We start from the raw sequence: 54,136 nt of genomic DNA on the forward strand, positions 1-54,136 counted from the left end.
GCCGTGAGCCGGTGGCCGGGCGGAGGGATCCGAAGCGCAGCCCCACTGGGGCGAGCATCGGAATCCCGCAGTCCGGACGCCGGCGACTCAAGAACCCTGCTTCACAGAACCGAAGTGCGGGGCAGCAGGGCTTCGAGCTTGCGGATGTCGGGGTTCTTTAGCCGCCGAGGCTACCCTGCGCCATTCCGATGCTCGCCCCGGTGGGGCTGCGCTTCGGATGGCTCCGGGGTCCTCGGCTGGCAGTCGCCCAATGCGGTGGTTTTGGATCCCGTTCGTGGGCAGATGCCGTGAGCCGGTGGCCGGGCGGAGGGATCCGAAGCGCAGCCCCACTGGGGCGAGCATCGGAATCCCGCAGTCCGGACGCCGGCGACTCAAGAACCCTGCCTCACAAAACCGAAGTGCGGTCCGGATTTGCCTAATCCGGACGCCCTAGGAGCGGGTTTTCGTTGGCCGGCAGCGCTCAGGCGACCAGGCGGTCCAGGGCTTCGCGGTACTTGGCGGCGGTCTTTTCCAGCACGTCCTGCGGCAGGCGCGGCGCGGGCGGGGTCTTGTCCCAGGCCTGGGTTTCCAGCCAGTCACGCACGAACTGCTTGTCGAACGAGGGCGGGCTGATGCCCACGCGGTAGCCGTCGGCCGGCCAGAAGCGCGAGGAATCGGGCGTCAACACTTCGTCCATCAGGTACAGCGTGCCATCGTCGTCCAGGCCGAATTCGAACTTGGTATCGGCGATGATGATGCCCTTGGTGGCCGCGAACTTGGCGGCTTCGGCGTACAGCTTGAGAGTCACGTCGCGGATGCGCTCAGCCATTTCCTGGCCCACTTCCTTGACCACGTGGGCGAAGTCCACGTTCTCGTCGTGCATGCCGAACTCGGCCTTGGCGGCGGGCGTGAAGATGGGTTCGGGCAGCTGACTGGCCTGTTGCAGGCCGGCGGGCAGCTTGATGCCGCAGACGGCGCCGGTGGCCTGGTAGTCCTTCCAGCCGGAGCCGATCAGGTAGCCGCGGGCCACCGCTTCCACCAGGATGGGCTTCAAGCGCTTGACCACCACGGCGCGGCCGCGCACCTGCTCGACTTCATCCGGCGCGACCACGTCTTCGGCCTTGATGCCGGTGGAGTGGTTCGGCAGGATGTGGGCCAGCTTCTTCAGCCAGAACTCGGTCAGCTCGGTCAGCACCTGCCCCTTTCCGGGGATCGGGTCGTCGAGAATCACGTCGAAGGCGGAGATACGATCCGACGCGACGATCAGCAACTTGTCGTCGCCCACCGCGTACATGTCGCGCACCTTACCGCGGCCCAGCAGCGGCAAGGACTTGATGCTGGATTGATGCAAAGCAGAAGTCACGGGAATGGCCTATGGCAATAATGAAGATTCCCGCCACGGGCAGGCGCCAGGGCGGGAAGTAGAACGGAATCCGGGAACTGCGGGCAAGGCCGGCGACGCGCGCGGGTCTTGCGAAGCGCATAGGTTACTGCAAATGGGCCGGTCTTGCCGGAGCGCTCGACGCCGCCGGGCGGCCGGGTTAGGCTCTGCTCTCCAACATGATGCGCGCCGGCCGCCTCTGGCGTCACGGCGCTGACCCCAAGCCCGGAGACAGAGCCGTATGCAGGATGCTTTCCTCAAACGCAGCGCCCACGCCGACGCCCAGGTGCACCTCACCGGCGGTTGCCAATGCGGCGCCGTGCGCTACGCCACCACCGATGAACCGATCATGGCCGCGACCTGCCATTGCCGGGACTGCCAATATTCCAGCGGCGGCGCCCCGGCTCATGCGCTGATCTTTCCGGCGGGCTCCATCACGCTGTTGCGCGGCAGCGCCAAGGAACACCGCTACCGAGGCGAATCCGGCCATACCGTCATGCGCAGCTTCTGTGCGGACTGCGGCACCCCGCTGTTCGGCAATTCGGCCGGCATGGGCTACGAAATCGTGCGGGCCGGCTCGCTGGACGACCCGGAAGCCTTCCGCGCCCGCGCCAGCCTGTGGACCGACTCGGCCCCGTCCTGGCATCACGTGGACCGGAGCGTGCCGCACTTCCCCCGCAACTCGCCGGCGCCATAGCCCGAGGCGCAGACAAAAAAAAGCGGTCCGCCTGGGCGGACCGCTTTTTTATTGCACTCGGGCGCCGGACGCCTCTGGCGTCACGCGCCGGCGGCAGATGCTTACTGAACCACCTGGGCCAGCTTGCCCGACGCGTATTGCGCGGCGATTTCGGTCAGCGGCAGCGCCTTGATCTTGCTGGCGTTGCCGGCGGTGCCGAATTCGGTGTAGCGAGCCACACAGATGGCCTTGGCGGCGGCGCGGGCCGGCTTCAGGTATTCGCGCGGGTCGAACTTTTCCGGGTTTTCGGCAAAGAAGCGGCGGATCGCGCCAGTCATGGCCAGACGGATATCGGTGTCGATATTGATCTTGCGCACGCCGTACTTGATGGCTTCCTGGATTTCCTCGACGGGAACGCCGTAGGTTTCCTTCATGTTGCCGCCGAATTCGCGGATCTCGGCCAGCAGTTCCTGCGGCACGCTGGAGCTGCCATGCATCACCAGGTGGGTGTTCGGCAGACGAGCGTGGATTTCCTTGATGCGGGAGATCGACAGGATGTCGCCGGTGGGCTTGCGCGTGAACTTGTAAGCGCCGTGGCTGGTGCCGATGGCGATGGCCAGCGCGTCCAGCTGCGTGCGGCGCACGAAGTCGGCGGCTTGCTCCGGGTCGGTCAGCAGCTGGTCCATGGTCAGCTTGCCGTCGGCGCCATGGCCGTCTTCCTTGTCGCCTTCCATGGTTTCCAGGGAACCCAGGCAGCCCAGTTCGCCTTCGACCGTCACGCCCAGCTTGTGGGCGGTGTCCACGACCTTCTTGGTCACTTCAACGTTGTAGTCGTAGTCGGCGATGGTCTTGCCGTCTTCCTTGAGCGAACCGTCCATCATGACGCTGGAGAAGCCCAGGTCGATGGCGCCTTGGCAGATCTTGGGCGACTGGCCGTGGTCCTGGTGCATGACCACGGGGATGTGCGGATAGGATTCCACGGCGGCCTGGATCAGGTGCTTCAGGAAGCCTTCGCCCGCGTACTTGCGCGCGCCGGCCGAGGCTTGCATGATCACCGGGCTGTCGGTCTCCGCAGCAGCTTCCATGATGGCCTGGACCTGTTCCAGGTTGTTGACGTTGAAAGCGGGAATGCCGTAACCGTGCTCGGCGGCGTGGTCGAGCAACTGGCGCATGGAGACTAGGGCCATGAGTGGTCCTCCTTAGTACTGTCTATTGAAAGATGGTTGAAGCCTTGATGAATGGAGTGATTTTACGGGGGATTCGACGAAAGGTCTTGCAACCTCCCGTATCCGGTCCATTCAGATGAGCACGAAAGGCCCAGGCCGGGCTTCAACTCCCCCAAAGGACCGAGGGCGCGGCGGAGCCGCCAGGGCTCCGCGGCAAGGGACCGGCTTTTTTCAAGGCCGGCCGGCGTGCGGAATGTCCACCCGCGTCATCAGGATCCGGCCTTCGTGCTTGGCACGCCTGTTGGCTTCGATGAAGTCGGGCGCGGCGGCCATGAACAGGGTCCGGCCGTCCGCTCCGCCCAGGGCGGCGGCGAAGATGCCGAACTCGCCCGTGTCGATCTGCTCCAGGATCTTGCCGCCGCGCGCCACGCGCACGATGCGCTTGCCGATGGCGTCGGCCACCCACAAGGCCCCTTCCGCGTCCAGCGCGCCGCCGTCGGGCCCGATGGCGGAAGCGGCGATCAGCAGGCCCAGGTCGCCGCTGGCCGGCAAGGGGCCGAAATCGGCCCAGTCGCGACGCGGCCCAAGTCCGCCGTCGGCCAGGATGTCGAACTCGGAAATGCGGTTGCCGAAGGTTTCGTTGACGATCATGGTCTTGCCGTCCGGCGTAATGAACGAGCCGTTGGGAAAGCACAGGCCATCCGCCACCCTCCGCGCGGAGCCGTCGGGATCGACGCGCACGATGCCGGTATTGCGGACCGGCTCGCCAGCCATCAGGTCAAAACCGAAATTGCCCACATAGGCCCTGCCCTGCGCGTCCACGACCATGTCGTTGACCGGTCCGCCCGTCAGCGCCGACAGGTCGGCGTGCACGGCCAGCGCGCCGTCCGCCTCGCGGCGCAGGAGCTTGCGGTCCTTCATCGACGCGATCAGCAGGCGGCCGTCCGGCAGCCAGCCCAACCCGGACGGCTGCTGCGGCACCTTGCAGATCTGCTCGACCCTGCCGTCCAGGTCCACGGCGATGACCTGCTCGGTGTAGAAGTCCGACGCCCACAAGCGGTTCTCGTGCCAGCGCAGCCCCTCCAGATAGGTGTATCCGGACGCCAGCACGGACAGTTCGCGTTTCGGCATTGCCTAGTCTCCTTGTGCGGCCCCGCGCAAGGGCCTGTTGTTCGCGTTGCCCCTGCGCCGCTGTCGCGGGCGCCGGGGCTGAACCATTCTGGCATGGCGGCGGGCGATAGCGCGGCGGTTCCAAATTGATACAACTCCGATATCACCGCCTCCCCGAAACCTCCCTGGGGAAGCGGCCTAATCCGTCCCCGATCTGACAACTACGTGTCAGGTGCGCGGCGTTAACATCGCGCCCCAAGGGTAAACCCGCACCCTGCGGCCTGCCCTGGCATTCCGTCTCCGGATCTTCTCGCCCGCCCCGTGCCGGCGCGCCCGTCTCTCCGGGCCAGGCAAGCGATCCCTGTTTTCCGTTTTGATCATGAACACTAAGAAGCTGACGCGTTATATCGGCATCGCCATGGTGCTGGGCATCGTGGTGGGCTATTTCTGCCACAGGTACGCGCAGAATGAGAAGGAGGCGGCGCAGATCGCCTCGTACTTCAGTCTCATCACCGACATCTTCCTGCGCATGATCAAGATGATCATCGCGCCGCTGGTGTTCGCCACCCTGGTGACCGGCCTGGCCAGCATGAGCGACGCCAGCGCCGTGGGCCGCATCGGCATGCGCGCCATGGTCTGGTTCATCGCCGCCTCGGCCCTGTCGCTGCTGCTGGGCCTGGCGCTGGTCAACATCTTCCAGCCTGGCGCGCACATGAACCTGGCGCTGCCGGACGCGGGCCTGACTTCGGGCCTGAAGACGGGCGACTTCACGCTCAAGGCCTTCATTACGCACGTGTTCCCGCGCAGCATCGCCGAAGCCATGGCCAACAACGAGATCCTGCAGATCCTGGTGTTCTCGCTGTTCTTCGGCGCCGCCCTGTCCTTCATCCGCGGCAAGGGCCACAACACCATCTACAACCTGATCGACGAGCTGGCCAAGATCATGTTCCGGGTGACGGACTACGTGATGCGCTTCGCGCCCATCGGCGTGTTCGCCGCCATGGCCGCCGCCATCACCACCGAGGGCCTGGGCGTGCTGGTCAGCTACGGCAAGCTGATAGGCGAGTTCTACCTGGGACTGGCGCTGCTGTGGGCCATCCTGTTCGGCGTGGGCTACCTGTTCCTGGGCAAGTCCACCTTCCGCCTGGGCGGCCTGATCAAGGAACCCACGCTGCTAGCGTTCTCCACGGCCAGCAGCGAATCGGCCTACCCCAAGACCATCGAGGCGCTGACCCGCTTTGGCGTGCCCAAGCGCATCTCGGGCTTCGTCCTGCCGCTGGGCTACTCCTTCAACCTGGACGGCTCGATGATGTACCAGTCCTTCGCGGTGCTGTTCATCGCCCAGGCCTACAACATCCAGATGAGCTTTACGCAGCAGCTGACGCTGCTGCTGGTGCTGATGGTGACCAGCAAAGGCATGGCCGGCGTGGCGCGCGCCTCGCTCGTGGTGGTCGCGGCGACGCTGCCGATGTTCCATCTGCCCGAAGCCGGCCTGCTGCTGATCATGGGCATCGACCAGTTCTTCGACATGGGCCGCACGGCCACCAACGTGGTCGGCAACAGCCTGGCCACCGCCGTCATTTCCAAGCTGGAAGGCAATCGCGAGGACACGGCTGACACCGAGCCCGCCTTGGATGAAGCCCGCCCGGACCAGGCCGCGAGCCAGAACGCCTGAAGCAACAGGCAATGAAAAACGGGCCGCATGGCCCGTTTTTTTATGGCTAGCGGCAGCTTGACCGGCGCCATGGCCGGGAGCAACATATAAACCCTTCGCTCCCTATCCCGGCGCGGCGCGCATGGGCGCCACGCTCAGTTCTCATGCCATGAAACGCCTAAGCCTGCGCTGCGCCCTGGCGGCCGCGGCCCTGATGTCCGCCACTCCCGCCTCATACGCCTGGACCCGCATTTCCTGCGAGTTGGGCGGCACCGTGGCCAACCTGCCCGTGGTGATGCGTCAGTTCCGCACCGACGGCACGGAACTGACGCAATTGATGTTCAGGCTGAAGGTCAGGAACGCGGACATACCCGAAGGCGCCCGCGCCGATACCGACTGCACTGAATTCGTCGGCCGCGAGATCGACGTGGTGCTTGAGAACATCGCCGCCGACACGGTCCGCAGGGGCAAGTCCCTGAAGATGCGCTACCGCTACGACGATTCGCTGGGGCAGAGCCAGGCAACGAAGTTCGAACTGGAGCGCCAGCAACGGCCCTAGCGCCTGTACCCCCTTAGTCGTTGACCGAGCACGAGACGGGCGCGCCGTCCTCGAATTCCACGTCGTAGGTATGCACCGGATCCCAGGGCAGCGTGAACCACAGCTCGTAGCCGTCGCCGTCTTCGTCGAACAGCCACAGCGCACGCAACACGGCGTGTTGGGCCATGGCTTCGGCGGTTTCTTCCTGCGGCAGCTGGTTGTCGTCCAGGCCGAGCTTCTTGTAATGCTCGTAGGAGTAGTTTTCCAGCAGAAGTTCGGCCGCGGCCAGGATCTGGTCATCGAGGTCGTCGATGATGGCCTTGACCACCTTGGACGCGCTGCCGTCGGGCTCTTCGCCGTCAGTCTGGACCATCACGTGGATGGGCGGACGGCCCTTGCCGGCGGCGACGTTCTCCGCGGCCCACAGATCGGGTTCCTCGGGATCCTGGGTGAAATTGAATCGTGCCATCGCGAACTCCGGAAAAAGGGCCGGCGCGCCGCGGAAATCGCGGCCGCGCCTTTCCCGCCATTTAACCAGATGCGCGGCCTCCCGGCTGCGCCCGGCGGCGATGTTTTTGCGACAGACCGCCCTTGCGTCTATGGATATCAGACGCGCTCCAGCGGCAGATGCGGCAAGTCGGGCAGCGCCACTCGGATCGGATCCCCTGCGCTCACCGCCCCGCCTTCGATCACGATGCCCATGATGCCGGCGCGGCGCATCAGGCTGCCGTCCGGGTGGCGGCCCAGCACGGCAGCGGTCAGGCCCTGCTGGTAGTTGTCGAGTTGCGAGCAGGGATTGCGCAGGCCGGTGATTTCGACCACCGCGTGCGCGCCGAGATGCAGGCGCGCGCCGCGCGGCAATCCCAACAGGTCGATGCCACGAGTGGTGATGTTCTCGCCCATGGTGCCTTCGGCCACGTTGAAGCCGGCCAGTTGCAACTCATCGTGCAGTTCGCCGTGGATCAGATGGACCTGCCGCAGATTGGGCTGGGAGGGGTCCGCCTTGACACGGGAACGGTGCTTGACCGTGACGCCCATGTGGGCGTCGCCTTCCACCCCCAGCCCCTGCAGCAGCAGGATCGCCGACACGACCGGCTTGCTGAACCCGTGCGTGGGGCTGCACGCCACGGCTGTCACGATGGGATGCATCACGTCTCTCCAGGAACGGGTTCAGGCGGTCAGGACCTGCGCCTCGGACGCCCGCTGCGCGCTCGCACGCGCGGGCGGATAGTGCGCCGAGAATACCAGCCGGCCGGCCGACCAGGTATGGCTGATCAGCGGTTGCGCGCCCACTTGCGCCACCGCCACCAAGTCGGCGCGCTGGCCCGGCGCGATGCGCCCGCGGTCGGACAGGCCGCAAGCCTGCGCCGGGTTCAGCGTGACCAGCGCAATCGCCTGCGGCAAGGTCAGGTCGGTTTGCGCTGCCACCGTGAACGCGGCGGCGATCAGCGCGGACGGCTGATAGTCCGAGCACAGGCAGCTGGCGACGCCCGCGCGGATGGCGTCGATGGCGCGCATCGAGCCGCTCTGGCTCTGGCCGCGCAACACATTGGGCGCGCCCAGGATGGTGGGCAGGCCGCAGGACACCGCGGCGCGCGCGGTATCCAGGGTGATCGGGAACTCGCTCATGGCCACGCCCAGGTTACGCATGGTGGCAATGCGTTGGATCGAATCATCGTCATGGCTGGCGGTGGGAATGCCCAGTCCTTGCGCATGCGACAGTAGCGCCTCCACCCGCGTCACCGCGCCGTCCTTGGCGCGCGTCTTGGCCTGTGCGGCTTCCTCGGCCTGCTCGCGGCTCATGGCGTGGTTACCCATCATGTACTGCAGATAGGACTCCAGCGTCTTGAACTGCCCCTGGCCCGGCGAATGGTCCATGACCGACAGCAGGTCCACGGCGCCCTCGTCCATCAGCGCGCGCAGCACCTCCACCGAGGTGGCGTCGGTGACTTCATAGCGGCAGTGGACACGGTTATCGACCAGGCTGTGCTGGCGGAAGGCGCGCACGGTGCGCACCACTTCCGCCGCGGTCTGATTGTTGCGCACGCCCCATTCGCTGTTGGCGAAGGACAGCGCGTGATACGGCGTGGTGATGCCGGCCGCGGCATTGCGGCGGTCGACCTGGGCCACCGCGAAATCCAGCGGAAACAGCACCCGCGAACGCGGCTCGGCTTCCTTTTCGATGGCGTCGCAGTGCAGGTCGATCAGCCCCGGCAGCAAGGTCTGGCCGCAGAGATCGATCTCGCGGTCCGCGCGCGCGCCAGCGGGTTCGATGGCGACGATGCGGCCATCGTCTATCAGGACGGCGCTGTCCTCCAGGACGCGGTCCTGCAGCACCACGCGGGCATGGGTGAGATAGGTGCTTTGCATCATTGCTCCAAGTCGGCCAATGCGGGTTGGGCGGGACGCAAGGCCAGCGTCTGCGTGGCGACGGCGTCGCGCACTTCGGCGTCGTGGAAGATGCCCAGCAGGCAGCGGCCCTCGGCCATGGCCTCGCGGATCAGCGCGATCACGACCTGGCGGTTGTCGGCGTCCAGCGACGCGGTGGGTTCGTCCAGCAACAGGATGGGATGGCGGGCGATGAAGCCGCGCGCAATGTTCACGCGCTGCTGCTCGCCGCCCGAAAAGGTGGCGGGCGCCAACCCCCACAGGCGCGGCGGCACGTTCAGGCGCTGCAGCAGGGCAGCGGCGCGGGCTTGGGCCTCATCGGCATCCACCCCCGCGGCACGCAGAGGTTCGGCCACCACGTCCAGCGCCGACACGCGCGGAATCACGCGCAGGAACTGGCTGACGTAGCCGATCACCTCGCGGCGCAGGGCCAGGATGCGCTGCTCGGGCGCGCCCGCCAGCTCCACCCAATCATCGTTCCAGCGCACCCGGATGCTGCCCTCGGTGGCCAGATAGTTGCCATAGAGGCAGCGCAGCAAGGTGCTCTTGCCGGTGCCGGACGGCCCCGCCAGCACCAGGCAGTCGCCCGCGGCCGCGTCGAAGTCGACCGATTCCAGCACCGGCAGGCGCATGCCGCCCTGGTTATGCAGGGTGAACATCTTTCCGAGGCCCCGCACCTCGATCATGGGAGTCTTTACGCGCATGGTCAGCTCTGCAAAATGGAAGACACCAGCAACTGGGTGTACGGATGCTGCGGGTCGTCGAGGATCTGGTCGGTCAGGCCGCTTTCGACCACCACGCCGCCGCGCATGACCAGGGTGCGATGCGCCAGCAGGCGCGCCACCGCCAGGTCATGGGTAACGACGATGGCGGCCAGGCCCAGGTCGGCCACCAACTGGCGCAACAGGTCCAACAGGCGCGCCTGCACCGACACGTCCAGCGAAGCCGTGGGCTCGTCCATGAACACCAGGCGGGGATGGGTCACCAGATTGCGGGCGATCTGCAGGCGCTGCTGCATGCCACCGGAGAACGAGGTGGGCCTGTCGTCCAGTCGGTCCGCGTCGATTTCCATCTTCTGCAGCCAGTTGCCGGCGGCCTGGCGCAGATCGCCGTAGTGCCGGTCGCCCACGGCCATCAGCCGCTCCGCGATGTTGGCGCCGGCGCTGACCTGCATGCGCAGGCCGTCCCTGGCGTTCTGCCGCACGAAGCCCCAGTCGGTGCGCGACAGCAGGCGCAGGCGCGCGCCCGGCAGCGCGGCCAGGTCGGTGAAACCCTGGTCGCGGGTGTCGTACCAGACGCTGCCCGCGTCCGGCCGGGTCTGGTACGACACAGCCGACAGCAGCGTGCTCTTGCCCGAGCCGGACTCGCCGACCACGCACAGCACTTCGCCGGGATACAGATCGAAGTTGACGTCGCGGCAGCCGTGCACACCGTCCCAGGTGCGCGTCATGTTGCGCACGGAAAGCAAAGGTTGGGCGTTCATGCCGCGGCCTCCTGGTTGGATTGTTCCGCGCCCTGCCGCGCCTGGCGGTCGTTGCAGTACTCGGTGTCGGAGCAGACGAAGCGGCGCGTGCCCGCGTCGTCCAGGATGATCTCGTCCAGATAGCTCTCGCGCGATCCGCACAGGTCGCAGCATTCGCTCCAGGTCTCCACCTGGAACGGGTGGTCCTCGAAGTCCAGGCTTTTCACCGAGGTATAGGGCGGCACCGCGTAGACCCGCTTTTCGCGGCCCGCGCCAAACAGCATCAACGCAGGGCTGCCGTCCAGCTTGGGATTGTCGAACTTGGGGATGGGCGAAGGCCGCATCATGTAGCGGCCGTTCACGATGACCGGATAGTCATAGGTGGTGGCGATGTGGCCGTGCTGGGCGATGTCTTCGTACAGCTTGACGTGCATGCCGCCGTATTCAGCCAGCGCGTGCATGGTGCGCGTCTCGGTTTCGCTGGGCTCCAGCCAGCGCAGGGGTTCAGGGATAGGCACCTGGAACACCATGATCTGTCCTTCCGCCAGCGGCGTCTCGGGGATGCGGTGGCGGGTCTGGACGATGGTGGCCGCGGGCGTGGACTCCGTCGTCGCCACGCCCGTGACGCGGCCGAAGAAGCGGCGGATGTTGATGGCGTTGGTGGTGTCGTCCGAACCCTGGTCTATCACCTTGAGCACGTCGTTCGCGCCGATGATGGACGCGGTGACCTGGATGCCGCCAGTGCCCCAGCCATAGGGCAGCGGCATTTCGCGGCTGCCAAACGGCACTTGGTAGCCGGGAATGGCGACGGCCTTGAGCAAGGCGCGGCGCAGCATGCGCTTGGTGGATTCGTCCAGGTAGGCGAAGTTGTAGTGGTCGTCGCGTTCGACCGTTGCGTGTTGCGTAGTCATGGGGAAACCGCCTCGTCCATCAGATCGTTGCGCGCGGCCTCGGGCGCGGCGCGTTCGGCGCGCATGCGCCGCAACAGTTCCAGATTGGCCTGGAAGTCCACGTAGTGCGGCAGCTTCAAGTGCTGCACGAAACCGGAGGCTTCGACGTTGTCGCTGTGGTAGAGCACGAATTCGTGGTCGTTGGCCGGGGAATCGGCGCGCTCGCCCAGGTCGCGCGCCTTGAGCGCGCGGTCCACCAGCGCCATCGACATGACCTTGCGTTCGCCGTAGCCGAAGGTCAACCCGTAACCCCGGGTGAATTTCGGGCCTTCCTCGGCGCTGCCGGCGAACTGGCTCACCATCTGGCATTCGGTGATTTCGATCTCGCCCACGGTGACGGCAAATCCCAGTTCCTCGATATGCATTTCCACCTCCAGCGCGCCGTAACGGATCTCGGCGGCGAAGGGGTGGGTGTTGCCGTAGCCGCGCTGGGTCGAATAGCCCATGGACAGCAGGAAGCCTTCGTCGGCGCGCGCCAGGTTCTGCAGGCGGGCCGCGCGCGATGCCGGAAAATCCAGCGGCTGACGGGTCAGGTCGAAAGGTTCTGGATCGCCTTCGGGCACGGCTTCCGCATCGATCAGGTCATCGTGCGCCAGCAGGTCGGTGACGCGCGGCATGTCACTGTCCAGGGCCTCGCCGCCCGGCGGCAAGGCGTCGGCTTCGCGCTGCGCTTCGAGCGAGAAGTCCAGCAGGCGTTGGGTGTAGTCGTAGGTCGGCCCCAGGATCTGGCCGCCCGGCACGTCCTTGAAGGTGGACGAGATGCGGCGCTGCAAGCGCATGCGGCCGGTGTCGATGGGCTGGGTGTAGCCAAAGCGCGACAAGGTGGTGCGGTAAGCGCGCAGCAGGAATACCGCTTCGATCACGTCGCCCGCAGCCTGCTTGATGGCCAGCGCCGCCAACTGCGGATCGTAGAGCGAGCCCTCGGCCATGACCCGCGACACCGCCAGCGGCATCTGTTCGCGGATCTGGTCCAGGCTCAGCTCAGGTACTTCGCGGTCGCCGCGCCGGTAATCGTCCAGCATGCGGTAGGAATTGAGGATGGCGCGTTCGCCCCCTTTTACGGCCACATACATGTCAGCTCTCCTTGCGCGTGCTGCGCGGCAGTGCGCAAATCCGCCGTTCCTGCGTCAGGAACACGTCGACGCCCAGCGAAAAACGTTGATGATTGATGCGCCATTCGCGCCAGAAGCCCTCGGGCAGCCCGGCCACGCGCAGGATCTGCTGGCTCTGTATGCCTGGGCCGCTGAGGATGACGGGTTCTCCTTCTGATAAGGACTCGGCCTCGATCAGCAAGGTAGTGGACACATCGGGATAGGCCGGATCGCCCTGGTGGCAGGACGACAGCGCCGGCGCCTTGCCGCCGGCGGGCACTGCGGCAAAGCGCGCCAGCGACGGCGAAGGCACGATGGGGCAGCCGCAATGAAAACGCAGGAAGGCAATGGCATCCGCGCTGACGCTCTCCGGCAGCCACAGCGGCGTGTCCACGTCCACCAGCGTCAGCAGCATCGCGGTCATGGCCGGCGACAGGCCGGCGGGCACGCCGGTTTCGGCCAGGATCTCGTTGATGCGGCCTGGGTGGGCCAGCGCGTCAAGCGCGGCGCGGAACGTGGCCTGCGCGTCGCCGACGGGGTCCGCGAACCCCGGGAGCAGCGCCCGGCCCGAGGCCGCGGCGGCTTGTATCTGTTGTTGCATGTCAGTCCTCGCCTCGCACCATCGTGAAGAATTCCACCTTGGTCTGCGCCGCCACGCGGGCCTGGCGCTCGATCCGTTCAGCATGCAGGCGGGCCAGCGGCTGGATCAGCTGGGCCTGCACCGTGTCATGCCATTCCGGCAGCTGCAGCAGCGCGTCGGCCACGGCGGCCTGTTCGGCATGGCGCTGCGAGCGGCCTTGCACATAAGCCACCCCGATAACGCCCTCGTCCATCGTCACCGCGCAACGTGTCACGCTCATTTCGCCCAGGTTGAAGCGGGCGCCGGTGCCGCCGCTACGGGCGCGCACCATGGCCATGCCGGTTTGCGCCGGCCGCAGCATCTGGTGCCCGGGCTTGCCGGCCAACGCGCAAAAAGCGCCATCCAGCGCGGCCGGATCGGCCAGCGCCAGCACGCGCATCCAGGCGGCGCGTTGCGCGCCCGCCGCATCCTGCCCTGTCTTTGGGTGATCCATTTTTTCCTCTAAACGTCTAGACGACTGGATGGAGTATGATCGCTTCGAAAACGAAGTTCAACAGCCTGGCGTGAATTTTTGATGACAGTTGCAGCGTGCCCGCAGCGCCTTTCCGGCGGCCGCCGCATGGTGCACAATCACTGCCATTCTTCATGAAGCTGATGTGACAGCACGAGCACACCCTATGGTCGAAAGAGGTTCCGGCATCGCCGTCTGGCGGCAAATCGGCGAAGCGCTTGCGGACGATATCCGCAACAAGCTCTATGCGGCAGGCGAACAGCTGCCCTCCGAGCCCGAGCTGGCCGCCAAGTTTTCCGTCAACCGCCACACCATCCGCCGCGCGATGGGCGAACTCGAACAAGGCGGCCTGGTCCGCATCGAGCAGGGCCGCGGCACCTTCGTCCAGGAACACGCGATCGACTACGCCATCGGCAAGCGCACGCGCTTTTCCGAGAACCTGCGCAGCCAAGGCATGCTGGGCCACCAGGAAGTCCTGGGCAGCCAGAGCCTGCGCGCGGGCGACATCGCCAAGCACCTGGGCCTGACCCGTGCCGCGCCGCTGTTGCGCGTGCAGATCGTGGGCAAGGCCGAAAACCGCCCCATCAGCGTCTCGGAGCACTTCTTCGACGAAAAGCGCTTCCCCGATTTCGCGGAACGCCTGGCCTCCCTGCGCTCGATCTCCAAGGTCTACACCCACTATGGCATCGGCGATTACACGCGCAAATGGTCGCGCATCACCGCCGCGCTGCCCACGCCCGAGATCGCCCGCCTGCTGGGCCAGCCCAAGACCCGCCCCATTCTTCAGGTCGAAGCCCTGAACGTGGACCAGGACGGCGCGCCGCTGCAATACAGCGTCGCCCGCTTCGTCGGCGACATGGTGCAGCTGATGGTGACGGACGACACCTGACGCAAGGCCGCCGCCTGCGCGCGCAGGCGGCGCGGAAAGCTCGCCCTTTCGGCTTAACTCATCTAGACATCTGGTTGTAATGCAATCCCGCTAACGTCACGCCATGAACACACACACGCACGCCCCCTCGCCCCTGGCCGGTGTCACAGGCCAACGCATCCTGACGCCGCGCGGCGTCGAACAGGCCAGCCTGCGCTTCCACGGCGGACTGATAGAAGGCTCCGCCGCCGCGGCGCCGCGGGGCGCGCCCTGGTTCGACGCAGGCAATCTGCTGGTGCTGCCCGGCATCGTGGACCTGCACGGCGACGCCTTCGAACGCGCCGTCATGCCGCGTCCCAGTGTGACGTTTCCCTATGACGGCGCCTTGTTCGACGTGGACCGCCAACTGCTGGCCAACGGCATCACCACCGAATTCCACGGCGTCACGCTGTCCTGGGAAGGCGGATTGCGCGGCGAGACCTACGCCGAGCGCATGTTCGACGCGCTGGAAAGAATGCGCCACCTCATGGGCGCGCGGCACTATGTGCACCTGCGCTTCGAAACGCATCACGTGGGCGGCCTGGAGACAGCCCAGCAATGGATAAGGGACGGCCGCGTCCGCTTCCTGGCCTTGAACGACCACCTGCCCAGCATGGCGCGCCGCCTGGGCGACGAGCGCAAGCTGATGCAGTACGCCAACCGCGCCGAATGCGATCTCGACGTCTTCCAGGACCGCATCCGAGCCGCCATGTCGGCGGCCGATTCGGTAGCCGACGCCATGCGCGAACTGACCGCCTGCGCCCGGGAGGCAGGCTTGAAGGTGGCCTCGCACGACGATCCGGATGCCGCCACGCGCCGCTATTACCACCAGCTGGGCTGCGGCGTGGCGGAGTTTCCGCTGACCCGCGAGGCGGCGGGCGTCGCTCGCGACCTGGGCGATTCCGTGGTCTTCGGCGCGCCCAATGTCGTGCGCGGCGGCAGCCACACGGGCGCGCCCAGCGCCACCGAAATGATCCGCGCGGGCCTGTGCGACATCCTGACGTCCGACTATTACTACCCTGCCCCGCTGGCCGCCGTGATGAAGCTGGCCGACGACGGCGTGTTGCCGCTGGCGCAGGCCTGGGATCTGGTATCGCTGAATCCAGCCCGCGCCGCCGGCCTGAAGGACCGCGGCGCACTGGCCCCGGGGCTGATCGCCGACGCCATCGTGGTGGACGACCAGGTGCCAGGACTGCCGCGCGTCTGCGCCGCGATCGTGGGCGGCGAACTGCGCTACGCCACGCGCGCGTTCGACGACGGCCACAGCCAGCGCATGGCGGCCTGACCATGCCGCTCGCCCATCGCTACGCCCTGTACCTGGCGCCCACCGGCCCCTGGCGCGAACACGGCAGCCGCTGGCTGGGCCGCTGCGCCGACACCGGCGAGGCGCTGCCGCCGCTGCCGGGGCAAGACGCGGACTCGCGCGCCTGGACTGCGGCGCCGCGCCACTATGGCTTGCACGCCACGCTGAAACCGCCCTTCCGCCTGAGCCCGGGCGTCAATCCACAGCAGCTCGACGCAGCCGCGCGCCAGTTGGCCGCAAGCGGCAGCCCCTTCTCGCTGGAACTCGAATGCGAACCGCTGCGCGGCTTCCTGGCCTGGCGCATCGCCTCGTCCGACACGCAAGGCCAGGCGCGGATCCAGGCTTTGGCAGAGGCCGCCGTGCGCGACCTGGACCCTTTGCGCGCGCCGCCCACGGCCGAGGAAACCGCCCGCCGACAGCCGCAGTCGCTCAGTCCAGCGCAGCAATCCATGCTGGCGCGCTGGGGCTATCCGTATGTCTTCGACACCTACGTTTTCCACATCACCCTGACCGGCAAGCTGGAAGGCGCGGCGCTGGCCCAGGCGCAGGCCGGTATCGCCGCCTTTGCCGACCCCTTGCGCGGACAGGCGATGGACGTGCCCGGGGTCAGCATCTATGTGCAGCCAACGCCTGGCGCGGACTTCGTCGCAGCCCGGCACTATGGCTTCGACGGCTCAAGCATCGATGCGGCGGGCGCCAGCTATCTACAAGGACAGGCCGCAGCATGAACCCCGCCGTTCCCGCCGACGGCGCGCGCCTGATCTACCTGATGGGCGCATCGGGCAGCGGCAAGGACACCTTGCTGCGCCTGCTGCGCGCGGAGTTGCGCGGCGACGAGCCCGTACTGGTCGCGCACCGCTACATCACCCGCGACAGCGGCGATACCGAAGACGCGCTGCGCCTGACCGAAGACGAGTTCGGACGCCGCGCCGCGCTGGGCTGCTTCGCATTGCGTTGGGCCAGCCATGGCTTGCAGTACGGCATCGGCATCGAGATAGACGCCTGGCTGTCCTGCGGCGCGGCGGTCATCATCAACGGCTCGCGCGCCCACCTGGAACAGGCACACTCGCGCTACCCGGCATTGACTGCCGTGGAAGTCACTGTCGACCCTGGCCAGCTCGCCCGCCGCCTGGCGGGACGCGGCCGCGAAAGCGCGGAACAGATCGCGCAGCGCCTGGCGCGCGCCACGCAGCCTTTCCCCGTGCCTCGGCAGTGCCAGCTGCTGCATGTCAGCAACGACGCGGCGCCAGAGACGGCCGCCGCCACGCTGCTGGACATCGCGCGCGGCAAGCTTGCGGCGTAGGGGCGCGGTTCAGCGCCGCTCGCCCGCGCCCTGAGCCCAGGGCGCGGCGGCATCGCCGCACAGATCCAGCAGGATGTCCGAGAACCGCTCCTCGGCCGCCAGCGGCTGTTCGCGCTTGCGGCGGATCAGGTTGATCGGCGGCAACTCCCAGCCGAAGTCCCAGGGCACCATGCCCAGCTTGCCGCGCTGGCAGAGTTCGCGGGCGATGTCTTCCGGCACCACCGAGATAAGTGCCTCGTTCATGGTCAGCATGCCTTCGATCACGTCGGTTGAATATGCCTCCAGCACCGGCGACGGTGGCGGCAGCTCGGCGCGGATGAAGTGCTCGACGATCAGTTGCCGCGTCGGCGTGTTGGCGGCCGGCAGCACCCAGTCCATCGCCGCCAGCGCGGCCCAATCCGGTTCGCGCCGCGCCAGCCGCTGCGCCAGCCGGCCGTGCGCGATCAGGCGCGGCCGCTGGCGGTACAGCACGCGGTGGATCAGGTCGTCCGGCGCCACGGTCGAGGTGGCGCGGCTGATGATGCAATCCAGTTCATGCCGGCGCAGCATCGGCACCAGATGGTCGGTGGTGGCGCGGTGCAGGCTGAGCGTGACGCCATGGCGCTGGTGCAGGCGGCTGATCGCCGCAGTGAGCAAGGCGCTGGACACGTAGGGCACCACGCCCACCTGCAGATGCGCGGAACGGCCGGCGTGCAAGGCCTCGACCTCGCGCGCCCACAGGTCCAGGTCGCTGAGCATGTGGCGCGCGCGCACCAGGGCCAGGTTGCCCAGCGGCGTGGCTTGCAGGCCGCGCCCGGTGCGCGTGAATAGCGGCGCGCCGAAGATGTCCTCGATCTCCGTGAGCGCCTTGGTGACGGCGGGCTGGCTGATGCCCGCCGCGGCCGCCACGCGCGTGAGCGAGCCGTGCCTGGCGATCTCGATCAGCAGCGTCAGGTGGCGATGCTTGAGACGGTTGGCGAGACGGGCGGCATCCCAGGTCACGATCTTTCCTATAACCAATTGGTTATTCAATTATGCCAACAAAGGCAGAACCAGTTATTTCATGTCCCTATACTGCAAACATTTCCCTGCAGCCCGGACCGGCCCCATGAGCGCATCCTTCACCACCCGCCCCGAAATACGCGGCACCTTCGGCGTGGTTTCCTCCACCCACTGGCTGGCCTCGCAGGTGGCCATGGGCGTGCTGGAACGCGGTGGCAATGCCTATGACGCAGCGGTCGCCGGAGGCTTCACGCTGCAGATCGTGGAGCCGCACCTGAACGGGCCCGGCGGCGAGGTGCCCATCCTGTTCTGGAGCGAGCGGGAACAGCGCATGCGCGCGCTGTGCGGCCAGGGTCCCGCGCCCGCGCTCGCCACGCCCGCCTATTTCCGCGGCCTGGGCGTGGACCTGGTGCCCGGCATCGGCCTCTTGCCCGCCACCGTGCCCGGCGCCTTCGGGGCCTGGCTGACCCTGCTGCGCGATTACGGCACTTGGGAGCTGGCTGACGTGCTGCGCCCGGCCATCGACTACGCGCGCAACGGCTTTCCCCTGGTGCCGCGCATCTCGCAGGCCATCCTGGCGGTACAGGCGCTGTTCCGCGATGAATGGACCAGTTCGCGTGAGGTCTGGCTGCCCGATGGCCGCGTACCCGCGCCCGACACACTGTTCCGCACGCCCGCCATCGCCGCCACCTACACGCGCATTCTGGACGAAGCGCACGCCAGCAGCACCGACCGGCGCGGGCGCATCGACGCGGCGCTGGAGGTCTGGTACCGCGGCTTCGTGGCCGACGCCATCGACGACTACTACACCCATGCGCCGGTGCGCGACACCACCGGCCAGCGCAATCGCGGCCTGCTGCGCAAGTCCGACCTGGCCGATTGGCGCGCCACCTACGACGAACCCCTGACTGTGCAGTATGGCCGCTACACCGTAGCCAAATGCGGCGTCTGGTCGCAGGGACCGGTCCACTTGCAGCAGTTGGCAATCCTGCGGCACCTGGAGCTGGACGGGCTAGAGTCGACCTCGCCGCAATTCGTGCACTACGTAGCCGAGGCGGCCAAGCTGGCCTTCGCCGACCGCACTGCCTGGTACGGCGACCCCGATTTCGCGCAGGTGCCGCTGGCCGCCCTGCTCAGCGACGACTACGCCCGCGCACGCGCGGCCGGCATCGGCGCCCGCGCTTCATCCGAGTTCCAGCCCGGCAGCCCGGGCGGATTGGCGCCGCGCCTGCCCGACCTGGACGCCGCGGTGCGCACCTTGGCCGCGTCCGACACGCGCTTCGGCGTGGGCGAACCGACCTTCGCGGCGCTGCCGCCGGTAGCCGAATGGGCCGCGCGCGAGATCTTCGTCGGCGACACCTGCCAGATCGACGTCATCGACCGCGACGGCAACATGGTCGCCGCCACGCCATCAGGCGGCTGGCTGTCGTCCAGCCCCGTGGTGCCCGGCCTGGGCTTCCCGCTGACCACCCGCCTGCAGATGACCTGGCTGGACGAGGGCGTGCCAGGCCAGCTGCAGCCGGGCAAACGCCCTTGCACCACCCTGTCGCCCGGCCTGGCCTTGCGCGACGGCCAGCCCTACATGGCTTTCGGCACGCCGGGCGGCGACCAGCAGGACCAATGGACGGTGGCGTTCTTCCTGCGCCACGTCATGGGCATGAATCTGCAGGAGGCGATCGAAGCGCCTTCCTGGCATGTCGATCATTTTCCGGGTTCGTTCTGGCCCCGCAGCCTGACCTTGAACCGCCTGACCGTGGAATCGCGCATGCCGGCCGCCACGCTGGAGGCGCTGCGCGCGGCGGGCCACGAGGTCAAGGTGGGGCCGGACTGGTCCGAAGGCCGCATCAGCGCCTGCACCCGGGAGCCTGCCGCCGGCGGCGGCCTGCTGCTGCGCGCCGGCGCCAACCCGCGCGGCATGCAGGGCTATGCCGCCGGCCGCTGAACCTGTTTCATCCAACCGGCACACAGACCGGACACTACGCAAAGGGGTAAACACCATGACACTGCAATTCAAACGACTGCTGCGCGCCTGCGCGCTGGGCCTGGCGCTGGCTGCACCGGCGCTCACCCATGCCGCCTGGCCCGAAAAGCCCATCACCCTGATCGTGCCCTGGGCCGCGGGCGGCTCCACCGACATCCTGGCGCGCGTGCTGTCCGAAGGCCTGACCCAGTCGCTGGGCCAGCCCGTCATCGTGGAAAACCGCTCGGGCGCGTCCGGCAACATCGGCACCACCTTCGTAGCCCGCGCCAAGCCCGACGGCTACACCTTGCTGGTGGGTTCGATGAGCACGCACACGATGAACCAGGCGCTCTACTCCAGCATGCCGTTCGACGGCGTGAAGGACTTCACGCCCATCGCCGAACTCGCGCTGGTCACCAACACCATGGTGGTGAACCCGTCCGTGCCCGCGTCCAACGTGAAGGAGTTCATTGCCTACTTGAAGGCGAATCCCGGCACCGTGGCCTACGCTTCCGCCGGCCAGGGTTCCACCAACCATCTGAGCGCCGCGCTGTTCGAAAAGGCCGCCGGCGTGAAGATGATGCACATTCCCTATCGCGGCGGCGCACCCGCGGTCCTGGACACCGTGGCCGGCCGCACCCAGGTGCTGTTCAGCGCCGGCACGCAGACCCTGCCGCACGTGCAGAACGACAAGCTGAAGCTCTTGGCCGTCACCGAGGAAGCGCGTTCGCCCCTGCTGCCCCAAGTACCCACGGTGGCCGAGACCCTGCCGGGCTATGAACTGTCGGTCTGGTACGGCGCCTTCGGCCCGGCCGGCATGCCGCCCGAGCTGACCGCGCGCCTGAACCGCGAGATCAACCTGATCCTCAAGCGGCCCGAAGTCATCAAGAAAATGGGCGACATGGGCGTGCTGCTGACCGAGACCACGCCGGAGCAGTTCGGCCAGATCCTGGCGCGCGACGCCGACAAGTACGGCAAGCTGATTAAAGAACTGGGAATCACCGCCGAATGACCGTCAGCATCAAGCTCGTCCCGCCGGCGCAAGCCGGCGTGGCCGCCATCGCCCAGGCCTATGCGGCCGCCGATCCGGCGGCGGCCTTACGCGCCATCGACGCCCATGCGCACGCCGCGCTTGCGCACACGCTGTGCACCGTCAACCGCTATGACGCGCAGGCCATGCGGGTGGTGCGGCTGTACAGTTCCAACCCCGAGGCTTATCCGCCCGGCGGCAGCAAGGACAAGAGCGGCACCGCCTGGGGCCGCCACGTCCTGCTGGAACGGAAACTGTTCGTAGGCGAAGGCGAGGACGCGATCCGCGAATTCTTCAATGACCACGATGCGATCCAGCGCCTGGGCCTGCGTTCCGTCATCAATGTGCCGGTGGTGTACGGCGAGGTCTGCCTGGGCACCGTCAATTTCCTGATGCCGCGCGTGGCGGTGTCGGACGCCGATGTGCAGGCCGCGCAGCTGGCGGGCCTGCTGGCGCTGCCCGCGTTCCAGGCGCTGCGCCAGCAGTCCTGACACGGCGGGGCCGGCACGGGCCCCGCGTCCTCAGATCAGCGCGCGGCGGATACGCGCCGAGGCCATGTCGATCACGACAACGAAGGCCACGATGATGATCATCACCGCGCAGGTTTCGGCATAGCGGAAGCTGCGGATGATTTCCCACAGCACGGTGCCGATGCCGCCCGCGCCCACGATGCCGACCACCGAGGCCGAGCGCACGTTGGATTCGAAGCGGTACAGCGAATACGAGATCCACAACGGCAGCACTTGCGGGATCACGCCGTAGACGATTTCCTCCAGCGCATTCGCGCCGGTGGCGCGCACGCCCTCCACCGGACGCGGATCGATCGCCTCGACCGCTTCCGAGAACAGCTTGGCCAGCACGCCCGTGGTGTGCACCCACAACGCCAGCACACCGGCGAACGGGCCCAGGCCCACCGCCACGATGAACAGCATGGCGAATACCATTTCGTTGATGGCGCGGCACGCGTCCATCAGGCGCCGCATCGGCTGGTACACCCAGGCCGGCACGATGTTCGACGAACACAGCAGCCCCAGCGGCACGGCCACCACGATGGCCAGGAACGTGCCCCACACGGCGATCTGCACGGTGACGATCATCTCGTCCAGGTACATGCGCCAGTCGCGGAAATTCGGCGGAAAGAAGTCGGCCGCGAACTCGGCCATGTTGCCCGAATCGCGCAGCAGGTCCAGGGGCCGCATGTCCGCGCCCTTCCACGACATGATCAGCAGCGCCAGCACGACGCCCCACACGAGCAGGACTGGCAGCGACGAGCGCGGCGCGGCGGAAAGGCGAGAGGTCTGCATGGCTACGTTCATATGAAAAAGGCGATCCGCGTGGTGAAGGTTCTGGTTGCGGGCAAGCCGGCGCGCCCCGCGGCGCGCCGGCTTGCCCGCAGGAGATTTACTGCTTGACGACGGGTTGGCCCAGGCTGGCCAGCTTGCTGTCCAGCTCGGCCAGCTGCTTCTGCTTTTCGGCCTGGCCCAGCGTGGCGTCGGCCTCGACCTTGGCCTTTTCGCGCGCCAGTTCGATCTGGCGGATCGGCACCAATTGCTGGTTATCGGAAGCGCGGAAACCTTGATAGGTCAACGCCTTCAGGTTGGCCAGTTCGCGCTCGGCGTCCTTGCCCTTGCCGTAGTTGACGAAGAAGTCGCGGATGCGAGCCTTCAGGTCGGCCGGCAGGTCAGTGCGCATGACCAGCGGATCCGCCGGGATCAGCGGCGACTTCCACAGCACGCGCACGCTGTCATTGGCGTCCTTGCCGGTGTTCAGGCGATAACGCTCCAGCGCCTCGGTGTTGTTGACGGCCACGTCCACCTGCTTGTTGATGACCGACAGCAGATTGGTTTCGTGGTTGCTGGCGCGCACCGTCTTGAAGAAGGTCTTGGGTTCTATCTTGTTGGCGGCCCACAGGTAATAGCCCGGCACGGCGGTGCCCGACGTGGAGTTGGGATCGCCCGCGCCGTAGCTCAGCGTGCCGCCGCGCTTGAGCACGTCGTCCAGGGTCTTCAGGTTGCTGTCCTTGTTGACGATCAGCAGCGACCAGTAGCCGGGGTTGCCGTCCTTGTCGATGACGGAGGCGAACACTTCGCCCTTGGCGCGGTCCACCGCCTCGATCGCGGACTTGTTGCCGAACCAGCCCATCTGCACCTTGTTGAAGCGCATGCCTTCGATAATGCCGGCGTAATCGGACGCGAAGAAGGGCTTGACCGGCACGCCGATCGCGCGGCTCAGGTCATCGATGACGGGTTGCCATACCGACTTCAGGTTGGTGGAGGATTCCGTCGAGATGATGCCGAAGTTCAGCGTCTTGGCATCTTCGGCGTGGACCTGGGTGGACAGGGCCGCGGCGGCGATCAGGGTGACAAAGGTTCTGCGTAGCATGGAAGGCTCCGGGGATAAACGGGTCGGGAAGAATCAGGCGGCTTGCGCCAATCGGGACAGCGGCGCCATGCCGGGCATGGCCGGCGCTTGCGGCGCGTATTCAGGAAGCAGTTCGCTCAATTCGGAACCGTAGAGGTCGCTGAGCATGGACGGCGTGAGGTCTGCGGAAGGACCGTCATAGACCACCTTGCCGTGGCGCAGCGCCACCACCCGAGGGCAATAGCGCAGGGCCACATCCACCTGGTGCAGCGACACCACCACCGCCACCTTGCGGCTGCGGTTGATCTGGGCCAGCGTGTCCATCACCCGGCGCGAGGATTCCGGGTCCAGCGAGGCGATGGGTTCGTCAGCCAGGATGACGCGGGCATTCTGCACCAGGGTGCGGGCGATGGCCGCGCGCTGCTGCTGGCCGCCGGACAGCGTCGAAGCGCGCTGAAACGCGTAGTCGTCTATACCAACCTGGGCAAGCGCTTCCAGGCCCTGGCGCACTTCACCGCGCAGGAACCAGCGCGTCAGGCTGCGCCACAGCGGCACGCGCGGCAGCAGGCCGGTCAACACATTGGTGATGACGGGCAGGCGGCCCACCAGATTGAATTGCTGGAACACGAAACCGATACCGGCGCGCGCCGAGCGCACGTCGCGGCTCAGGCGGCCGTCACGCTGGATCATGCGGCCGTTAACGGCCACGCTGCCCGCATCGCCGGCCACGAAGCCCGACAGATGGCGCAGCAGCGTCGACTTGCCCGAACCCGAGGCGCCCAGCAAGGCAACCATCTCGCCGTCGGCCACTTGCAGGTTCACGCCGTCCAGCGCCTTGGCGCCGGCGTGGAAGCTCTTGCAGAGCCCTTGTACTTCGATGGCGTAAGTCATCGTTGAATCCCCTTGGATGTGTTCATGGCCGCATTCTGTTTTCGCGGCATGACAGCACGATGACCCGAGGATCGATTCATTTGACGGAAAATAGGGACGCCGCAACGAACTGAAAGACGTTCGTCATAAATGCCGGTTCCAGCTCCGCGCGCCGCAGGTATATTGGGGATATTTCCCCTACCAGTCGGGCGTTCATCATGATCAAAGGTTCCTGCCTGTGTGGCCGAGTCGCCTACGAGATCACTGGCCCGCTCACCGACGTCCTCAACTGCCATTGCACGATCTGCCGCAAGGCGCACGGTGCCGCCTTCCGCAGTCGAGCGACGGTCCAGGCCAAGGACTTTGCCTGGACCCGCGGCGAAAACCACGTCACCTGGTACTGCTCATCCCCGGGCAGCTATCGCGGCTTCTGCGAAGCCTGCGGCACCCCTTTGCTAACCCGCTTCGACCAGACCCCGGACGTCTACGGCCTGCCGCTGGGCCCGCTGGACGACGACCCCGGCATCAAGCCGGCCGCCCATTGCCATGTGGCCAGCAAGGCGCCCTGGTTCGACATCAGCGACGACCTGCCGCAGTACCCCGACGCGTATGGCGCGATGGAAGAAGACCATCCGCAGGCGGTTACATAAAAACTCAACCATCTGGTTGAATTTATTCGGAAGGCCGGGCTATATTCAACCCCATGGTTGAATCAAATCCCTCCCCCGTCCTCGATGCCGTCTTTCGCGCGCTGGCCGATCCCACGCGCCGCGACATGCTGCGCAGCCTGGCTCGGGCCGAGCAGACCATCGGCGAGCTGGCGGCGCCCCACAGCATGAGTTTCGCGGGCGCCTCCAAGCATGTGCAGGCCCTGGAACGCGCCGGTCTGGTCCGGCGCTCCATCCGCGGCCGCACGCATGTGTGCAGCCTCAATCCGGAACCCATGGCCGAGGCCATGCAATGGCTGCGCTTCTATGAACATTTCTGGTCGGGCAAGCTGGGCGCGCTGGAAGCCGCGCTCGTCGCCAGCCGGTCCCCGTCCGCGTCTTCTGGAGAACAACATGAGTGATCACGGCGTCGTCCTGGACCCCACCTCCATCCGCTTCACGCGGATCCTGCCCGCCAGCGTCGACGAGGTCTGGGCTTTCCTCACCGAATCGGAAAAGCGGGGCCGCTGGCTGGCGTCCGGCGACATGGAGCTGCGCGAAGGCGGCGGCGTCACGCTGCGTTTCATGCATGCGGACCTGTCCTCGGTACCCGAGCCCGTGCCCGCCGCCTACAAGCCGTATGAAGGCGGCGTCACCACGCAGGGCATCATCACGCGTTGCGAACCGCCGCGGCTGCTCGCGTTCACGTGGGGCGGCTCCCCCGGCCATCCTTCCGAGGTCATTTTCGAGCTGTCGCCCCAAGGCCAGGAAACGCGCCTGGTGCTGACGCACCGCAAGCTGTCCTCGCGCGACGGCATGGTGGACGTGGCCGGCGGCTGGCATGTGCATCTGGGTGTACTCGAGGCCCGCCTGGCCGGCCGCGCGCCCGGCCCGTTCTGGTCGGTCCTGGGTCGCGTGGAGGAAGAATATCGGGAGCGGATCCCCTCCGGCCAGAGTCGTTGAGCAACAACTATCACGGCAGAGTGACAGATAAATACTGGCTAATCACTGCGCTTTGCAGTAACATAAGTCCGTGATTTTTCCGCAAAAACCGGGCTTCGGTCACTCTGCGTGCCAACCTGTACCACCTGCGGGCAATGCTCCGGGTCAACCCAGGACGTGCCCGGTTTCGCCGGAACAACCCCGCCCCCGCCAGGCGCGCCTCCAACCCAACCGTCGCACGGCCTGGCTGCAAAAGCTCCACCCCGCTTCTTCCGGCGATTTGCGCAAAACGCGCCGCCGCGACCAAGCCGCGCACCGCGCGCACACTGCCCATGCGGCGCGAGTATCCGTCATTTCAGACATCCGCTTCGGATGCCGTGGCCCTTACCCGCGCATGCCCGGACGTTTTACGTTCAAACCGCTGGACCCGCTGTCCGGGTCCGACGCGCTTGCCGCCCTGTGCTGCAAGCCATGCCGCCGGCATGGCAGCGCGTATTGATAGGAGAAAAGAATGGCTAAAGAAGAACTCATCGAACTGGATGGCATCGTTGACGAAGTGCTGCCCGATAGCCGCTACCGCGTGAAGCTGGACAACGGTATCGAAGTCGGCGCCTACGCCTCCGGCCGCATCCGCAAGCACCGCATCCGCATCCTGGCGGGCGATCGCGTCACCCTGGAAATGTCGCCGTATGACCTGACCAAGGGCCGCATCAACTTCCGCCACAAGGACGAGCGCGGTCCCGCCCCGCAGCGCCCCCAGCAGTACCGCCGCTAAGCCAGGGCCACAGGGCCGGCCCTGCGCCGGCTCCCCCTCTCGCGCCAGCCTTAAACCTGGACCGCGAAATGCCGTAATGCGTGGAGCGCCCGTTCATGAAAGAATGGCGCCCTCTGCCAGGCGCGACGCCGGCAGGATGAGCATGAAGCAAGATGGACCTGACACAAGATCTGCAAGCCGCCGCTGACCAGCTTGCCCTGGCGCGAAGAAAATTCGTCAAGGGCGAGGAAGGCCTGCGCCTGCTGCATCAGTCGCGCGAGGCCTTCATCAACAGCCTGCGCAATACCGGCCTGACCTACGCCGACGCCAAGACCAAGTACGACAACTGCCTGGACGAGCAGGAAGCCGAGCAGCTCCATGTGCGGCAGCAAATGGACTACGCGGAACGCGTGCACCAGCACGTGCTGCAACTGATCGCGCAGCAGGCCGCCACGGCCTGAAGACGCGCGGGCCGGCCCCGCGACGCCCCGCCTTCGCCGATGGAATCAGGGCTTGAATGCCCCGATGAAGATGGCCGGATCGACGCGCGCGTCGTTCAGGCTGACGTTCCAGTGCAGATGCGGACCGGTCGCGCGGCCGGTCGCCCCCACTTTCCCCACCAGTCCGCCGCGCGGCACCTCGTCGCCGACTTTCACGTCGATCGCCGACATGTGGCAGAACATGCTGACGAAGCCCTGACCATGGTCCAGGAACACCGTCTTGCCATTGAAGAAGTAATCCCCCACCAGCACCACCACGCCGGCGGCCGGCGCCTTGATCGGCGTGCCCGAGGGCACGGCGAAATCCAGGCCCGAATGCGGATTGCGCTCTTCGCCATTGAAAAAGCGCCGCAGACCGAAGGGGCTGGACAAGCGGCCGCCGTTCACCGGCCGGTCCAGCAGCAGGTTGCTGGGCGTGACGCCGGCGCGGTAGCCGCGGTTGGCCGCGGTCTGCTCGGCCAGTTCACGCTCGATGCGCGCCATATCGTCAGGATTCGGATTGACCTGGCGCGGATTCTTCAGCGTGATGTGCTGGGCCTTGTACTCCTTGGCGCCGACCTTGAAGGGCAGCGCGCGCTTGCCTTGCGCGTCCTTGACCTCCACCTGCTGTTCGCCCGGCTTGACGCTCAGCGGGATGCCGACCACGGCGATCCACTGCTTGCCCTCTTCGCGCAGCACCAGCACGCGCCGGCCCAGGAAGGTGACTTCGGGCGCGCGTTCGGCGTCGCCCAGACCCAGGACAGCGACGCCGCCAGGCACCGGAACATTGAGCTTGCGGCTGATGAAGCCGGCCTGCTGCGCGCGGGCCGGCAGGCCCAGACAGAGGGCAGCCGCGGCCAGGCCCAGCCGCAGGACGTCGCGACGATGATGCATGGCGTTCACAGGCACAGGTTGGCGGGCTCGATAATGGATTGGTCGCGGCGGGCGATGCGCGTGGACAGGCGCACGTCGGTCTTACCCTTCCAATGTATGGTCGTCAGCACGGCCTCCACGCCCAGGCTGTCTTCCTGGATCAGTTCAAAGCCGTTGCGCACCGCCTTCTGCTGGAAGTTGATGCCCATGTTCTTCCACGATTCCGCCACGCAGGCCGTGTAGTCCTCGGGTGTGCGCTGGGTGGAGCCGTAGAAGACCGGATCGCGGTCGCGCACGTCTTTGACGTTGGCGCAGGCCGACAAGGCTGCCAGGACAGTAAGGGACAAGACGGTGCGGACCTTCATGGCGATGGGACTCTCGAGCGGTGGGGTGAAAGGGGCGGCCAATATAACGCAGCGCCGGATCAGGGCTGCGGCGGGCGGCGGGCCGATTTGGGCCGGAAGGCCGCGATGACTTCGGGCCGGGTCTCGGCGTACGGGCCGCCGATAAGATCGATGCAATAGGGAATGGCGGCGAAGATGCCCGGCACCAGCACGGCGCCGTCCTCGCCCTTGAGCCCCTCCAGCGTTTCGCGGATGGATTTCGGTTGGCCAGGCAGGTTGACGATCAGGGCGGCATGGGCGGGCGTTTCCCGGATGACGGCCACCTGGCGCGACAGGATGGCCGTGGGCACGAAACGCAGGCTGATCTGACGCATCTGCTCGCCGAAGCCGGGCATTTCCTTGGTGCCGACGGCGAGCGTCGCCTCGGGCGTGACGTCGCGGCGCGCCGGACCGGTGCCGCCGGTGGTCAGGACCAGGTCGCAGCCGCAGCCGTCCACCAGCTCGATCAGCGTCTCCGAGATACGTGCGGGTTCGTCGGGGATAAGCCGGTCCACTGCCTGCCAGGGCGAGGCCAGGGCGCCGCCCAGCCATTCGCGCAGCGCGGGCAGCCCCAGGTCCTGGTACGTGCCGCTGGAGGCTCGGTCGGAAACGGACACCAGGCCCACGATCAGTTCGTCGGGGTGCTTGCGGGCGATGCGGGTAGTGGCGGTCATGGGCTGCGCAATCTTGGTGAGGGGCATACAGGCGGCGCGGATGCGGCGGCGGGCGAGGTCAATCATGGAAATCCAGAAGAACCCCGCCACAGCGATGCTATCGCATTCTTTCCCTGCGGGAATCGCGACAGCGGGCATCGCAGCGGCAGCAGGCCCTGTGGCAAAAAGGCGAATCGGCTTTGGCCCCGCTTTCCCGCGCTTGTTCCGGTCATGCCCGCTCGATAACATCCGCTAACAAACCTACCCCTATAGAGAGAGCCCCGCGCGGCATTGGTTCCCCATGTTCAAACGTACGCTACGGCAGCATGCGCTGGCGGCGGCGCTGGCCCTGGCCGCGGCGGCTGCCGCCGGGTGGAGCGCCCTGCACGCCCTGGCGCTGAAGACGGAGCCGGTGCCGGCGGCCGCGCCGGGCATCTACATCCCCAACCTGGGCAATACGCTGCAGGAACAGACGCGCAACCTGTCCCGCATGAGCCAGGCCCTGCGCACCGGCGACCGGCTGGTGATCCTGGGTTCGTCCGAGCTGACCAGCAACGACCTGCGCTTCGTGCCCTACCGCTACCTGGCCGACGAATTGCAGATGCCGGTGCTGGCCTATGGCCATTCGGGCTTCCAGTCGCTGGGCATGCAGCTGGTGCTGGCGGCAATGGCCGAGGACCTGTCGCCAGCATCGCGCCTGGTGGTGATGCTGTCGCCGGGCTGGTTCGACGGCGAGGGCGGACTGGGGCCGGACGAGTTCAAGGAACATGCCAATCCGTTGCTGCCCCGTCTGCTGCGGCAGCCCGAGGGCCGGGCGGAGGTGGTCCGCTGGCTGCAGGCCAAGGGCGACGCGGGCGTCGCCTGGTCGATGGCGGCCGAGCAGGCCTACGTCTTCCGCCAGCGCCTGGTCGACCTGTGGGCGCCCGCCCATGCGGCGCCCGTCCCCGAGCGCGAACGCCAGGGGCCGCCCACGGCCGCCCGCGTGGTGGATTGGGAGGCGCTGGCGGCCCAGGCCCAGGGCGCCGAACAGGCCCTGATGGGCGGCAACCGCTACGCCGTGCGGGACGAGTTCTTCAATAAGTACCTGCGCAGCATCCCCGAAGGCGGCAAGACCGCCTATCAGCCCCAGCCCCTGACCGGCCGCGATGAACTGCGCGAATTGGACGCCCTGATGGCCTTGCTGCGCCAGCGCGGCGTCAATGCGCTCTTTGTCATGCAGCCGCTGCATCCCCTGGTGTTCAAGGACCTGGACCGCTTCGGTCCGGTGCAGCGGGAAGTCGCGGCGCTGTGCCAGCGTTACGCCATGCGCTGCATGGACATGTACAGCGCGCCCTTCGAAGTGGGGATGCTGCGCGACGTGCAGCACCTGGGAGAGCTGGGCTGGCTGCGCGTGAACCAGAAAATCGCGGAAGTTTTCTACCCATGAAGGATGGCCGGCAATGAAACGTACCCTGTGGCTGTGCCTGCTCTACCTGGGCGTCCTGGCGGTGATGGTGATCCAGGCGGATACCTCGGCGAATCTGGGCAAACCGATGGAAATCGAGTTCCAGTATTCGAAGTTCTGACCTCGGGCGGGGTCCGTTGCCTGCATTTGGTAGCCGCAAGCAACCAGTGACAGGTCACAAATCTGCAATAATCGGCTCCTCTCGCCGGAACCTCCCCCGCCTCCATGTTCGACCTCTTCCACGGCCTAGACCTCTGGGTTGGCCTCAGCCTTGCGCTGGCCCTGACATTCGTCCTGGCCTTCGAATTCATCAATGGATTCCATGACACGGCGAACGCCGTGGCCACGGTCATCTACACCAAGGCCATGCCGCCGCATCTGGCGGTGGTGCTTTCCGGCATTTTCAACTTCCTGGGCGTGCTGCTCGGCGGCGTGGGCGTGGCCTATGCCATCGTGCACCTGCTGCCGGTGGAACTGCTGATCAACGTGGATACCGGCCGCGGGCTGGCCATGGTGTTCGCCATGCTGGCCGCCGCCATCGCCTGGAACCTGGGCACCTGGTACTTCGGCATCCCGGCATCCAGCTCGCACACGCTGATCGGATCGATCCTGGGCGTGGGCCTGGCCAACGCGCTGATCACCGACCTGCCGCTGGCGGACGGCGTCAACTGGGGCAAGGCCGTCGACATCGGCCTGTCCCTGGTGGCTTCGCCGGTGGCCGGTTTCCTGGTGGCGGGCGGCCTGCTGCTGCTGCTCAAGCGCTGGCTGCCGCTGTCGAAGATGCACAAGACGCCGGAACAGCGCCGCGCCATCGACAACAAGAAGCATCCGCCCTTCTGGAACCGCCTGGTGCTGGTGCTGTCCGCCATGGGCGTGAGCTTCGTGCACGGCTCCAACGACGGCCAGAAAGGAATCGGCCTGATCATGCTGGTGCTGATCGGCATCGTCCCCGCCAATTTCGTGCTGGATACCAACAGCACCACCTACCAGATCGAGCGCACCCGCGACGCCGCCAACCACCTGAACGTGTTCTATCAGCGCAATGAAGCCATGCTGGGCGAATACCTGGCGCTCAAGCGCGTGGACGCGACCACCGAGCTGCCGCGCAACTTCCGCTGCGATCCCGAGCTGACCATGCCGACCATCGCCGCACTGCAGACGGATCTGCACGGCGTGTCCAACTACGCCGATCTGTCGGCCGAGAAGCGCATCTCCGTGCGCCGCTACCTGCTCTGCCTGGACGACACGGCCAAGAAGGTCGCGCGCATCGAAGGGCTGCCCGCCCGCGAACGCGCGGACCTGCAGCGCCTGCGCGCCGACCTGACCGCCACCACCGAATACGCGCCCTTCTGGGTAATCGTGGCGGTCGCGCTGGCGCTGGGCGCGGGCACCATGGTCGGCTGGCGCCGCGTAGTGCTGACGGTGGGCGAAAAAATCGGCAAGCAAGGCATGACGTACGCGCAAGGCATGTCCGCGCAGGTGACCGCCATGGGCGCCATCGGCCTGGCTAACGTCTTCAGCCTGCCCGTGTCCACCACCCACGTGCTGTCATCGGGCGTGGCCGGGACAATGATCGCCAACAAGACCGGCCTGCAAGGCAGTACGGTCCGCAACATCCTGATGGCCTGGGTGCTGACCCTGCCCGCCTCAATGTTGCTGGCCGCCGGCCTGTTCTGGATCGGCGTGCAGATCGCCGGCTGATGCTTGGCGGCCGTGCAGGCAATCTGCACGGCCGATGCAACACTCTGGCTACCCCGCCAGGCTTCCTGCCGGCATGGCCCGCGTCTACCATGACGCCATGGCTACCTCAAATCCCACCCTGCATTACATTTTCGACCCGCTCTGCGGCTGGTGCTACGGCGCCGCCCCGCTGGTGGAGGCGGCTCGCGCCGTGCCCGGCCTGGACATCGCGCTGCATGGCGGCGGCATGATGACGGGCGGCAACCGCCAACCGGTCACGGACAGGCTGCGCCGCTATGTCATGCCGCATGACGAACGCATCGCCGGCCTGACGGGCCAGCCCTTCGGCGACGACTACTACGACGGCCTGTTGCGCGACGAAGGCGCGGTGTTCGATTCGGAGCCGCCCACCACCGCCATCCTGGCCGCGCAGACGCTGGCAGGCCGCGGTCTGGACCTGCTCAAGCGCATTCAGCGCGCCCACTACGTGCAGGGCCTGCGTATCGCCGATCCGGCGGTGCTGGAATCCCTGGCGGCCGACATCGGCCTGGACCCGAAGGCCTTCCGCACCGCCTATGCTGCCGCCCAGGGGACCGAAACCGCCGCGCACATCGCCGCCAGCCGCAAGCTGCTGGCGCAGGTCGGCGGCAGCGGCTTCCCCACCCTGGCGCTGGAACGCGCTGGCGTCTACGAAATGCTGGAGCCCAGCCGCTACCTGGGCCGTCCGGAGGAATGGCAGGCGGACCTGCGCGCGCGTATCGGCCGCGGTTGACGCCGGGGGCGCCGCCTCAGGCTTCCTCGATGTCGCCGTCGCGCTGCAAGGCGCGGTGCATGGCCGGGCGGTCGCCCAGCCGTTCCGCATAGGCGGTGAACACCGGCGTCTCGGGCACGACTTTCACCTGCATCATGTACTGCAGCGTGCCGCCCAGCACGATGTCCACGGCCGAGAACTTCTCGCCCAGGAAAAACGGCCGCGCCTGCAAGACGCGGGTCAGAACCTGCTCGACCTCATCGGCCGAGCCCCAGCCCAGCGCGCCGCCCGGGTGCGGCGTCTTGAAGGCGCGCTCGGCCATGGCGGGCTCGAACACCCCGGTGGAATAGGCCAGCCAGGTCAGGTAGGGACCGCGCAGCGGATCGCCCACCACCGGCCCCAGCCCGGCTTGGGGGAACAGATCGGTCAGATAGAGGGCGATGGCCGGGGTCTCGAAGACAGGCACGCCGTCATGCACCAGGGCTGGCACCTTGCGGTGCGGGTGGATGTCGATGTAATCCGAGGGCATGTGGCCCGCGCTGTCGCTGCCGCGGATGGACACCATTTCGGTGTCGTAGGGCACGCCCAGCTCTTCGAGCAGCCAGAGTATCCGGAACGACCGCGAGCGCGGCGCATGATAAAGCGTAAGCATGGTCGGCCTCCATGGAAGTCCGACCATTTTGCTCCGCAGGCGTTACGCCGCCAAGGCCAGCAACACCCCGTATCCCGCCATGCCCAGCAGCACCGCGACGCCGGCATTGCTGACCAGGCGCGCGGCCACGGCAGTCACGACCAGGCCGCCCACATAGGGGCCGATGTTCGCCGCCTGCTCGCCAGCGGCCAGCAGGTCGGGCACGATCACCGCCGCCGCGATCCCGGCCAGCAGCGACGGCCCCAAGGCGGCCAGCGCCGAGCCCTCGCGTGACAGGTGCCGCAGCAGCCGGCTGCGCTCGGACAGCATGAAGGGCAAGGCGCGCGTCAGGTAGGTGATGGCCGCCATGGCGATCACCGCGCCCCAGAAACCCAGTCCGTCGGTGTTCATGCGGACCTCCGCAGGCGATACGCGACGCAGCCGATGAGCGCGCCGGCCAGGATGGCCAGGGTGGTATGGCCCAGCGCAGCCACGGCGCCGGCGCCGGCCACCGCCGCGATGATGGGCAGGCCCATGCCCCGCTTTGCGCTCTGGCACACCAGGGCCATGAACAAAGCGGGCAGCGCAAAGCGCATCACCTGGGACAGCATGGGGTAGTGGCGCTCCAGCCCGTCTCCCGCATAGACGCCGACGGCGGTCCCGGCGATCCAGGTCAGCCAGGCGCCCAGCCCCAGCGCGATCATCCAGCGCTGGCGGCCCGCGGGCGCCACGGCCTGCAAGCGGTTGAAGGCGGTGGCGAAGACCTCATCGGTCAGCAGGAAGGCAACCTTCAGGCGCTGATTCAGCGCCGCAGGCAGGAAGCGCGACAACAGCGGGCCATACAGCAGATGGCGGGCGTTGAGCAGCGAGCACAGGGCCACCACCCACAGCCACGGCGTGCCGGCCTTGATGGACGCGAGCAGCAGGAACTGGCTGGCGCCGGCGTAGACCAGCACGGAAATCAGCACCACCTGCAAGGGCGACAGGCCTGCCGCCACGCCCGCGATGCCGAAAGTCACGGCCACCGGGAAGTAGCCGATCATGACGGGCAGGCAGGATTTCAGGCCATCGATGCGGGCGCCGCCCGCAACAGCGGGCGCGGAGGCAGGAGGTGTCTGCAAGGTATTTCGCTGGTCTCGTTCCACGGCCAGCTAGTTTACCCATGCGCGCGCCGCCGTTACTTGTCTTCCAGGCCCAGTGCGCGCAGTTGCGCCTTCAGGCGGCGGACTTCCTGGCTCAGGTCCAGGATCAGCGCCGCCGCGTCCAGACCCGCGCCGTAATCCCGCAGCAGCCGGCGGGCATCCAGCGCGCGCTGCAGGTCGGCGCTGTAGAAGCGCCATTCGGCGGGTCCGTGGCCGCTGGTCGTGACGATGCCGACCTCGACCAGCCGCGCGACCCATTCGACTTCCTCGCCGCAGGCGCGGGCCAGGTCGTCGGCGGAAAGCGGCCGGGACTTGCCCACGACGGTGGCGGTGGTGACGACTATTTTTTTCATGGTCATACCCCCAGGTGGCGCCGTGGATTGAAGGGCAAGTCCTGCTGCAGCTTGCGGTAGGCCTCCTTGGCCGCCTCGCTGTCAGCGGGCGGCAAGACCAGGTCCAGCACCAGATAGAGATCTCCCGGCGGATCGCCCGGGATGCCGCGACCGCGCAGGCGCAGCTTGCGGCCATTGGCGGACCCGGGGGGGATCGAGACTTCGACCGTGCCACCCGGCGTGGGCGCATGCACGCCAGCGCCCAGCGCGGCTTCCCAAGGCGCCACCGGCAGCGTCATGTAGAGATCGCGGCCGTCGGCGCGGTAGCGCGGATGCGGCTTGAAGCGGACTTCCAGATAGAGATCGCCGTTCTCGCCGCCGCCGTAGCCCGGCATGCCCTGCCCGGCCAGGCGAATGTACTGGCCTTCGCGCACGCCGGCAGGAATGCGCACGCTGAGCGTGCGGGTCTGCATGTGGGGGCGGCCCTGATCGTCCATCTGCATGGAACGCAGGCTGATGTCGCGCGTGGCGCCCTTGAGCGCGTCTTCGAGGTCCACCTCGATCGCGGCGTGGTGATCCTCGCCGCGCGCGCGGAATTCCTGCTGCTGATGCTGCGCCCCGCCCCGGCGGTTGCGGCCGCCGAACAGCGAGGAGAAGAACTCGCTGAACTGCGCCTCGTCGCCGGGCGCGGCGCCGCGGTGGAACTCGAAGCCTTCGTCCCAGCCGGGCGGCGGTTGGAAGCTGCCCTCGGGCGATACGCCGGCGGCCAGGTTGTCGTAGGCCAGGCGCTTTTCCTTGTCGCGCAGCACGTCATAGGCTTCGTTGACGTCGCGCATGCGCGTTTCAGCGTCGCTTTCCTTGCTGACGTCGGGATGATATTTGCGGGCGAGCTTGCGGTAGGCGCGCCGGATGTCGTCTTCGGAGGCTTCCCGCTCCACCCCCAGAATGCTGTAGTAGTCCTTGAACTCCATGTGCAGCCCTTGGCAAAGCGTTGCGGCCGCCTCCGGTTGCGCCGGATCCGGCCTGGGATATCAAGAAGATAGGGGTTATGGAGCGATTTTTCAATGCGCCAGGCCAAGCCTGTTCCCGGCCTGGCGTAGTATCTGTTTTCTCAACGGGGCGATTCCGCCCGGTCCACGACGCAGGATTCACGATGAAGATGAGCAACATCCCCTTCGGCACCACCGACTGGTCCGAGGTGGAACGCACCGAACACGCCGGCGACACCGGCATGGCCTATTGGCGCACCCGGCAGTTCGGCGACCTGCGCGTGCGCATGGTCGAATACACGCCGGGCTACCTGGCTGACCACTGGTGCAGCAAGGGCCACATCCTGTTCTGCCTGGAAGGCGAACTGCACACCGAACTGGAAGACGGGCGACAGTTCGTGCTTACGCCCGGCATGAGCTACCAGGTCGCGGACCAGGCCGAGCCGCACCGCTCCTCCACCGCCGTGGGCGCCAAGCTCTTCATCGTCGACTGAGGCCCCGGCGCGACAGGCCAGCCGCAGATGCGGTACGCTTTTAAGTAGCCGCGGCCTTCCTCCGCCGCGCATGCCATTACCCGTCCGACCGGAGACTAGATTTGGGCGCCCCGCTTACGCTATTCGTCGATTCCCTGTTCCTCAGCCCCTACGCCATGTCGGCCTATGTGGCGCTGACCGAAAAACAGCTGCCGTTCGAGGTGCGCCCCATCGACCTGGAAGCGGGTGAGCAACGCATGCAGCCTTACCAAAGCCGCGCGCTGACCTCCCGGGTGCCGGCATTGACGCACGCGGACTTCAGCCTGACCGAATCCAGCGCCATCACCGAATACCTGGAAGACGCGTTCCCCGCCCCGGCCCACGCCGCGCTGTATCCACGCGACCTCCAGCAGCGCGCCCGCGCCCGCCAACTGCAGGCCTGGCTGCGCAGTGACCTGGGCGCGCTGCGCCAGGAACGGCCGACCGAAACCGTGTTCTACGGCGCTGCCGGACTGCCGTTGTCGGACGCGGCCCATGCCGCCGCGGCCAAGCTCATCCACGTGGGCACCCACCTGGTGGGCTCGGGCCGGACCTCGCTGTTCGATGAATGGTGCATCGCCGACACGGATCTCGCGGTGATGCTCAAGCGCCTGTTCCAGGACGATATGCCCGATGCCCTGCGCGCCTACGCCGACGCTCAGTGGCAGCGCCCCTCCGTCCAGAAATGGCTGGGACACAACGCCGCCGCGCGCGCCTGACCCGACCTGGAGCCGCGATGCAACTGCTGGATCACGTCTCCATCGCCGTTTCCCGCCTGGACGCCGCCCGGCCCTTCTACGACGCCATCATGCAGGCGCTGGGCGCGGCCAAGGTCTATGACCGCCCCGATGCGCTCGGCTACGGCGAACGCTGCCGGGCCGGCCACAGCCAGCACAGCTACCTGTCCGTGTTCGCCGACGACGGCGCCACTGCGCCAGCCGCGCGCCGCCACTGGTGCTTCAAGGCGCCCAGCCGCGCCGCGGTCGACGCATTCCATGCCGCCGGCCTGGCGCATGAGGGGCGCGACGACGGCGCCCCGGGCCTGCGCGAGCACTACCATCCGCAGTACTACGCCGCATTCCTGCTGGACCCGTCGGGCAACCGCATCGAAGCGGTCTGCCACGACCCGGCTTAAGCTGTCGCCCGGCTCCCCGGCCCTAAAGGGGACGGGGAGATCAGTCCCATTTGACCTGCGTCAAGACCCTTGATGTTGCACCGCAACATCAGTTGCGGTGTAATGGAGAGGTCAACTCGGCCGGTTCCACTCGGAATCGGCGCGGCGGTTTGCCGCCGCAAGCAACCTACAGGAGATCGCCATGGCCGGATCTGGCAACGATCGCGTACCCGCCCCGCCCTTCAACCCCTGGACGGCGGCCTACGAATACGCAGTGGACGCCTGGCAGCGCGGCGTGCTTTACGCCGATGTGATGCGCCAGCGCGGCAACCAGTACCACGAGCACATGGCCAAGCGCGCCCCGAATGTGCTGAGCATGGAATCCGAACTGGTGCTGGACGGCCGCTGTCTGCCGCGGCCCGTCAACTACGGCCTGCTGCGCATCAAGCCGCCCGAAGGCGTGGAAACCGATCCCATCAAGCGGCCCTTCCTGGTGGTCGACCCGCGCGCCGGGCATGGCCCCGGCATCGGCGGCTTCAAGCCCGAAAGCGAGATCGGCGTGGCCCTGCGCGCGGGCCACCCCTGCTACTTCGCCACCTTCCTGCCGCAGCCCATGCCGACCCAGACCGTCGAAGACGTGATGATGGCCGAGGCGCGCTTCCTGGAAGAAATCATCGCGCTGCACCCCAACGCCGAAGGCAAGCCGGTGGTGGTGGCCAATTGCCAGGCGGGCTGGCAGATCATGATGACCGCCGCGGTGCGGCCCGAACTGTTCGGCCCCATCATCGTGGCGGGCGCACCGCTGTCGTACTGGGCCGGCTGGCGCGGCATGAACCCCATGCGCTACGCCGGCGGCCTGTTGGGCGGCAGCTGGCTCACCGCCATGACCAGCGACCTCGGCGACGGCAAATTCGACGGCGCCTGGCTGGTGCAGAACTTCGAAAACCTGAATCCCGCCAACACGCTGTGGTCCAAGCAGTACAACCTGTACGCCAATGTCGACACCGAGGCCAAGCGCTACCTGAGCTTCGAGAAATGGTGGGGCGGCCACGTCTTCCTGAACGGCCCGGAAATCCAGTACATCGTCGACAATCTGTTCGTGGGCAACCGCCTGGCCACCGCCGGCCTGGTGACCTCGGACGGCATCCGCATCGACCTGCGCAACATCCGCTCGCCCATCGTGGTGTTCTGCTCCAAGGGCGACAACATCACGCCCCCGCCGCAGGCGCTGGGCTGGATCCCCGACCTGTACCAGGACGAATCCGAGGTGCTGGCGCATGGCCAGACCATCGTCTATGCCGTGCATGAGAGCATCGGCCACCTGGGCATCTTCGTGTCCGGCAGCGTGGCGCGCAAGGAGCACCAGGAGTTCACGTCCAACATCGACATGATCGACGTGCTGCCGCCGGGCATCTATCAGGCGGAGATCGCCGACAAGACGCCCGACACGCCCAACGCCGACCTGGCCTATGGCAACTACGTGCTGTCGTTCGAACAGCGCAGCCTGGACGACGTGCGCGCCATCGTCGAGCGCAACGAAGAGGACGACCGCCGCTTCGCCGCCGTCGCCCGCATTTCCGACATCAACCTGGGTATGTACCGCAGCTTCGTGCAGCCCTGGCTGCGCGCCCTGGTGACGCCGCAGTCGGCGGAATGGTCGCAGCGCCTGCATCCGCTACGCCTGCCCTATGAACTGATTTCCGACCGCAATCCGGTGATCGCGCCCATCGCGCAGGTCGCCGAGCAGGTACGCGAGCATCGCCAGCCCGTCTCGCCCGCCAACCCCTTCCTGATGGCCCAGGAAATGTTCTCGAACCTGATCGAGACCAGCCTGAACATCTGGCAGGAACTGCGCGATTCCGCGGACGAACGCACCTTCATGGGTGTGTACGGCTCGCCCCTGGTGCAGGACCTGGCCGGCCTGGGCGCGCGCTCGGGCCCGCCGCGCAAGCACCCGGGCGTATCGCCCGAGCACCGCCGCTTCATGGAAGAGCGCGCCGCGGAACTGCGCTCGCTGATGCTGGAGGGCGGCCTGCGCGTCGCCGCGATCCGCATGCTGCTGTATGTGTCGGGCGCCGAAGGCGGCCTGGACGAACGCAGCTATGCGCTGATCCGCAAGATGCGCGCCGAATCCGACACCGCGCTGTCGCTGCAGGAATTCAAGGACATCATCCGCGACCAGGCCTTGATGATGACCCTGGACGCAGCCGGCGCCATCCAGGCCATACCGCATTTGCTGGAGAGCGCCCCGGCCCCGGCGATCCGCGAAACGCTGGACACCATGAAGCATGTGCTGGAAGCCGCCGAGCCCCTGAGCGAGGCCGCCCGCCAAAGCCTGGATGAAATGGAACGCCTCTTCGAGTACGCCGAGCGCCGCGCGCAGAAGCGCGACGAAGCGCTGCAACCGGCACCCAGGAAGACGCCGGCCAGGGCTAAGCCGGCCGCGCTCAAACAGGCTGCGCTCAAGCCGGCGGCACCGGAGCCGGCCGCACCGCTACGCGCCAAACGCAGCGCCTCCGCCAAACCCGCCGCGCGTCCCGCGCGCAAATCCGCCAAGGCAAAATCCGAATGACGCTGCCCCCCTCGACCCATTACGACAAGCTCATCGCGCGCGCGCAGACGCTGGCGCCGGCGTATTGCGCCATCGCCCACCCCTGCGACGAGCCCTCGCTGTCGGCCGCGCTCGAAGCGCGCGACCTGGGCCTGCTCAAGCCTATCCTGGTGGGCCCCGAGCAGAAGATCCGCGCCACCGCCGCCGAACACAAGCTGAACCTGGGCGATGCCCGCATCGTCGACGCGCCGCACAGCCACGCGGCGGCCGAATGCGCCGTCGCCCTGGTGCGCAGCGGCGAAGCCGAACTGCTGATGAAGGGCAGCCTGCATACCGACGAACTCATGCATGAAGTGGTGGCGCGCGCCACCGGACTGCGCAGCAGCCGGCGCATCAGCCACGTCTTCATCATGGAAGTGCCGACCTATGCGGAACCGCTCTTCATCACCGACGCCGCCATCAACATTTTTCCGGACCTGGAAACCAAGGCCGACATCATCCGCAACGTGATCGACCTGCACCACGGCCTGGGCCTGGGCGAGCCGCGCGTGGCGATCCTCTCCGCGGTAGAACAGGTCAACCCCAGCATCCCCAGCACCATCGAAGCCGCCGCGCTGTGCAAGATGGCCGACCGCGGCCAGATCGCGGGCGGCCTGCTGGACGGCCCGCTGGCGCTGGACAATGCCATCAGCCCCGACGCCGCGCGCATCAAAGGCATCCGCTCGCCGGTCGCCGGCGTGGCCCAGGTGCTGGTCGTGCCTGATCTGGAAGCCGGCAACATGCTGGCCAAGAACCTGACCTTCCTGGCCAACGCCGAAGCGGCTGGCATCGTGCTGGGCGCGCGCGTGCCCATCATCCTGACCAGCCGCGCCGACAGCCCGCGCTCGCGCCTCGCGTCCTGCGCGGTCGCCGCCATCTACGCGCACCATCTGGCCCAGCAACAAGCCCGCCCGCTGGCTTGACGCGCCACTCACAATCCGGAATCACAGCGCCATGACCGATACCATCCTCGTCATCAACGCCGGCAGTTCCAGCATCAAGTTCTACCTGTACGACATCGACGGCGCACAGGAACTGGCCCCGCGCCTGGGCGGCCAGCTCGAAGGCATAGGCACTTCGCATCCAAAGCTGAAGGTGCGCGACGCCGCCGGCCAGACCCTGGTCGAACGCGAGATCGCGCCCAGCCATGCGCCCGACGTGCCCAACGGCCAGGAAGTCGTCGGCACCTGGCTCAGCGGCCACCTCGGCGGCGCGCCGCTGGCGGTGGGCCACCGCGTGGTGCACGGCGGGCCCGACCTGTCCGAACCGGTGCTGGTCGACGACGCCATCCTCGCCAAGCTCGACGCCTTCACGCCGCTGGCGCCGCTGCACCAGCCGAACAACCTGGCGCCCATCCGCGTGATCCGCGAGCGCCGCCCCTGGATCCCGCAGGTAGCCTGCTTCGACACCGCGTTCCACCGCAGCCACTCCGACGTGGCCGACCGCTACGCCCTGCCGGAACGGCTGTACCAGGAAGGCGTGCGCCGCTACGGTTTCCATGGCCTGTCCTACGAGTACATCGCGCAGCGCCTGAGCAAGGCGCTGCCCGACATCGCCGGCGGCAAGATCATCGCGGCCCATCTGGGCTCGGGTGTTTCCGCCTGCGCCATGCATCATGGCAAGAGCGTGGACAGCACCATGGGCTTCACCGCGCTGGAAGGCCTGCCCATGGGCACCCGCCCCGGCCGCCTGGACCCCGGCGTGGTGCTGTGGATGATGGAACGCGGCATGAACCACGACGAGATCGAGCACCTGCTCTATCACGATTGCGGCATGAAGGGCCTCTCCGGCATCAGCAACGACATGCGCGAACTGCTGGCCAGCGACGCGCCCTCGGCCAAGCTGGCGCTGCAGTATTTCGCCTGGCGCGTGGCCGAAGGCATGATAGGCCTGGCCTGCGCCATGAACGGCGTGGACGGCATCGTCTTCACGGCGGGCGTGGGCGAAAACTCCGCCGAGATCCGCCAGGCGATCAGCGAGCACTGGGGCTGGCTGGGCATCAAGCTGGACCCGGAACGCAACGCCCGCCACGGGCCGCGCATCTCCACCGACGACAGCCGCATCGGCGTCTACGTGGTGCGCACCAACGAAGAGCTGATCATCGCCCAGCACACGCTGGCGCTGGTGAGGCAGCGATGAGCGCAGCCCTGCCGCTGGCGGGCAAGCGCGGCCTGGTGACCGGCATCGCCAATGCGGACTCGATCGCCTGGGGCTGCGCCAAGGCCTTCCGCGCCCTGGGCGCGGAGCTCGCGGTCACCTACCTGAACGACAAGGCCCTGCGCCACGTGGAGCCGCTGGCCCGCCAGGTGGACGCGCCGCTGCTGCTGCCGCTGGACCTGACGCGCGAAGGCGAACTGGAGGCCGTGTTCGACAGCGTCGCTGCCGAATGGGGTCAACTGGATTTCGTGCTGCACTCCATCGCCTTTGCGCCGCGCGACGATCTGCACGGCCGCGTGACCGATTGCTCGCGCGACGGTTTCCTGCAGGCCATGGACCTATCCTGCTGGTCCTTCATCCGCATGGCCAAGCTGGCCGAGCCGCTGATGCGCAAGGGCGGCGCGCTATTCTGCATGAGCTATTACGGCTCGCAGATGGTGGTCGAGCACTACAACATGATGGGGCCGGTAAAGGCCGCGCTGGAATCCGCCACCCGCTACCTGGCAGCGGAACTGGGCCCGCAGGGCATACGCGTGCACGCGATATCGCCGGGGCCGCTGAAGACGCGCGCCGCCTCGGGCATCGCCGAATTCGACGCGCTGCTGGATCGGGCCCAAGCCAAGGCCCCTACCCGCAGCCTGGTGTCCATCGACGACGTGGGCGAAGCCACCGCCTGGCTGGCCACCGACGCCGCCCGCCGCATGACCGGGCAGACGATATACATCGACGGCGGATATCACATCATCGATTAGCCCCTGCCGGCGTCACGAGCCTGCAGGGGCCTCATGCACCCTGCCGCTGACTACAGTCCAAATTCTGTCAGCACTGCCTGCGTATGTTCGCCGGTGCGCGGCGCGGCGGCCGGACTGCCGGACGCCACAGGCACGCCGGGCAGGCGAACCCATGGCAAGCTGCCCAGGGCGCCCTGCTCCAACTCGACGAAAAGTCCCGCATGCCGGCTCTGCGGGCAGTCGAGCAAGTCCTCCACGCCGCCAACACGGCTGAACAGAATGTCGTGGCGGCGGAAAACCGCCTCCCAATGCGCCAAGGACTCGCAGGCAAGCGCCGCCGCGACCCTGGCCGATAGTTCCGCGGCCCGTCCCAGGCGGCCCGCAGTGCTGTGCAGCACCGTGTCCTGCCGCCAATCATCGAAGCCAAGCGCGTCGGCCAGCCGCAAGAACATCGCATCGTTCAACATGGCCATGTAGCCAAGCCCGGTCTGCGTCTGGAACTGGCCGGTGGGCGCATTCAATCCAACCGGCTCCTCGTCCGGGAACATCGCCTGATCGAGCAGCAGATAGGACTGCAATGCGGCGCTGGCCTCCAGCATCGACACCTGCACATGCCGGCCGGCTCCAGACCGAGCGGCCCCATGCAGCGCAGCCGCGGCGGCTTGCGCGGCATATAACCCGGTACTCAGATCGATCAGCAATAGACCGATGCGCCTTGGCTGGCCTGCAGTATCACGATTCGCTTGCATCAGTCCTCCATATGCCTGCATCGTCGTGTCAACCGCCGGCAGATGGGCCAGAGGCCCATCTGCGCCATATCCGGAAATCGACACATACACCAGCGCTGGATTGGCGGCGGCCAGGGATTCGTAGCCCATGTTCATGCGCTCTGCCACGCCCGGCCTGAAACTCTGAATCACCACGTCGGCCCGCGCCGCCAGCCCCCGAATAGCACGACGCCCTTCATCAGTGCGCGCGTCCAGCATCACGCTTTGCTTGCCAGCGTTGTACGCCACGGCGATGGCGCTCAAGCCATCGCGCGCACGTCCCATCTGGCGCGCCCAGTCCCCGTCGGGCGGCTCCACCTTGATGACGCGCGCGCCCTGCTGGCCCAGGATGAGGCCACAATAGGGGCCTGCGATTCCCTGGCTCAGATCGAGCACGGTCAATCCTTGAAATGCGGGTGTCGAATCGGCACTGGTCGGTGTTTTCATATGCGTCCTGGTCAGAATCAAAGGTCGAGGATTACCTTGCCGATGGCGCGGCGCGACATGGTGGCATCGACGGCTTCCCGCCAGTGCTCGAATCGGTACTGCGTTATGGCCGGAGGCAGCATGGCGCCCGTCACGACGGCGGCAAGAACGGCATCCATCGCCTCTCGCACGCGGGGAGCGTGGCGCTGCCGCTCGTCATGCAGGCCCCAGCCTATGTACTGGCCATAGTTGAAGCCCATGACGGACAGGTTCTTGACCAGCAGGATGTTGGCCGGAACCTGGGGAATACGGCCGCTGGCATAGCCGACAGTCAACAGCCGCGCGCCCTGCCCGGCGCAACGCAGCGAAGCATCGAACAAATCGCCGCCCACGGGATCGAACACGACATCGGCTCCTGCCGGATACGCGTCCTTGAAGGCGCCAGGCAAAATCTGGCCATCGGCCGGCAAGGCCTGTTCCGCGCCGAGGCGCAACGCCGCTTCCCGCTTGGCGGCGGTGCTGGCGGTGGCAACGACGCGAGCTCCCATCAAGCGGCCGATCTGCACCGCGGCACTACCCAGCGCGCCCGCCGCGCCGTGCACCAGCAGTGTCTCGCCCGGCTCCAGCCGGGCACGCCAGGACAACGCGGCCCACACCGTGCCGCTGGTAATGGGAAGAGCCGCCGCGTGCGCCAATGCCACCACATCGGGCACGGGATAGACCGTAGCGGCGGTGACGACAGCCTCTTCGGCGTAGCCTCCCCAGTCCAACGCGGCCATGACACGCTGGCCAGGCGCCAGATGATCGACATCGGGAGCGACCTCGATGATCTCGCCGGCCACCTCGGTACCCGGGGTGAACGGCAGCGGCGGCTTGCGCTGGTACTTCCCGGCCACCAACAGGCTCAGCGCGTGGCCGACGCCCGCATGGCGCACGCGCAGCCGCACCTGGCCGGCTTGCAGGGCGACGCGCGGCAGGCGGCGCATTTCGAGTTCGCTCCAATGGCCCCAATGCGTACACAGCAGGCCTTCGAAATCTTCCATCGGCAGATCCTCTTTCGCGTCAAAGCGGTCGCAACGCAGTGGGACTTGATCTGATGTCCGGCCCCCATGCGTTCCAAGCTAGTCTAGGCTCGCGCCGGACCACCAACTATTCCCCGTTGGCTAAAACCGATTCCCGCTGAGAATTGCCAGGAATCATCATCGGCAAGGTGCACTTACAATCGGCCGATCACACCCGACACAGGCACGCGCATGCGATTCGAGGATCTGGAAGCTTTTCTGGAAGTCTGTCGGCAAGGGAATCTGCACCGCGCGGCCCAGGTTCTGGACGTGACGCAATCGGCGCTGTCCAAGACGCTCGCTCGCCTGGAGCAACAGGCCGGCCTGCCGCTGTTCGAGCGTACGCCGCGCGGCCTGCTGCCCACGCATGCAGGCCGTAGCATGCAGGCTCATGCGAGCAGGATTTCGCTGGCGGCACGCGATCTGCGCACCGAAATGACCGAGCAACGACTGGCGCGCGCCGGCAACGTCCGGCTCGGCGCCATTCCCTACCTGGTCCCTTCCCTGCTTTCGCCCCTGCTTGCGCAATTCTTCGTCAGCCGTCCCCTGGCGGTGTTCTCCATCGAGACCCACCTGAGCGCGAAGCTCATGGACATGCTGCTAGACGGCGAAAGAGACCTGATTTTCGCGGCACGACCCACTCGCATGCCCGACGGCATCGCATCGCTGCCGCTGCCGCGGCTGACCATGCGGATCGTGACCAGGACCGCGCATCCGCGGCTCGGCGCATTCCGCAGCTTGAGCGACCTGACCGAAGAGCGATGGGCCGTTCCGGCGGCCTCCCTCTATCTGCGCCAATGGCTGGAACAACGCTTCACCGACGCGGGCCTGGCTGTGCCGCGCGTCGCCGTGGAAAGTACCGCTTCGCCCTCTACTTTCGGCGAATTGCTGCGCAGATCCGACCTGCTGGGCATCATGCCTTCAAGCAGCCTGCGCCAGGCCGAAGGCCAGGGCCTCGCGGCATTGGACGGCCCCAACATGACGTGGCAGCATGATCTGGCCGTGCTGTGGCGCGCGGATGGCTATCTTTCACCCATCTGCCAGGACTTCCGCGATGCCGCGGTGGCCTGGAGCCAGGAATCATCCTTGTAGCGCACGGACCCCGGGGCAGACGCTAGCCCAGCGTCGCGGGTGGCGCCTGGCGCCAGCGTTCGATCGCTTCCACCGCCTGTTCCGGACTGCCGAAAATCTTGTCGCGGCCGATCTTCTTGACCAGGCCGGAACGTTCCAGCGCGGTGCGGAACTGGCCGTGCCCGCCCGCCACCAGCAGCGTGATGCCGCGTTCGTCCAGCAGGTGCTTGAGCTCGTACAGGGCCTCGACCGCGTCGGCGTCGGCCTGGGTCATGGCCTCGGCATCCAGCACGAACCAGCGCACGTCGCCCGCCTGCTCGATGATCTCGCGCGCGCGCCGGCGGAAGGCATCGGCGTTGAAGAACCACACCGAAGACTCGAACAGCCAGATCACCGTGCCCGGCACCGGCTGCGCCTCGGGATTCAGATGCAGCTTGCCCAGCACCGTCTCCCCCGGAAGCCGGCCCAGCAAGGCATCACGCGGGTTGCCCGACACATACATCGCATACAGCAGCGTGGCGCCCACCGACACCGCCACGCCTTGCAGCACGCCAAAGCCCACCACGCCCACCGCAGCCAGGATGCCGAACGCCAGCTCGATGCGCGAGATGCGGGCCAGGCGCATGAAGGCGTGGCCGTCGAACAGGCTGACGGCGGCCAGCAGCAGGATGGCCGACAGCACGGCCTGCGGCAGCCAGTACAACGGTCCGCTCAAGAGGCCCACCACCACCGCCAGCGCCGCCGCGGCGGTGACGCTGACCAGCGGCGAGGAACCGCCGGCCACCAGTCCCACCGCCGTGCGCGAATCCGCGCCGGTCACCACGAATCCCTGGAACAGGCCCGCCGCCATGTTGGCCGCGCCGAAACCCACCAGTTCGCGGTTGGGATCCACGTGTTCGCCCGTGCGCGCGGCAAAGCTGCGCGCCGTCACGATGCCGCTGGAGAAGCTCACCACCAACACCCCCGCCGCGCCCAACAGAATGTTGTCCACGCCCTCCAGCCGCACCGGCAGGCTGAGCGCTGGCAAACCGGCAGGGACCTCGCCCACCACGGCGATGCCCAGCCCGGGGAAATTGAACAGCCACGACAACAGGCACGCCAGCACCACCAGCAGGATGGGACCGGGCCAGGTCGGCCGCCAGCGCTTGACCGCCACCAGCAGCGCGCAGGAGGTCAGGCCCAGGATCAGCGTGGGTATCTGGATTTCGGGCAGGCGCCGCGACAACTCCAGGAATGGATGCACCAGGCCGCTGTTGCGCAGGCCCACTCCCGTCAGGCCGCTAAGTTGCGACAAGGCCAGCGTGATCGCCACGCCCGCCATGTAGCCGATCAGCACCGGCCGGGACAGCAGATTGGCCAGCACGCCCAGCCGCAGCGCGCGCGCGATCAGGCAGCCCACGCCCACCGTCAGCGCGATGCCAGTGGCGGCCACCAGACGGTCTTCCGGCGAGGTCAGCGCCATCCCGGTCAGGGTGGCTGCAATCAGCGTGCAGGTGGCGGTGTCGGGGCCCACGATCAGGGTGCGGGACGAGCCGAACAGGGCATAACCCAGCATCCCGGCGATGGCTGCCCACAGGCCGGCCACGGGCGGCACGCCCATCATGGCCGCGTAGGCCAAACCCACCGGCAATGCCACCGCGGCCACGCTCAGGCCGGCAGTGACGTCGCGCCGCGCCGATTCCCGAGTAATGCCGCGGAAGTTGTTGAGGCCGGGGATGAAGCGTAGGTTCATGGTGCTGCGAGGGAAAATCGGGGAGGAAGCGCGCCAGGAGCGGCTGTTTGCGCCAAGGCTACACCAAGCCAGCCGAACCGGGGCGGCCGCCATCAAGCGGCCCGCATGAAAAAGCCGCCCCATCGGGGCGGCTTCGGCTTGGCACGGCAAACCGCTTTACTTGGCGTAGCGGGCTTCCAGCACGGCCACGGCGGGCAAGGTCTTGCCTTCCAGGAATTCCAGGAAAGCGCCGCCGCCGGTCGAGATGTAGCCGACCTGCTCGCCGATGCCGTACTTGGCAATGGCGGCCAGCGTATCGCCGCCGCCGGCGATCGAAAAGCCTGCCGATTCGGCGATCGCGCGCGCCACCACTTCGGTGCCGTTGGCGAACTGGTCGAACTCGAACACGCCCACGGGACCGTTCCAGACGATGGTGCCGGCCTGCTTCAGGATCTCGGCCAACTGCGCCGCGGTCTTGGGGCCGATATCCAGGATCATGTCGTCGTCGGCCACGTCTTCAGCCGCCTTGACGGTGGCTTCGGCGTCGGCGCCGAACGCCTTGGCGCACACCACGTCGACCGGAATCGGCACGGCCGCGCCGCGCTGCTTCATGATGTCGATCACGGCGCGCGCCTGGTCGACCTGGTCAGGCTCGGCCAGCGACTTGCCGATGGACAGGCCCGCGGCCAGCATGAAGGTGTTGGCGATGCCGCCGCCCACCACCAGCTGGTCGACCTTGTCGGCCAGCGACTGCAGGATCGACAGCTTGGTCGACACTTTGGAGCCGCCCACGATGGCGACCAGCGGACGCTTGGGCTCGTGCAGCGCGCGGCCCAGGGCGTCCAGTTCGGCGGCCAGCAACGGGCCGGCGCAGGCCACGGGCGCGAAGCGCGCGATGCCGTGGGTGGTGGCTTCGGCGCGGTGGGCGGTGCCGAACGCGTCGTTGACGTAGACGTCGCACAGCGCGGCCATCTTCTTGGACAGAGTTTCGTCGTCCTTCTTTTCGCCGACATTGACGCGGCAGTTTTCCAGCAGCACGACCTGACCGTGATCGACCTGGACGCCATCGACCCAGTCGCGCACCAGCTGCACGGGCATGCCCAGCAGCTCGGACAGGCGCTGGCCGACCTTGGCCAGCGAATCGGCTTCGGTCAGCACGCCTTCCTTGGGACGGCCCAGGTGCGACGTGACCATGACGGCGGCGCCGGCGTCCAGCGCCATGCGGATGCCGGGCACCGAGGCGCGGATGCGGGTGTCTTCGCTGATGCGGCCGGCGTCGTCGAACGGCACGTTCAGATCGGCGCGGATGAACACGCGCTTGCCGGACAGGGCGCCGGACTTGGCCAGCGCGGACAGAGTGTTGACCTTGGACATATTTGGATTCCTACGATGGGCGTACAAAGGGGACGAACCCATTTTCCGCACTCGCGGAAAACAAATCCGTCCCCTCTATGGACTAGCCGTGTTGCTTACTTGGCCGACATCAGCGCGACGGTGGTGTCGAGCATGCGGTTCGAGAAGCCCCACTCGTTGTCGTACCAGGACGAGACCTTGACCAGGCGGCCCGAAACCTTGGTCAGCGACGCGTCAACGGTGCTGGAGGCCGGGTTGTGGTTGTAGTCCACCGAAACCAGGGGCTCGGTGTTGTAGTCCAGGATCCCCTTGAGCTCGCCTTCCGAGGCGGCCTTCAGGATGCCGTTCACTTCTTCGGCGGTCGTATCGCGGCTGGCCACGAACGACAGGTCAACCAGCGACACGTTGATGGTCGGGACGCGGATGGCGTAGCCGTCCAGCTTGCCGTTCAGTTCCGGCAGCACCAGGCCCACGGCGGCGGCGGCGCCGGTCTTCGTGGGGATCATGCTCATGGTGGCCGAACGCGCGCGGCGCAGGTCTTCGTGGTAGACGTCGGTCAGGACCTGGTCGTTGGTGTAGGCGTGGACAGTGGTCATCAGGCCGTTTTCCAGGCCCAGCTTGTCGTTCAGCGGCTTGACCAGCGGGGCCAGGCAGTTGGTGGTGCACGACGCGTTGGAGATGACGGTGTCGGTGGCCTTCAGCACGCCGTGGTTCACGCCGTACACGATGGTGGCGTCGACGTCCTTGCCGCCCGGGGCCGAGATGATGACTTTCTTGGCGCCGCCCTTGATGTGCGCGCCGGCCTTTTCCTTGGTCGTGAAGAAGCCCGTGCACTCCAGCACCACGTCGACCTTCAGCTCGCCCCAGGGCAGTTCGGCCGGGTTGCGGTTGGCCAGCACGCGGATCTTGTCGCCGTTGACGACCATGAAGTCGCCGTCGACCTCGACGGTGCCCGGGAACTTGCCGTGGGCGGTGTCGTAGCGCGTCAGGTGGGCGTTGGTCTTGGGATCGCCCAGGTCATTGATGGCGACGATTTCGATATCGTGCTTCTTGCCACCTTCGTAGTGGGCACGCAGGATGTTGCGGCCGATGCGACCGTAACCGTTGATGGCGACGCGAATAGTCATGACTGAGCTCCTTTTTACAAAACTTGCTTGACGGTCTCGGCCACCTTGTCGGCGGTCAGCCCGAAGAACTTGAACAGTGCGCCGGCAGGCGCGGATTCGCCGTAGCGGTCGATGCCGACGACGGCGCCTTCCAGGCCTACGTACTTGTGCCAGAAGGCGGTGATGCCGGCTTCGACAGCCACTCGGGGCAGGCCTTTGGGCAGCACGGATTGCTTCCAGGCGGCGTCCTGGCGGTCGAACACGTCGGTGCTGGGCATGGAGACCACGCGCACGGCGACGCCTTCCTTGGCCAGTTGCGCCTGCGCGTCCAACGCGATGGCGACTTCCGAGCCGGTGGCGATGATGACGGCGCGGGCGCCTTCGGCATCGCGCAGCACGTAGCCGCCGCGGGCGATGGCCTCGACGGTGGCGGCGTCGCGCGGCACGAACGGCAGGTTCTGGCGCGACAGCAACAGGGCCGTCGGGCCGCCGTCATGCACGTCCATGCCGATGCTGGTCGGGCGCGTCACGGCCGCGTTCCAAGCGACAGCGGTTTCAGCCGTATCGCAAGGACGCCACAGCGACAGGTTGGGAATCAGGCGCAGGCTGGAGGCGTGCTCGATCGACTGGTGGGTCGGGCCGTCTTCGCCCAGGCCGATGGAGTCGTGGGTGAACACGTGGACCACGCGCTGCTTCATCAGCGCAGCCATGCGGATGGCGTTGCGCGAGTAGTCGGAGAACGTCAGGAACGTGCCGCCGAACGGCAGGTAGCCGCCATGCAGGGCCACGCCGTTCATGATGGCGGCCATGCCGAATTCGCGCACGCCGTAGTTGATGTGGCGGCCGAACTGGATGCCGTGGTCGCCGGCGCGAACGGCGGCAACGCCCTTCCAGTCGGTGAAGTTGGAGCCGGTCAGGTCGGCCGAGCCGCCCAGCATTTCCGGCAGCACCGGCGCCAGCGCGGTGATCGCGAACTGCGACGCCTTGCGGGTGGCGACGGTTTCGGCCTTTTCCAGCGTGGCGTCCAGGAACGCCTTGAACTGTTCGGCGTAGCCGGCGGGCATTTCGCCCTTCATGCGGCGCGTGAATTCGGCGGCTTCGGCCGGGAATTCGGCGGCGTAGGCGTCAAATGCCGACTGCCATTCGGCCTGGGCGGCGGCGCCCTGCTTGCGGCCATCCCAGCCGTCGTAGATCTCTTGCGGAATCTGGAACGGTTCCGACGACCAGCCCAGGGCGGCGCGGGTGGCGGCGATTTCGTCCTTGCCCAGCGGCGCGCCGTGCACATTGTGCGTGCCGGCCATGTTGGGCGAACCCTTGCCGATCACGGTGCGGCAGACGATCAGCGTGGGCTTTTCCGATTGCTTGCGCGCGGCCTTGATGGCGGCGTCCACGGCGGCGACGTCATGGCCGTCCACGCCACGGATCACGTTCCAGCCGTAGCCTTCGAAGCGCTTGGCGGTGTCGTCGGCGAACCAGTGTTCGACGTGGCCGTCGATGGAAATGCCGTTGTCGTCATACAGCACCACCAGCTTGCCCAGCTTGAGCGTGCCGGCCAGCGAGCACACTTCATGCGAGATGCCTTCCATCAGGCAGCCGTCGCCGGTGAAGGTGTAGGTGTGATGGTCGACCAGCGTATGGCCAGGCTTGTTGAACTCGGCGGCCAGCAGCGCTTCGGCCAGCGCCATGCCCACGGCATTGCCCAGGCCCTGGCCCAACGGGCCGGTGGTCGTTTCCACGCCCGGGGTGATGCCCACTTCGGGGTGGCCCGGCGTCTTGGAATGCAGCTGACGGAAATTCTTCAGTTCTTCGATCGGCAGGTCGTAGCCGGTCAGGTGCAGCAAGGCATAGATCAGCATCGAGCCGTGGCCGTTGGACAGCACGAAGCGGTCGCGGTTGGCCCAGGCGGGATCCTTGGGATTGTGACGCAGGTTGCCGGCCCACAAGGCTTGGGCGATTTCCGCCATGCCCATGGGAGCACCCGGATGCCCGGAGTTCGCTTGTTGCACGGCGTCCATCGCGAGGGCGCGGATGGCATCCGCCAAGGCAAGTTTAGGGGCGGTCGGATTGCTCATTCGGAAGGCTCTTTGAAGCTGGCGTGCCTACGATCGAAATAGGGGCCAGTTGAGTAGGTTGCGAAGCAAGGGATTTTAGCATCCGGGGGTTTCCCCCACGCCATCGGCCAGAAGGCGGCCCCATGCTAGGCTAGCTGCCCTTCGCGCAAGTGCCCCCACGGGGGGCAAAATAGTCCTTCTTCCCCTCAAACCGTAAGCACACATTCATGTCAGCCCCCCGCTTCTTCTGCGACATTCCCCTGACCGCCGGCGCCCGCGTGGCGTTGCCGGAGGCCCTGGCGCACCATGCGCTGCGGGTGCTGCGGCTGCGCGCGGGCGAAGCCGTGGCGCTGTTCAATGGCCAGGGCGGCGAGTATCCCGCCACGCTCGAGGTGGACGGCAAGGCCGGCTTTGCCCAGTTGGGCGACTTCTCTTCCCGCGAGGCCGAGCTGGCCGGGCGTGTCACGCTGGTGCAGGGGCTGCCATCCGGGGACAAGATGGACTGGGTGGTGGAAAAGGCCGTGGAACTGGGCGCCGCGCGCGTCAGCCCCATCGCCGCCCAGCGCAGCGTGCTGCAGCTGTCAGGCCCCCGGCTCGACAAGCGCGTGGCGCATTGGCAGCGCATCGCGCAATCCGCCAGCGAACAATGCGGCCGCAACCGGCTGATGGCCGTCGACGCCCCGCTCACGCTGGCCGAGTGGCTGCAACAGCCGGCTGACGGCCTGCGCCTGCTGTGCCACCCGGAAGCGCAGGACGATCTTGCCGGCACGCTGCGGGCCGCGCCCGGCCTGCGGGAGTTGACCCTGCTGGTGGGCCCGGAAGGCGGATGGTCGGACAAGGAATTGGCGCTGGCCCGCGAGGCCGGCGTGCAGGCCGTGCGCTTCGGCCCCCGGGTGCTGCGCACCGAGACCGCGGGGCTGGCGCTGCTGTCGGCGGCCAGCGCGCTGCTGGCCTGGTAGGACTGCTGGATCAGTGGTCTTCGCCGTAGGGCGCTGCCGCCACCCCGGGCTCGGGGTCCGGATGGCGTCCGGCATGTTCGATGACATACGAAAAAATGCGACCGTTTTCGCGGGCGAAATCCGCGGCGTCGGAGCAAACGGTTTCGATGCGGCCGGCGTCTTCTTCCAGCGCCGGATCGCCCGAATGCAGCTTGTACAGCCACAGCACCACCCCGGTCTTGTGGTCCAGCACGGTGTCGCACAGGCAGTCGTAGAGGGCGTCCAGGTTGCCGCCGAAGTATTCGGGGAAATCGACCGCCTTGACGATGGCGCGCAGCACTGCGGAACGGCTGCGGGCAGGATCGCAATTGGCGACGAACAGGGCCAGGCCAAGCTCATGGGCGGCATCCACCACGGCCTTCTTGTCCAGCCCGTCATGGGCCAGCGCACCGCCGCGCAGCAGCTGCCGCTGCAGAGTAGATTGGCCATTGCGCGTCATGCCTGAGCCCCCTTGAAAAAGGCGATCACTTCGTCGTTACGCTGCATCGTATCGGCATAACCCAGTTCAATCAATCGCTTGGTGTAGCTGGATTCAAATAAGAGGTAGGACATCAGTGACCCGCCGCCAGGACGGTCTGGGTCGGACG

At 67.1% G+C, this 54,136-nt stretch carries 60 protein-coding genes (1 of these 60 cut by a window edge); 28 read left to right on the plus strand and 32 right to left on the minus strand.

Annotated features, from left to right (window positions below):
• Positions 1-460: 460 nt before the first annotated feature.
• Positions 461-1,342, minus strand: a complete 882-nt coding sequence (locus WBB14_RS24660) for a phosphoribosylaminoimidazolesuccinocarboxamide synthase (RefSeq protein WP_424242096.1) — start codon at positions 1,340-1,342, stop codon at positions 461-463.
• A gap of 259 nt (positions 1,343-1,601) precedes the next feature.
• On the opposite strand from WBB14_RS24660, the gene WBB14_RS24665 reads away from it, so the two are divergent.
• Positions 1,602-2,057, plus strand: a complete 456-nt coding sequence (locus tag WBB14_RS24665; RefSeq protein WP_332012685.1) for a GFA family protein — start codon at positions 1,602-1,604, stop codon at positions 2,055-2,057.
• A 101-nt stretch (positions 2,058-2,158) separates the two neighbouring features.
• On the opposite strand, the gene fba is transcribed toward WBB14_RS24665, so the two are convergent.
• The gene (gene fba, locus WBB14_RS24670) at positions 2,159-3,223 is read right to left on the minus strand and encodes a class II fructose-bisphosphate aldolase (RefSeq protein WP_059379455.1); all 1,065 of its coding nucleotides are present in this window, start codon (positions 3,221-3,223) and stop codon (positions 2,159-2,161) included.
• Between the two features lie 210 nt (positions 3,224-3,433).
• Positions 3,434-4,333, minus strand: coding sequence for an SMP-30/gluconolactonase/LRE family protein (locus tag WBB14_RS24675; protein WP_424242097.1), 900 nt, complete (start codon positions 4,331-4,333; stop codon positions 3,434-3,436).
• A 358-nt stretch (positions 4,334-4,691) separates the two neighbouring features.
• On the opposite strand from WBB14_RS24675, the gene WBB14_RS24680 reads away from it, so the two are divergent.
• Together WBB14_RS24680 and WBB14_RS24685 are read left to right on the plus strand one after the other, a co-directional pair.
• Entirely contained in the window at positions 4,692-5,987 is a 1,296-nt protein-coding gene (locus WBB14_RS24680) for a dicarboxylate/amino acid:cation symporter (RefSeq protein WP_424242098.1), read from the plus strand.
• A gap of 148 nt (positions 5,988-6,135) precedes the next feature.
• Positions 6,136-6,525 carry a hypothetical protein gene (locus WBB14_RS24685; RefSeq protein ID WP_424242099.1) on the plus strand — a complete coding sequence of 130 codons (390 nt, stop codon included), beginning with the start codon at positions 6,136-6,138 and terminating at the stop codon, positions 6,523-6,525.
• 13 nt (positions 6,526-6,538) lie between these two features.
• Here WBB14_RS24685 and WBB14_RS24690 read toward each other — a convergent pair whose 3' ends face one another.
• The 9 genes from WBB14_RS24690 to phnG form a co-directional block, all read right to left on the minus strand.
• Positions 6,539-6,973 carry a hypothetical protein gene (locus tag WBB14_RS24690; protein WP_424242100.1) on the minus strand — a complete coding sequence of 145 codons (435 nt, stop codon included), beginning with the start codon at positions 6,971-6,973 and terminating at the stop codon, positions 6,539-6,541.
• 137 nt (positions 6,974-7,110) lie between these two features.
• Positions 7,111-7,653 carry an MOSC domain-containing protein gene (locus WBB14_RS24695; protein WP_424242101.1) on the minus strand — a complete coding sequence of 181 codons (543 nt, stop codon included), beginning with the start codon at positions 7,651-7,653 and terminating at the stop codon, positions 7,111-7,113.
• Between the two features lie 21 nt (positions 7,654-7,674).
• Complete coding sequence (locus WBB14_RS24700) at positions 7,675-8,874, minus strand: alpha-D-ribose 1-methylphosphonate 5-triphosphate diphosphatase (RefSeq protein WP_424242143.1); 1,200 nt, start codon at positions 8,872-8,874, stop codon at positions 7,675-7,677.
• Entirely contained in the window at positions 8,874-9,596 is a 723-nt protein-coding gene (gene phnL, locus WBB14_RS24705; protein WP_424242102.1) for a phosphonate C-P lyase system protein PhnL, read from the minus strand. Before phnL ends, WBB14_RS24700 begins: the two co-directional genes overlap by 1 nt.
• 2 nt (positions 9,597-9,598) lie before the next feature.
• On the minus strand, positions 9,599-10,375 hold the full coding sequence (phnK, locus tag WBB14_RS24710; RefSeq protein WP_424242103.1) for a phosphonate C-P lyase system protein PhnK: 777 nt from the start codon (positions 10,373-10,375) through the stop codon (positions 9,599-9,601).
• A complete protein-coding gene (locus WBB14_RS24715; RefSeq protein WP_332012677.1) occupies positions 10,372-11,265 on the minus strand; it encodes an alpha-D-ribose 1-methylphosphonate 5-phosphate C-P-lyase PhnJ in 894 nt (297 codons plus the stop codon). Before WBB14_RS24715 ends, phnK begins: the two co-directional genes overlap by 4 nt.
• A complete protein-coding gene (locus tag WBB14_RS24720; RefSeq protein WP_424242104.1) occupies positions 11,262-12,377 on the minus strand; it encodes a carbon-phosphorus lyase complex subunit PhnI in 1,116 nt (371 codons plus the stop codon). Before WBB14_RS24720 ends, WBB14_RS24715 begins: the two co-directional genes overlap by 4 nt.
• 1 nt (position 12,378) lies before the next feature.
• Positions 12,379-12,996 (minus strand): phosphonate C-P lyase system protein PhnH, encoded by a 618-nt coding sequence (gene phnH / locus WBB14_RS24725; RefSeq protein ID WP_424242105.1) that lies wholly within the window; start codon positions 12,994-12,996, stop codon positions 12,379-12,381.
• A 1-nt stretch (position 12,997) separates the two neighbouring features.
• Complete coding sequence (gene phnG, locus WBB14_RS24730; RefSeq protein ID WP_424242106.1) at positions 12,998-13,468, minus strand: phosphonate C-P lyase system protein PhnG; 471 nt, start codon at positions 13,466-13,468, stop codon at positions 12,998-13,000.
• Positions 13,469-13,652: 184 nt separating this feature from the next.
• On the opposite strand from phnG, the gene phnF reads away from it, so the two are divergent.
• The 4 genes from phnF to phnN all read left to right on the plus strand — a co-directional run bounded on the left by phnF (position 13,653) and on the right by phnN (position 16,999).
• A complete protein-coding gene (gene phnF, locus WBB14_RS24735) occupies positions 13,653-14,375 on the plus strand; it encodes a phosphonate metabolism transcriptional regulator PhnF (RefSeq protein WP_424242107.1) in 723 nt (240 codons plus the stop codon).
• Between the two features lie 103 nt (positions 14,376-14,478).
• The gene (locus tag WBB14_RS24740) at positions 14,479-15,678 is read left to right on the plus strand and encodes an alpha-D-ribose 1-methylphosphonate 5-triphosphate diphosphatase (protein WP_424242108.1); all 1,200 of its coding nucleotides are present in this window, start codon (positions 14,479-14,481) and stop codon (positions 15,676-15,678) included.
• A gap of 2 nt (positions 15,679-15,680) precedes the next feature.
• Entirely contained in the window at positions 15,681-16,424 is a 744-nt protein-coding gene (locus WBB14_RS24745) for a DUF1045 domain-containing protein (RefSeq protein ID WP_424242109.1), read from the plus strand.
• Positions 16,421-16,999, plus strand: a complete 579-nt coding sequence (gene phnN, locus WBB14_RS24750) for a phosphonate metabolism protein/1,5-bisphosphokinase (PRPP-forming) PhnN (protein ID WP_424242110.1) — start codon at positions 16,421-16,423, stop codon at positions 16,997-16,999. Before WBB14_RS24745 ends, phnN begins: the two co-directional genes overlap by 4 nt.
• Positions 17,000-17,008: 9 nt before the next feature.
• On the opposite strand, the gene WBB14_RS24755 is transcribed toward phnN, so the two are convergent.
• On the minus strand, positions 17,009-17,980 hold the full coding sequence (locus tag WBB14_RS24755; RefSeq protein ID WP_424242111.1) for a LysR family transcriptional regulator: 972 nt from the start codon (positions 17,978-17,980) through the stop codon (positions 17,009-17,011).
• Positions 17,981-18,086: 106 nt separating this feature from the next.
• On the opposite strand from WBB14_RS24755, the gene WBB14_RS24760 reads away from it, so the two are divergent.
• The 3 genes from WBB14_RS24760 to WBB14_RS24770 are packed head-to-tail and all read left to right on the plus strand — an operon-like array spanning position 18,087 to position 21,461.
• On the plus strand, positions 18,087-19,922 hold the full coding sequence (locus tag WBB14_RS24760; protein ID WP_424242112.1) for a gamma-glutamyltransferase family protein: 1,836 nt from the start codon (positions 18,087-18,089) through the stop codon (positions 19,920-19,922).
• 55 nt (positions 19,923-19,977) lie between these two features.
• Positions 19,978-20,952: a Bug family tripartite tricarboxylate transporter substrate binding protein gene (locus WBB14_RS24765; RefSeq protein WP_424242113.1), complete on the plus strand. Its 975-nt coding sequence runs from the start codon at positions 19,978-19,980 to the stop codon at positions 20,950-20,952.
• Positions 20,949-21,461, plus strand: coding sequence for a GAF domain-containing protein (locus tag WBB14_RS24770; RefSeq protein WP_424242114.1), 513 nt, complete (start codon positions 20,949-20,951; stop codon positions 21,459-21,461). The genes WBB14_RS24765 and WBB14_RS24770 overlap by 4 nt, the downstream gene beginning before the upstream one ends.
• A gap of 30 nt (positions 21,462-21,491) precedes the next feature.
• On the opposite strand, the gene phnE is transcribed toward WBB14_RS24770, so the two are convergent.
• The 3 genes from phnE to phnC form a co-directional block, all read right to left on the minus strand.
• Positions 21,492-22,286 (minus strand): phosphonate ABC transporter, permease protein PhnE, encoded by a 795-nt coding sequence (gene phnE, locus WBB14_RS24775; protein ID WP_424242115.1) that lies wholly within the window; start codon positions 22,284-22,286, stop codon positions 21,492-21,494.
• 85 nt (positions 22,287-22,371) lie between these two features.
• On the minus strand, positions 22,372-23,352 hold the full coding sequence (gene phnD, locus WBB14_RS24780; RefSeq protein WP_424242116.1) for a phosphonate ABC transporter substrate-binding protein: 981 nt from the start codon (positions 23,350-23,352) through the stop codon (positions 22,372-22,374).
• Positions 23,353-23,385: 33 nt separating this feature from the next.
• Entirely contained in the window at positions 23,386-24,222 is an 837-nt protein-coding gene (gene phnC, locus WBB14_RS24785; protein WP_332015740.1) for a phosphonate ABC transporter ATP-binding protein, read from the minus strand.
• A gap of 197 nt (positions 24,223-24,419) precedes the next feature.
• Between phnC and WBB14_RS24790 the strand changes: the two genes are divergently transcribed.
• The 5 genes from WBB14_RS24790 (at position 24,420) to WBB14_RS24810 (ending at position 27,005) form a co-directional block, all read left to right on the plus strand.
• Positions 24,420-24,851 (plus strand): GFA family protein, encoded by a 432-nt coding sequence (locus WBB14_RS24790; protein ID WP_424242117.1) that lies wholly within the window; start codon positions 24,420-24,422, stop codon positions 24,849-24,851.
• 53 nt (positions 24,852-24,904) lie between these two features.
• Positions 24,905-25,270, plus strand: a complete 366-nt coding sequence (locus WBB14_RS24795) for an ArsR/SmtB family transcription factor (protein WP_424242118.1) — start codon at positions 24,905-24,907, stop codon at positions 25,268-25,270.
• Complete coding sequence (locus tag WBB14_RS24800; RefSeq protein ID WP_424242119.1) at positions 25,263-25,811, plus strand: SRPBCC family protein; 549 nt, start codon at positions 25,263-25,265, stop codon at positions 25,809-25,811. The genes WBB14_RS24795 and WBB14_RS24800 overlap by 8 nt, the downstream gene beginning before the upstream one ends.
• A 490-nt stretch (positions 25,812-26,301) precedes the next feature.
• Positions 26,302-26,565 (plus strand): translation initiation factor IF-1, encoded by a 264-nt coding sequence (gene infA, locus WBB14_RS24805; protein WP_207465529.1) that lies wholly within the window; start codon positions 26,302-26,304, stop codon positions 26,563-26,565.
• 152 nt (positions 26,566-26,717) lie between these two features.
• Complete coding sequence (locus WBB14_RS24810; RefSeq protein ID WP_424242120.1) at positions 26,718-27,005, plus strand: hypothetical protein; 288 nt, start codon at positions 26,718-26,720, stop codon at positions 27,003-27,005.
• Between the two features lie 45 nt (positions 27,006-27,050).
• On the opposite strand, the gene WBB14_RS24815 is transcribed toward WBB14_RS24810, so the two are convergent.
• Genes WBB14_RS24815 through mog form a run of 3 tightly spaced genes read right to left on the minus strand, consistent with a single transcriptional unit; the run spans position 27,051 to position 28,953 of the window.
• Positions 27,051-27,917, minus strand: coding sequence for a peptidoglycan DD-metalloendopeptidase family protein (locus WBB14_RS24815; RefSeq protein ID WP_424242121.1), 867 nt, complete (start codon positions 27,915-27,917; stop codon positions 27,051-27,053).
• A 5-nt stretch (positions 27,918-27,922) separates the two neighbouring features.
• Positions 27,923-28,261 carry a hypothetical protein gene (locus tag WBB14_RS24820; RefSeq protein WP_424242122.1) on the minus strand — a complete coding sequence of 113 codons (339 nt, stop codon included), beginning with the start codon at positions 28,259-28,261 and terminating at the stop codon, positions 27,923-27,925.
• Between the two features lie 59 nt (positions 28,262-28,320).
• Positions 28,321-28,953, minus strand: a complete 633-nt coding sequence (gene mog / locus WBB14_RS24825) for a molybdopterin adenylyltransferase (RefSeq protein WP_424242144.1) — start codon at positions 28,951-28,953, stop codon at positions 28,321-28,323.
• Between the two features lie 280 nt (positions 28,954-29,233).
• On the opposite strand from mog, the gene WBB14_RS24830 reads away from it, so the two are divergent.
• From WBB14_RS24830 to WBB14_RS24845, 4 genes are all read left to right on the plus strand, one after another.
• Positions 29,234-30,358 carry a D-alanyl-lipoteichoic acid biosynthesis protein DltD gene (locus WBB14_RS24830; protein ID WP_424242123.1) on the plus strand — a complete coding sequence of 375 codons (1,125 nt, stop codon included), beginning with the start codon at positions 29,234-29,236 and terminating at the stop codon, positions 30,356-30,358.
• 13 nt (positions 30,359-30,371) lie between these two features.
• Positions 30,372-30,497 carry a hypothetical protein gene (locus WBB14_RS24835; protein ID WP_008162923.1) on the plus strand — a complete coding sequence of 42 codons (126 nt, stop codon included), beginning with the start codon at positions 30,372-30,374 and terminating at the stop codon, positions 30,495-30,497.
• Between the two features lie 104 nt (positions 30,498-30,601).
• A complete protein-coding gene (locus WBB14_RS24840) occupies positions 30,602-32,077 on the plus strand; it encodes an inorganic phosphate transporter (protein WP_424242124.1) in 1,476 nt (491 codons plus the stop codon).
• A 73-nt stretch (positions 32,078-32,150) separates the two neighbouring features.
• The gene (locus WBB14_RS24845) at positions 32,151-32,828 is read left to right on the plus strand and encodes a DsbA family protein (protein ID WP_424242125.1); all 678 of its coding nucleotides are present in this window, start codon (positions 32,151-32,153) and stop codon (positions 32,826-32,828) included.
• Between the two features lie 16 nt (positions 32,829-32,844).
• Here the strand turns inward: WBB14_RS24845 and WBB14_RS24850 are convergent, their stop codons facing one another.
• From WBB14_RS24850 to WBB14_RS24870, 5 genes are read right to left on the minus strand one after another with little or no spacing between them, the layout of a single operon-like run.
• The gene (locus WBB14_RS24850) at positions 32,845-33,459 is read right to left on the minus strand and encodes a glutathione S-transferase family protein (RefSeq protein ID WP_424242126.1); all 615 of its coding nucleotides are present in this window, start codon (positions 33,457-33,459) and stop codon (positions 32,845-32,847) included.
• A gap of 42 nt (positions 33,460-33,501) precedes the next feature.
• Positions 33,502-33,849, minus strand: coding sequence for an AzlD domain-containing protein (locus WBB14_RS24855; RefSeq protein WP_207465539.1), 348 nt, complete (start codon positions 33,847-33,849; stop codon positions 33,502-33,504).
• On the minus strand, positions 33,846-34,559 hold the full coding sequence (locus tag WBB14_RS24860; RefSeq protein WP_424242127.1) for an AzlC family ABC transporter permease: 714 nt from the start codon (positions 34,557-34,559) through the stop codon (positions 33,846-33,848). The genes WBB14_RS24855 and WBB14_RS24860 overlap by 4 nt, the downstream gene beginning before the upstream one ends.
• A 56-nt stretch (positions 34,560-34,615) precedes the next feature.
• The gene (locus tag WBB14_RS24865) at positions 34,616-34,933 is read right to left on the minus strand and encodes a chaperone modulator CbpM (protein ID WP_332015751.1); all 318 of its coding nucleotides are present in this window, start codon (positions 34,931-34,933) and stop codon (positions 34,616-34,618) included.
• Between the two features lie 2 nt (positions 34,934-34,935).
• Positions 34,936-35,883, minus strand: coding sequence for a DnaJ C-terminal domain-containing protein (locus WBB14_RS24870; protein WP_424242128.1), 948 nt, complete (start codon positions 35,881-35,883; stop codon positions 34,936-34,938).
• Between the two features lie 182 nt (positions 35,884-36,065).
• Here WBB14_RS24870 and WBB14_RS24875 point away from each other — a divergent pair, with 182 nt between their 5' ends.
• The 7 genes from WBB14_RS24875 to fabI all read left to right on the plus strand — a co-directional run bounded on the left by WBB14_RS24875 (position 36,066) and on the right by fabI (position 43,026).
• Positions 36,066-36,395 carry a DHCW motif cupin fold protein gene (locus WBB14_RS24875; RefSeq protein WP_013395717.1) on the plus strand — a complete coding sequence of 110 codons (330 nt, stop codon included), beginning with the start codon at positions 36,066-36,068 and terminating at the stop codon, positions 36,393-36,395.
• Between the two features lie 101 nt (positions 36,396-36,496).
• Positions 36,497-37,132 (plus strand): glutathione transferase, encoded by a 636-nt coding sequence (gene yfcF, locus WBB14_RS24880; protein ID WP_424242129.1) that lies wholly within the window; start codon positions 36,497-36,499, stop codon positions 37,130-37,132.
• Between the two features lie 17 nt (positions 37,133-37,149).
• On the plus strand, positions 37,150-37,548 hold the full coding sequence (locus WBB14_RS24885) for a VOC family protein (RefSeq protein WP_424242130.1): 399 nt from the start codon (positions 37,150-37,152) through the stop codon (positions 37,546-37,548).
• Positions 37,549-37,729: 181 nt separating this feature from the next.
• Positions 37,730-40,099: a DUF3141 domain-containing protein gene (locus WBB14_RS24890; protein WP_424242131.1), complete on the plus strand. Its 2,370-nt coding sequence runs from the start codon at positions 37,730-37,732 to the stop codon at positions 40,097-40,099.
• Entirely contained in the window at positions 40,096-41,040 is a 945-nt protein-coding gene (locus WBB14_RS24895) for a phosphate acetyltransferase (RefSeq protein WP_424242132.1), read from the plus strand. The genes WBB14_RS24890 and WBB14_RS24895 overlap by 4 nt, the downstream gene beginning before the upstream one ends.
• A gap of 31 nt (positions 41,041-41,071) precedes the next feature.
• Positions 41,072-42,256, plus strand: coding sequence for an acetate/propionate family kinase (locus tag WBB14_RS24900; protein ID WP_424242133.1), 1,185 nt, complete (start codon positions 41,072-41,074; stop codon positions 42,254-42,256).
• Positions 42,253-43,026, plus strand: coding sequence for an enoyl-ACP reductase FabI (fabI, locus tag WBB14_RS24905; protein WP_424242134.1), 774 nt, complete (start codon positions 42,253-42,255; stop codon positions 43,024-43,026). Before WBB14_RS24900 ends, fabI begins: the two co-directional genes overlap by 4 nt.
• Before the next feature lie 50 nt (positions 43,027-43,076).
• Here the strand turns inward: fabI and WBB14_RS24910 are convergent, their stop codons facing one another.
• Both WBB14_RS24910 and WBB14_RS24915 read right to left on the minus strand, forming a co-directional pair.
• The gene (locus WBB14_RS24910; RefSeq protein ID WP_424242135.1) at positions 43,077-44,219 is read right to left on the minus strand and encodes a CaiB/BaiF CoA transferase family protein; all 1,143 of its coding nucleotides are present in this window, start codon (positions 44,217-44,219) and stop codon (positions 43,077-43,079) included.
• A gap of 17 nt (positions 44,220-44,236) precedes the next feature.
• Entirely contained in the window at positions 44,237-45,241 is a 1,005-nt protein-coding gene (locus WBB14_RS24915; RefSeq protein WP_424242136.1) for an NADPH:quinone oxidoreductase family protein, read from the minus strand.
• Between the two features lie 210 nt (positions 45,242-45,451).
• Between WBB14_RS24915 and WBB14_RS24920 the strand changes: the two genes are divergently transcribed.
• Positions 45,452-46,351 (plus strand): LysR family transcriptional regulator, encoded by a 900-nt coding sequence (locus tag WBB14_RS24920; protein WP_424242137.1) that lies wholly within the window; start codon positions 45,452-45,454, stop codon positions 46,349-46,351.
• Positions 46,352-46,373: 22 nt separating this feature from the next.
• Here WBB14_RS24920 and WBB14_RS24925 read toward each other — a convergent pair whose 3' ends face one another.
• From WBB14_RS24925 to tkt, 4 genes are all read right to left on the minus strand, one after another.
• A complete protein-coding gene (locus tag WBB14_RS24925; RefSeq protein WP_424242138.1) occupies positions 46,374-48,062 on the minus strand; it encodes a SulP family inorganic anion transporter in 1,689 nt (562 codons plus the stop codon).
• A 156-nt stretch (positions 48,063-48,218) separates the two neighbouring features.
• Positions 48,219-49,415: a phosphoglycerate kinase gene (locus tag WBB14_RS24930; protein ID WP_332011356.1), complete on the minus strand. Its 1,197-nt coding sequence runs from the start codon at positions 49,413-49,415 to the stop codon at positions 48,219-48,221.
• 95 nt (positions 49,416-49,510) lie between these two features.
• Entirely contained in the window at positions 49,511-50,521 is a 1,011-nt protein-coding gene (gene gap / locus WBB14_RS24935) for a type I glyceraldehyde-3-phosphate dehydrogenase (protein WP_013395726.1), read from the minus strand.
• A gap of 14 nt (positions 50,522-50,535) precedes the next feature.
• Positions 50,536-52,572, minus strand: coding sequence for a transketolase (gene tkt / locus WBB14_RS24940; protein WP_424242139.1), 2,037 nt, complete (start codon positions 52,570-52,572; stop codon positions 50,536-50,538).
• A gap of 206 nt (positions 52,573-52,778) precedes the next feature.
• Here tkt and WBB14_RS24945 point away from each other — a divergent pair, with 206 nt between their 5' ends.
• Positions 52,779-53,510 (plus strand): 16S rRNA (uracil(1498)-N(3))-methyltransferase, encoded by a 732-nt coding sequence (locus WBB14_RS24945; protein ID WP_424242140.1) that lies wholly within the window; start codon positions 52,779-52,781, stop codon positions 53,508-53,510.
• 10 nt (positions 53,511-53,520) lie between these two features.
• Here the strand turns inward: WBB14_RS24945 and WBB14_RS24950 are convergent, their stop codons facing one another.
• Both WBB14_RS24950 and WBB14_RS24955 read right to left on the minus strand, forming a co-directional pair.
• Entirely contained in the window at positions 53,521-53,988 is a 468-nt protein-coding gene (locus WBB14_RS24950) for a barstar family protein (protein WP_332015934.1), read from the minus strand.
• A protein-coding gene (locus tag WBB14_RS24955) for a patatin-like phospholipase family protein (protein WP_424242141.1) crosses the window boundary here: on the minus strand, positions 53,985-54,136 show its final stretch. The gene runs 1,078 nt beyond the window's last position; 152 of the gene's 1,230 nt are visible here — the last part of the coding sequence; its start codon lies off the right edge, out of view; the stop codon is at positions 53,985-53,987. Before WBB14_RS24955 ends, WBB14_RS24950 begins: the two co-directional genes overlap by 4 nt.

Origin of the sequence: Achromobacter sp., assembly GCF_049647645.1 — a bacterium.
Lineage (GTDB): Bacteria > Pseudomonadota > Gammaproteobacteria > Burkholderiales > Burkholderiaceae_B > Achromobacter.

Excerpts from the sequence above, each read along its gene's own strand:
- WBB14_RS24665 (WP_332012685.1), top strand. The coding sequence starts at position 1,602 with ATGCAGGATGCTTTCCTCAAACGCAGCGCCCACGCCGACGCCCAGGTG.
- fba (WP_059379455.1), bottom strand. The coding sequence starts at position 3,223 with ATGGCCCTAGTCTCCATGCGCCAGTTGCTCGACCACGCCGCCGAGCAC.
- WBB14_RS24675 (WP_424242097.1), bottom strand. The coding sequence starts at position 4,333 with ATGCCGAAACGCGAACTGTCCGTGCTGGCGTCCGGATACACCTATCTG.
- WBB14_RS24680 (WP_424242098.1), top strand. The coding sequence starts at position 4,692 with ATGAACACTAAGAAGCTGACGCGTTATATCGGCATCGCCATGGTGCTG.
- WBB14_RS24685 (WP_424242099.1), top strand. The coding sequence starts at position 6,136 with ATGAAACGCCTAAGCCTGCGCTGCGCCCTGGCGGCCGCGGCCCTGATG.
- WBB14_RS24690 (WP_424242100.1), bottom strand. The coding sequence starts at position 6,973 with ATGGCACGATTCAATTTCACCCAGGATCCCGAGGAACCCGATCTGTGG.
- WBB14_RS24695 (WP_424242101.1), bottom strand. The coding sequence starts at position 7,653 with ATGCATCCCATCGTGACAGCCGTGGCGTGCAGCCCCACGCACGGGTTC.
- WBB14_RS24700 (WP_424242143.1), bottom strand. The coding sequence starts at position 8,874 with ATGCAAAGCACCTATCTCACCCATGCCCGCGTGGTGCTGCAGGACCGC.
- phnL (WP_424242102.1), bottom strand. The coding sequence starts at position 9,596 with ATGCGCGTAAAGACTCCCATGATCGAGGTGCGGGGCCTCGGAAAGATG.
- phnK (WP_424242103.1), bottom strand. The coding sequence starts at position 10,375 with ATGAACGCCCAACCTTTGCTTTCCGTGCGCAACATGACGCGCACCTGG.
- WBB14_RS24715 (WP_332012677.1), bottom strand. The coding sequence starts at position 11,265 with ATGACTACGCAACACGCAACGGTCGAACGCGACGACCACTACAACTTC.
- WBB14_RS24720 (WP_424242104.1), bottom strand. The coding sequence starts at position 12,377 with ATGTATGTGGCCGTAAAAGGGGGCGAACGCGCCATCCTCAATTCCTAC.
- phnH (WP_424242105.1), bottom strand. The coding sequence starts at position 12,996 with ATGCAACAACAGATACAAGCCGCCGCGGCCTCGGGCCGGGCGCTGCTC.
- phnG (WP_424242106.1), bottom strand. The coding sequence starts at position 13,468 with ATGGATCACCCAAAGACAGGGCAGGATGCGGCGGGCGCGCAACGCGCC.
- phnF (WP_424242107.1), top strand. The coding sequence starts at position 13,653 with ATGGTCGAAAGAGGTTCCGGCATCGCCGTCTGGCGGCAAATCGGCGAA.
- WBB14_RS24740 (WP_424242108.1), top strand. The coding sequence starts at position 14,479 with ATGAACACACACACGCACGCCCCCTCGCCCCTGGCCGGTGTCACAGGC.
- WBB14_RS24745 (WP_424242109.1), top strand. The coding sequence starts at position 15,681 with ATGCCGCTCGCCCATCGCTACGCCCTGTACCTGGCGCCCACCGGCCCC.
- phnN (WP_424242110.1), top strand. The coding sequence starts at position 16,421 with ATGAACCCCGCCGTTCCCGCCGACGGCGCGCGCCTGATCTACCTGATG.
- WBB14_RS24760 (WP_424242112.1), top strand. The coding sequence starts at position 18,087 with ATGAGCGCATCCTTCACCACCCGCCCCGAAATACGCGGCACCTTCGGC.
- WBB14_RS24765 (WP_424242113.1), top strand. The coding sequence starts at position 19,978 with ATGACACTGCAATTCAAACGACTGCTGCGCGCCTGCGCGCTGGGCCTG.
- WBB14_RS24770 (WP_424242114.1), top strand. The coding sequence starts at position 20,949 with ATGACCGTCAGCATCAAGCTCGTCCCGCCGGCGCAAGCCGGCGTGGCC.
- phnE (WP_424242115.1), bottom strand. The coding sequence starts at position 22,286 with ATGAACGTAGCCATGCAGACCTCTCGCCTTTCCGCCGCGCCGCGCTCG.
- phnD (WP_424242116.1), bottom strand. The coding sequence starts at position 23,352 with ATGCTACGCAGAACCTTTGTCACCCTGATCGCCGCCGCGGCCCTGTCC.
- phnC (WP_332015740.1), bottom strand. The coding sequence starts at position 24,222 with ATGACTTACGCCATCGAAGTACAAGGGCTCTGCAAGAGCTTCCACGCC.
- WBB14_RS24790 (WP_424242117.1), top strand. The coding sequence starts at position 24,420 with ATGATCAAAGGTTCCTGCCTGTGTGGCCGAGTCGCCTACGAGATCACT.
- WBB14_RS24795 (WP_424242118.1), top strand. The coding sequence starts at position 24,905 with ATGGTTGAATCAAATCCCTCCCCCGTCCTCGATGCCGTCTTTCGCGCG.
- WBB14_RS24800 (WP_424242119.1), top strand. The coding sequence starts at position 25,263 with ATGAGTGATCACGGCGTCGTCCTGGACCCCACCTCCATCCGCTTCACG.
- infA (WP_207465529.1), top strand. The coding sequence starts at position 26,302 with ATGGCTAAAGAAGAACTCATCGAACTGGATGGCATCGTTGACGAAGTG.
- WBB14_RS24810 (WP_424242120.1), top strand. The coding sequence starts at position 26,718 with ATGGACCTGACACAAGATCTGCAAGCCGCCGCTGACCAGCTTGCCCTG.
- WBB14_RS24815 (WP_424242121.1), bottom strand. The coding sequence starts at position 27,917 with ATGCATCATCGTCGCGACGTCCTGCGGCTGGGCCTGGCCGCGGCTGCC.
- WBB14_RS24820 (WP_424242122.1), bottom strand. The coding sequence starts at position 28,261 with ATGAAGGTCCGCACCGTCTTGTCCCTTACTGTCCTGGCAGCCTTGTCG.
- mog (WP_424242144.1), bottom strand. The coding sequence starts at position 28,953 with ATGACCGCCACTACCCGCATCGCCCGCAAGCACCCCGACGAACTGATC.
- WBB14_RS24830 (WP_424242123.1), top strand. The coding sequence starts at position 29,234 with ATGTTCAAACGTACGCTACGGCAGCATGCGCTGGCGGCGGCGCTGGCC.
- WBB14_RS24835 (WP_008162923.1), top strand. The coding sequence starts at position 30,372 with ATGAAACGTACCCTGTGGCTGTGCCTGCTCTACCTGGGCGTCCTGGCG.
- WBB14_RS24840 (WP_424242124.1), top strand. The coding sequence starts at position 30,602 with ATGTTCGACCTCTTCCACGGCCTAGACCTCTGGGTTGGCCTCAGCCTT.
- WBB14_RS24845 (WP_424242125.1), top strand. The coding sequence starts at position 32,151 with ATGGCCCGCGTCTACCATGACGCCATGGCTACCTCAAATCCCACCCTG.
- WBB14_RS24850 (WP_424242126.1), bottom strand. The coding sequence starts at position 33,459 with ATGCTTACGCTTTATCATGCGCCGCGCTCGCGGTCGTTCCGGATACTC.
- WBB14_RS24855 (WP_207465539.1), bottom strand. The coding sequence starts at position 33,849 with ATGAACACCGACGGACTGGGTTTCTGGGGCGCGGTGATCGCCATGGCG.
- WBB14_RS24865 (WP_332015751.1), bottom strand. The coding sequence starts at position 34,933 with ATGAAAAAAATAGTCGTCACCACCGCCACCGTCGTGGGCAAGTCCCGG.
- WBB14_RS24870 (WP_424242128.1), bottom strand. The coding sequence starts at position 35,883 with ATGGAGTTCAAGGACTACTACAGCATTCTGGGGGTGGAGCGGGAAGCC.
- WBB14_RS24875 (WP_013395717.1), top strand. The coding sequence starts at position 36,066 with ATGAAGATGAGCAACATCCCCTTCGGCACCACCGACTGGTCCGAGGTG.
- WBB14_RS24885 (WP_424242130.1), top strand. The coding sequence starts at position 37,150 with ATGCAACTGCTGGATCACGTCTCCATCGCCGTTTCCCGCCTGGACGCC.
- WBB14_RS24890 (WP_424242131.1), top strand. The coding sequence starts at position 37,730 with ATGGCCGGATCTGGCAACGATCGCGTACCCGCCCCGCCCTTCAACCCC.
- WBB14_RS24895 (WP_424242132.1), top strand. The coding sequence starts at position 40,096 with ATGACGCTGCCCCCCTCGACCCATTACGACAAGCTCATCGCGCGCGCG.
- WBB14_RS24900 (WP_424242133.1), top strand. The coding sequence starts at position 41,072 with ATGACCGATACCATCCTCGTCATCAACGCCGGCAGTTCCAGCATCAAG.
- fabI (WP_424242134.1), top strand. The coding sequence starts at position 42,253 with ATGAGCGCAGCCCTGCCGCTGGCGGGCAAGCGCGGCCTGGTGACCGGC.
- WBB14_RS24910 (WP_424242135.1), bottom strand. The coding sequence starts at position 44,219 with ATGAAAACACCGACCAGTGCCGATTCGACACCCGCATTTCAAGGATTG.
- WBB14_RS24915 (WP_424242136.1), bottom strand. The coding sequence starts at position 45,241 with ATGGAAGATTTCGAAGGCCTGCTGTGTACGCATTGGGGCCATTGGAGC.
- WBB14_RS24920 (WP_424242137.1), top strand. The coding sequence starts at position 45,452 with ATGCGATTCGAGGATCTGGAAGCTTTTCTGGAAGTCTGTCGGCAAGGG.
- WBB14_RS24925 (WP_424242138.1), bottom strand. The coding sequence starts at position 48,062 with ATGAACCTACGCTTCATCCCCGGCCTCAACAACTTCCGCGGCATTACT.
- WBB14_RS24930 (WP_332011356.1), bottom strand. The coding sequence starts at position 49,415 with ATGTCCAAGGTCAACACTCTGTCCGCGCTGGCCAAGTCCGGCGCCCTG.
- gap (WP_013395726.1), bottom strand. The coding sequence starts at position 50,521 with ATGACTATTCGCGTCGCCATCAACGGTTACGGTCGCATCGGCCGCAAC.
- tkt (WP_424242139.1), bottom strand. The coding sequence starts at position 52,572 with ATGAGCAATCCGACCGCCCCTAAACTTGCCTTGGCGGATGCCATCCGC.
- WBB14_RS24945 (WP_424242140.1), top strand. The coding sequence starts at position 52,779 with ATGTCAGCCCCCCGCTTCTTCTGCGACATTCCCCTGACCGCCGGCGCC.
- WBB14_RS24950 (WP_332015934.1), bottom strand. The coding sequence starts at position 53,988 with ATGACGCGCAATGGCCAATCTACTCTGCAGCGGCAGCTGCTGCGCGGC.